The organism is Prauserella shujinwangii, assembly GCF_003001955.1.
Classification (GTDB): domain Bacteria; phylum Actinomycetota; class Actinomycetes; order Mycobacteriales; family Pseudonocardiaceae; genus Qaidamihabitans; species Qaidamihabitans shujinwangii.
On sequence record NZ_PVNH01000007.1, the window covers coordinates 169905 to 224453 of the forward strand.

The 54549-nt window shown below is 72.5% G+C and carries 55 protein-coding genes (2 of these 55 running past the window's edge); 36 read left to right on the top strand and 19 right to left on the bottom strand.

Features of this window, described 5'->3' with window-relative positions; all coding sequences use genetic code 11:
* Positions 1-238, top strand: partial view of a DMT family transporter gene (locus B0I33_RS29695; RefSeq protein ID WP_146147520.1) — the 3' end only. Its footprint begins 965 nt before the window's first position; 238 of the gene's 1203 nt are visible here — the last part of the coding sequence; its start codon lies off the left edge, out of view; the stop codon is at positions 236-238.
* 8 nt (positions 239-246) lie between these two features.
* Positions 247-1164 carry a DMT family transporter gene (locus tag B0I33_RS18095; RefSeq protein WP_106179980.1) on the top strand — a complete coding sequence of 306 codons (918 nt, stop codon included), beginning with the start codon at positions 247-249 and terminating at the stop codon, positions 1162-1164.
* A 92-nt stretch (positions 1165-1256) separates the two neighbouring features.
* Here B0I33_RS18095 and B0I33_RS18100 read toward each other — a convergent pair whose 3' ends face one another.
* The 3 genes from B0I33_RS18100 to B0I33_RS18110 all read right to left on the bottom strand — a co-directional run bounded on the left by B0I33_RS18100 (position 1257) and on the right by B0I33_RS18110 (position 8572).
* Positions 1257-3407, bottom strand: coding sequence for an OmpL47-type beta-barrel domain-containing protein (locus B0I33_RS18100; RefSeq protein WP_106179981.1), 2151 nt, complete (start codon positions 3405-3407; stop codon positions 1257-1259).
* A 107-nt stretch (positions 3408-3514) separates the two neighbouring features.
* Positions 3515-7543, bottom strand: coding sequence for a ThuA domain-containing protein (locus B0I33_RS18105; RefSeq protein ID WP_106179982.1), 4029 nt, complete (start codon positions 7541-7543; stop codon positions 3515-3517).
* A 30-nt stretch (positions 7544-7573) separates the two neighbouring features.
* Complete coding sequence (locus B0I33_RS18110; protein WP_106179983.1) at positions 7574-8572, bottom strand: multicopper oxidase domain-containing protein; 999 nt, start codon at positions 8570-8572, stop codon at positions 7574-7576.
* A gap of 453 nt (positions 8573-9025) precedes the next feature.
* Between B0I33_RS18110 and B0I33_RS18115 the strand changes: the two genes are divergently transcribed.
* Positions 9026-9568 (top strand): NUDIX hydrolase, encoded by a 543-nt coding sequence (locus B0I33_RS18115; RefSeq protein WP_181193345.1) that lies wholly within the window; start codon positions 9026-9028, stop codon positions 9566-9568.
* Here B0I33_RS18115 and B0I33_RS18120 read toward each other — a convergent pair whose 3' ends face one another.
* Complete coding sequence (locus B0I33_RS18120; protein ID WP_181193346.1) at positions 9569-10717, bottom strand: acyltransferase family protein; 1149 nt, start codon at positions 10715-10717, stop codon at positions 9569-9571.
* 105 nt (positions 10718-10822) lie between these two features.
* Positions 10823-11155 (bottom strand): cupin domain-containing protein, encoded by a 333-nt coding sequence (locus tag B0I33_RS18125; RefSeq protein ID WP_106179985.1) that lies wholly within the window; start codon positions 11153-11155, stop codon positions 10823-10825.
* A gap of 111 nt (positions 11156-11266) precedes the next feature.
* Here B0I33_RS18125 and B0I33_RS18130 point away from each other — a divergent pair, with 111 nt between their 5' ends.
* Positions 11267-11635, top strand: a complete 369-nt coding sequence (locus B0I33_RS18130) for a hypothetical protein (protein WP_245900795.1) — start codon at positions 11267-11269, stop codon at positions 11633-11635.
* A gap of 21 nt (positions 11636-11656) precedes the next feature.
* Entirely contained in the window at positions 11657-12799 is a 1143-nt protein-coding gene (locus B0I33_RS18135; protein ID WP_245900796.1) for a bifunctional alpha/beta hydrolase/OsmC family protein, read from the top strand.
* Positions 12800-12827: 28 nt separating this feature from the next.
* Here B0I33_RS18135 and B0I33_RS18140 read toward each other — a convergent pair whose 3' ends face one another.
* The 4 genes from B0I33_RS18140 to B0I33_RS18155 all read right to left on the bottom strand — a co-directional run bounded on the left by B0I33_RS18140 (position 12828) and on the right by B0I33_RS18155 (position 16822).
* A complete protein-coding gene (locus B0I33_RS18140; RefSeq protein WP_106179986.1) occupies positions 12828-13898 on the bottom strand; it encodes an AAA family ATPase in 1071 nt (356 codons plus the stop codon).
* A gap of 28 nt (positions 13899-13926) precedes the next feature.
* Positions 13927-14964, bottom strand: coding sequence for an aliphatic amidase (locus B0I33_RS18145; RefSeq protein ID WP_106179987.1), 1038 nt, complete (start codon positions 14962-14964; stop codon positions 13927-13929).
* Positions 14965-14998: 34 nt separating this feature from the next.
* Complete coding sequence (locus tag B0I33_RS18150; RefSeq protein ID WP_106179988.1) at positions 14999-15631, bottom strand: AmiS/UreI family transporter; 633 nt, start codon at positions 15629-15631, stop codon at positions 14999-15001.
* A 117-nt stretch (positions 15632-15748) separates the two neighbouring features.
* Positions 15749-16822 (bottom strand): substrate-binding domain-containing protein, encoded by a 1074-nt coding sequence (locus B0I33_RS18155; protein ID WP_106179989.1) that lies wholly within the window; start codon positions 16820-16822, stop codon positions 15749-15751.
* Between the two features lie 104 nt (positions 16823-16926).
* Here B0I33_RS18155 and B0I33_RS18160 point away from each other — a divergent pair, with 104 nt between their 5' ends.
* From B0I33_RS18160 to B0I33_RS18170, 3 genes are all read left to right on the top strand, one after another.
* Positions 16927-17367: a MarR family transcriptional regulator gene (locus B0I33_RS18160; protein ID WP_106179990.1), complete on the top strand. Its 441-nt coding sequence runs from the start codon at positions 16927-16929 to the stop codon at positions 17365-17367.
* 121 nt (positions 17368-17488) lie between these two features.
* Positions 17489-17710 carry a hypothetical protein gene (locus tag B0I33_RS30000; protein ID WP_181193347.1) on the top strand — a complete coding sequence of 74 codons (222 nt, stop codon included), beginning with the start codon at positions 17489-17491 and terminating at the stop codon, positions 17708-17710.
* Between the two features lie 266 nt (positions 17711-17976).
* Positions 17977-19329 (top strand): DUF2252 domain-containing protein, encoded by a 1353-nt coding sequence (locus B0I33_RS18170; protein WP_106179992.1) that lies wholly within the window; start codon positions 17977-17979, stop codon positions 19327-19329.
* 12 nt (positions 19330-19341) lie between these two features.
* Here B0I33_RS18170 and B0I33_RS30005 read toward each other — a convergent pair whose 3' ends face one another.
* Both B0I33_RS30005 and B0I33_RS18175 read right to left on the bottom strand, forming a co-directional pair.
* Positions 19342-19494, bottom strand: a complete 153-nt coding sequence (locus B0I33_RS30005; RefSeq protein WP_181193348.1) for a hypothetical protein — start codon at positions 19492-19494, stop codon at positions 19342-19344.
* Positions 19495-19608: 114 nt separating this feature from the next.
* Positions 19609-19860 carry a hypothetical protein gene (locus tag B0I33_RS18175; RefSeq protein WP_181193349.1) on the bottom strand — a complete coding sequence of 84 codons (252 nt, stop codon included), beginning with the start codon at positions 19858-19860 and terminating at the stop codon, positions 19609-19611.
* A 175-nt stretch (positions 19861-20035) separates the two neighbouring features.
* Here B0I33_RS18175 and B0I33_RS18180 point away from each other — a divergent pair, with 175 nt between their 5' ends.
* A complete protein-coding gene (locus B0I33_RS18180) occupies positions 20036-20830 on the top strand; it encodes a PPOX class F420-dependent oxidoreductase (protein ID WP_106179993.1) in 795 nt (264 codons plus the stop codon).
* A 15-nt stretch (positions 20831-20845) separates the two neighbouring features.
* On the opposite strand, the gene B0I33_RS18185 is transcribed toward B0I33_RS18180, so the two are convergent.
* The gene (locus B0I33_RS18185; protein ID WP_106179994.1) at positions 20846-21508 is read right to left on the bottom strand and encodes a response regulator; all 663 of its coding nucleotides are present in this window, start codon (positions 21506-21508) and stop codon (positions 20846-20848) included.
* A gap of 107 nt (positions 21509-21615) precedes the next feature.
* Positions 21616-22146 (bottom strand): CGNR zinc finger domain-containing protein, encoded by a 531-nt coding sequence (locus tag B0I33_RS18190; RefSeq protein WP_106179995.1) that lies wholly within the window; start codon positions 22144-22146, stop codon positions 21616-21618.
* Between the two features lie 78 nt (positions 22147-22224).
* Between B0I33_RS18190 and B0I33_RS18195 the strand changes: the two genes are divergently transcribed.
* Positions 22225-22785, top strand: a complete 561-nt coding sequence (locus B0I33_RS18195; RefSeq protein ID WP_106179996.1) for a putative glycolipid-binding domain-containing protein — start codon at positions 22225-22227, stop codon at positions 22783-22785.
* An 86-nt stretch (positions 22786-22871) separates the two neighbouring features.
* Here B0I33_RS18195 and B0I33_RS18200 read toward each other — a convergent pair whose 3' ends face one another.
* Entirely contained in the window at positions 22872-24044 is a 1173-nt protein-coding gene (locus tag B0I33_RS18200) for an epoxide hydrolase family protein (protein WP_106179997.1), read from the bottom strand.
* Between the two features lie 103 nt (positions 24045-24147).
* Here B0I33_RS18200 and B0I33_RS18205 point away from each other — a divergent pair, with 103 nt between their 5' ends.
* From B0I33_RS18205 to B0I33_RS30010, 8 genes are all read left to right on the top strand, one after another.
* Entirely contained in the window at positions 24148-24723 is a 576-nt protein-coding gene (locus tag B0I33_RS18205) for a CGNR zinc finger domain-containing protein (RefSeq protein WP_106179998.1), read from the top strand.
* 71 nt (positions 24724-24794) lie between these two features.
* On the top strand, positions 24795-25289 hold the full coding sequence (locus B0I33_RS18210) for a GNAT family N-acetyltransferase (protein WP_106179999.1): 495 nt from the start codon (positions 24795-24797) through the stop codon (positions 25287-25289).
* A gap of 146 nt (positions 25290-25435) precedes the next feature.
* A complete protein-coding gene (locus B0I33_RS18215; RefSeq protein WP_106180000.1) occupies positions 25436-26692 on the top strand; it encodes an esterase/lipase family protein in 1257 nt (418 codons plus the stop codon).
* Positions 26693-26705: 13 nt separating this feature from the next.
* Positions 26706-27758: an alpha/beta fold hydrolase gene (locus B0I33_RS18220; protein ID WP_106180001.1), complete on the top strand. Its 1053-nt coding sequence runs from the start codon at positions 26706-26708 to the stop codon at positions 27756-27758.
* A gap of 323 nt (positions 27759-28081) precedes the next feature.
* Positions 28082-28537 (top strand): Hsp20/alpha crystallin family protein, encoded by a 456-nt coding sequence (locus tag B0I33_RS18225; protein ID WP_106180180.1) that lies wholly within the window; start codon positions 28082-28084, stop codon positions 28535-28537.
* 79 nt (positions 28538-28616) lie between these two features.
* Positions 28617-29117, top strand: a complete 501-nt coding sequence (locus B0I33_RS18230; protein WP_106180002.1) for a YflT domain-containing protein — start codon at positions 28617-28619, stop codon at positions 29115-29117.
* A 25-nt stretch (positions 29118-29142) separates the two neighbouring features.
* On the top strand, positions 29143-30000 hold the full coding sequence (locus tag B0I33_RS18235) for a metallopeptidase (RefSeq protein WP_106180003.1): 858 nt from the start codon (positions 29143-29145) through the stop codon (positions 29998-30000).
* 103 nt (positions 30001-30103) lie between these two features.
* Entirely contained in the window at positions 30104-32689 is a 2586-nt protein-coding gene (locus tag B0I33_RS30010; protein WP_181193350.1) for an alkaline phosphatase D family protein, read from the top strand.
* 11 nt (positions 32690-32700) lie between these two features.
* Here the strand turns inward: B0I33_RS30010 and B0I33_RS18245 are convergent, their stop codons facing one another.
* Positions 32701-33723 carry a TerC/Alx family metal homeostasis membrane protein gene (locus tag B0I33_RS18245; RefSeq protein WP_106180004.1) on the bottom strand — a complete coding sequence of 341 codons (1023 nt, stop codon included), beginning with the start codon at positions 33721-33723 and terminating at the stop codon, positions 32701-32703.
* 109 nt (positions 33724-33832) lie between these two features.
* Here B0I33_RS18245 and B0I33_RS18250 point away from each other — a divergent pair, with 109 nt between their 5' ends.
* The gene (locus B0I33_RS18250) at positions 33833-34921 is read left to right on the top strand and encodes a carboxylate-amine ligase (RefSeq protein ID WP_106180005.1); all 1089 of its coding nucleotides are present in this window, start codon (positions 33833-33835) and stop codon (positions 34919-34921) included.
* Between the two features lie 274 nt (positions 34922-35195).
* Here the strand turns inward: B0I33_RS18250 and B0I33_RS18255 are convergent, their stop codons facing one another.
* Positions 35196-35831 carry a GntR family transcriptional regulator gene (locus B0I33_RS18255; RefSeq protein ID WP_106180006.1) on the bottom strand — a complete coding sequence of 212 codons (636 nt, stop codon included), beginning with the start codon at positions 35829-35831 and terminating at the stop codon, positions 35196-35198.
* Between the two features lie 133 nt (positions 35832-35964).
* Between B0I33_RS18255 and B0I33_RS18260 the strand changes: the two genes are divergently transcribed.
* Genes B0I33_RS18260 through B0I33_RS18305 form a run of 10 tightly spaced genes read left to right on the top strand, consistent with a single transcriptional unit; the run spans position 35965 to position 46657 of the window.
* Positions 35965-36780: an ABC transporter permease gene (locus tag B0I33_RS18260; RefSeq protein WP_146147521.1), complete on the top strand. Its 816-nt coding sequence runs from the start codon at positions 35965-35967 to the stop codon at positions 36778-36780.
* The gene (locus B0I33_RS18265) at positions 36777-37544 is read left to right on the top strand and encodes an ABC transporter permease (RefSeq protein ID WP_106180008.1); all 768 of its coding nucleotides are present in this window, start codon (positions 36777-36779) and stop codon (positions 37542-37544) included. Before B0I33_RS18260 ends, B0I33_RS18265 begins: the two co-directional genes overlap by 4 nt.
* Entirely contained in the window at positions 37511-38341 is an 831-nt protein-coding gene (locus B0I33_RS18270; protein ID WP_106180009.1) for an ABC transporter ATP-binding protein, read from the top strand. Before B0I33_RS18265 ends, B0I33_RS18270 begins: the two co-directional genes overlap by 34 nt.
* A gap of 43 nt (positions 38342-38384) precedes the next feature.
* Positions 38385-39377: an ABC transporter substrate-binding protein gene (locus B0I33_RS18275; RefSeq protein ID WP_181193351.1), complete on the top strand. Its 993-nt coding sequence runs from the start codon at positions 38385-38387 to the stop codon at positions 39375-39377.
* A gap of 10 nt (positions 39378-39387) precedes the next feature.
* The gene (locus B0I33_RS18280) at positions 39388-41076 is read left to right on the top strand and encodes a dihydroxy-acid dehydratase (RefSeq protein WP_106180011.1); all 1689 of its coding nucleotides are present in this window, start codon (positions 39388-39390) and stop codon (positions 41074-41076) included.
* Positions 41073-41984, top strand: a complete 912-nt coding sequence (locus B0I33_RS18285; RefSeq protein WP_106180012.1) for an NAD(P)-dependent oxidoreductase — start codon at positions 41073-41075, stop codon at positions 41982-41984. The genes B0I33_RS18280 and B0I33_RS18285 overlap by 4 nt, the downstream gene beginning before the upstream one ends.
* Positions 41985-41987: 3 nt before the next feature.
* On the top strand, positions 41988-43553 hold the full coding sequence (locus B0I33_RS18290; RefSeq protein WP_106180013.1) for an FAD-dependent monooxygenase: 1566 nt from the start codon (positions 41988-41990) through the stop codon (positions 43551-43553).
* Positions 43550-44365, top strand: a complete 816-nt coding sequence (locus B0I33_RS18295; RefSeq protein WP_106180014.1) for a hydroxypyruvate isomerase family protein — start codon at positions 43550-43552, stop codon at positions 44363-44365. The genes B0I33_RS18290 and B0I33_RS18295 overlap by 4 nt, the downstream gene beginning before the upstream one ends.
* Positions 44340-45245: a fumarylacetoacetate hydrolase family protein gene (locus tag B0I33_RS18300; protein ID WP_106180015.1), complete on the top strand. Its 906-nt coding sequence runs from the start codon at positions 44340-44342 to the stop codon at positions 45243-45245. The genes B0I33_RS18295 and B0I33_RS18300 overlap by 26 nt, the downstream gene beginning before the upstream one ends.
* A 14-nt stretch (positions 45246-45259) precedes the next feature.
* Positions 45260-46657 (top strand): RidA family protein, encoded by a 1398-nt coding sequence (locus tag B0I33_RS18305; protein WP_106180016.1) that lies wholly within the window; start codon positions 45260-45262, stop codon positions 46655-46657.
* Here the strand turns inward: B0I33_RS18305 and B0I33_RS18310 are convergent.
* The gene (locus B0I33_RS18310) at positions 46644-47126 is read right to left on the bottom strand and encodes an Lrp/AsnC family transcriptional regulator (protein WP_106180017.1); all 483 of its coding nucleotides are present in this window, start codon (positions 47124-47126) and stop codon (positions 46644-46646) included. The genes B0I33_RS18305 and B0I33_RS18310 overlap by 14 nt on opposite strands.
* Positions 47127-47242: 116 nt before the next feature.
* On the opposite strand from B0I33_RS18310, the gene B0I33_RS18315 reads away from it, so the two are divergent.
* From B0I33_RS18315 to B0I33_RS18325, 3 genes are read left to right on the top strand one after another with little or no spacing between them, the layout of a single operon-like run.
* Positions 47243-48325, top strand: a complete 1083-nt coding sequence (locus tag B0I33_RS18315) for a thiamine pyrophosphate-dependent enzyme (RefSeq protein WP_106180018.1) — start codon at positions 47243-47245, stop codon at positions 48323-48325.
* 14 nt (positions 48326-48339) lie between these two features.
* Positions 48340-49305, top strand: a complete 966-nt coding sequence (locus tag B0I33_RS18320) for an alpha-ketoacid dehydrogenase subunit beta (protein WP_106180181.1) — start codon at positions 48340-48342, stop codon at positions 49303-49305.
* A complete protein-coding gene (locus tag B0I33_RS18325) occupies positions 49302-50531 on the top strand; it encodes a dihydrolipoamide acetyltransferase family protein (RefSeq protein WP_106180019.1) in 1230 nt (409 codons plus the stop codon). Before B0I33_RS18320 ends, B0I33_RS18325 begins: the two co-directional genes overlap by 4 nt.
* Here B0I33_RS18325 and B0I33_RS18330 read toward each other — a convergent pair.
* Positions 50528-51118 (bottom strand): TetR/AcrR family transcriptional regulator, encoded by a 591-nt coding sequence (locus B0I33_RS18330; RefSeq protein WP_106180020.1) that lies wholly within the window; start codon positions 51116-51118, stop codon positions 50528-50530. The genes B0I33_RS18325 and B0I33_RS18330 overlap by 4 nt on opposite strands.
* Positions 51119-51190: 72 nt before the next feature.
* Here B0I33_RS18330 and B0I33_RS18335 point away from each other — a divergent pair, with 72 nt between their 5' ends.
* Positions 51191-51823, top strand: a complete 633-nt coding sequence (locus B0I33_RS18335; protein WP_106180021.1) for an isochorismatase family protein — start codon at positions 51191-51193, stop codon at positions 51821-51823.
* Positions 51824-51844: 21 nt separating this feature from the next.
* Here the strand turns inward: B0I33_RS18335 and B0I33_RS18340 are convergent, their stop codons facing one another.
* The gene (locus B0I33_RS18340; RefSeq protein WP_106180022.1) at positions 51845-52486 is read right to left on the bottom strand and encodes a mycothiol-dependent nitroreductase Rv2466c family protein; all 642 of its coding nucleotides are present in this window, start codon (positions 52484-52486) and stop codon (positions 51845-51847) included.
* Between the two features lie 50 nt (positions 52487-52536).
* On the opposite strand from B0I33_RS18340, the gene B0I33_RS18345 reads away from it, so the two are divergent.
* The 3 genes from B0I33_RS18345 to B0I33_RS18355 all read left to right on the top strand — a co-directional run.
* Entirely contained in the window at positions 52537-52944 is a 408-nt protein-coding gene (locus tag B0I33_RS18345) for a hypothetical protein (RefSeq protein ID WP_106180023.1), read from the top strand.
* 102 nt (positions 52945-53046) lie between these two features.
* Positions 53047-54060, top strand: a complete 1014-nt coding sequence (locus B0I33_RS18350) for a polyprenyl synthetase family protein (RefSeq protein WP_106180182.1) — start codon at positions 53047-53049, stop codon at positions 54058-54060.
* Positions 54054-54549: the beginning of a UbiA family prenyltransferase gene (locus B0I33_RS18355; protein ID WP_181193352.1), read on the top strand. The gene runs 2072 nt beyond the window's last position; only the first 496 of its 2568 coding nucleotides appear in the window; it begins with the start codon at positions 54054-54056; the stop codon falls past the right edge of the window. Before B0I33_RS18350 ends, B0I33_RS18355 begins: the two co-directional genes overlap by 7 nt.

The following is a 54549-nucleotide window of genomic DNA, read 5'->3' on the forward strand; positions in this document are numbered from 1 at the left end:
GGAGGGCGTCGAGGAACTCGGCAGGCTGTGCGCGGACCTGCGCCGGCACCGGGACGCCGAGCTGGCCAAGCTCCACCGGGTGTCCGAACGGGAGCGCGCGGACCTGCTGCGCCGCGACCGGGAGCTCGCCGAGCAGGAGCGGTGGATCGACGAACAGGCGGCCAGGTTGCGGGTCCGCGCCGACCGGCTGACCGCAGCCCCGGCGGGCCCGGGACGGCCGGAAGGGGACGAAGGGTAGGTCCGTCGATGGGATCGATCACCGACACGATCATCTCCGCCGCCGCGGCGCTGGCCGCGGGCCTGTGCCTGGCCGCCACCGGCCTGCTGCAGCAGCGCGCCGCCAGCGCCCGGCCGCAGCGGGAACAGTTCTCCCCGAGGCTGATCCTGTCGCTGGCCAAGGACAAGCGATGGCTCGCCGGCATCGCCACGGCGGTGGCCTCGTACGGGTTCCAGGCGATCGCGCTGGCGAAGGGACCGCTCGCGCTGGTGCAACCGCTGATCGTCTCGGAGATGCTGTTCGCGGTGCCGATCTCGGTGCGCCTGCGCGACGTGAAGCTGGGTGCCAGGGAGTGGCTGGCCGTCGGGGCCGTGGTGACGGGGCTGGTGGTCGGCATCGTGTCCGCCTACCCGCGCCAGGGGGAGCCGCTGCCGCCGATCGAGCTGTGGGCCTACGCGCTGGGCGGGATCACGGTGCTCGCCACCGGCTCGGTCGTGACCGGGCGGCTGGTGCGGGGGCCCGCGCGGGCGTCGCTGTTCGCCTTCGCGGGCGCGTCGGTGATGGCGCTGCAGTCGTCGATCTTCGCGGCGACGATCGCGTTGCTCGGCAAGGACGTGTGGGGGGCGTTCACGACCTGGCAGCCCTACGCGCTCATCGTCGTGAGCCTGCTCGGGATGTTCCTGGTGGAGAACTCCTACCAGGCGGGGCCCCTCGCCGCGAGCATGCCGGTGATGGACGCGACCCTGCCGCTGGTGTCGATCGCGCTCGGTGTCGGCCTGTTCGGGGAGACGGTGCGCACCGGGGCGCTCGCGCTCACCGGGACGTCGTTCGGGCTGGTACTGCTGCTCGTGGGCATCATCCTGCTCGACACGTCCCCGGTGGTGCGCAAGACACAGCGCATCGAGGAACGGGAACAGGAACGGACCGCCGAGCGCGAGGGCTCCTGAGCACCCACCGCTACCCGTGCAGTGAAGGCCACCTTGAGTGCGTCCAACGCACTCAAGGTGGCCTTCACTGCTTCGCGGTCAGGGGTGAGGGGTCACCTCCCGATGTCGGACTGCTCGGCGGCCTTGATGATGCGGCGCTGCTCCTCCTTGGAGAGCACGTCGTCCGCCCTCAGGTCCCTGGTGACCTGCCGGACGTGCCGGACGAACTCCCGGTGGCCGGAGTAGTCGCCGTTCTCGTCGATCAGGTCGTTGATCGTGCACCCGTTACCCGTGTCCACGTTCGGCACGGTCGTGTCGTGACCGTCGATGACGACCGTGTCGCGGATGTCCGAGGCCGGGCAGGCGTCCCCTTCCTCGGCCACCACCGTGAACGTCAGCTTCCCGTCCGGAGAGCGATTCCCCTCCTGGTCGACCGCGTGGTAGAGCACCGTGTGGTCGCCCGGGGTGTTCACCACGAACGGCTCGCCGTAGGCGGTGTACGAGCCGCCGTCGAGGGAGTACCGGAGGAAACGCACCCCGGAGCCGGGGTCGCTGGCCGAGACGGTGACGGTGGCCATGCCGACGTAGTTCCACTGGTGGTTCTGGGGCCCGACGACCGAGGCCGAGACCTCCGGTGGCGTGGTGTCGCCCGGGTCCACCTCCACGACGGTGAAGCTCACCGACGCGATCTCGGAGGTGTTGCCCGCCTTGTCCGTGGCGCGGTAGCGCACGGTGTGCTCGCCGGGTTCGGAGACGACCACGGGCTCGGTGTAGGGGCCGTACGAACCGTCGTCCACGGAGTACGACACGGTGTCCACACCGGATCCCGCGTCACTCGCGGACAGGGCGACGGTGGCGGTGCCGACATAGTTGCCGTTGTCGTCCTGGTCGCCGGTGACCTCGGCGGTGACCTCCGGCGGGGTGGTGTCCTCAGGTGCCGGTTCCACGATGGTGACGATCACGGAGCCGTCCTCGGACGTGTTGCCGGAGTTGTCGGTCGCCCGGTACGTGACCGTGTGGTCCCCGGCGCCTTCCAGCGTGATGGGACCGGTGTAGGGCTGGAATCCGCCACCGTCCACATCGTACTGAATGACGTTCACACCGGATCCGGCGTCGGTCGCGGACAGGGCGACGGTGGCGGTGCCGATGTAGTTGCCGTTGTCGTCCTGGTCGCCGGTGACCTCGGCGGTGACCTCCGGCGGGGTGGTGTCCTCGGGGTCCGGCGCCGTGATCGTGAAGGTCGTCGTGCCGGTCTCGGACGTGTTGCCGGAGTTGTCGGTCGCGCGGTAGGCGACCGTGTGCTCGCCCTCCTCCGTCACCTGCACCGGCTCGGTGTAGGCCTGGAAGCCCGCGCCGTCCAGGTCGTACTCGACGGTGGCGACACCGGAGCCGGCGTCCTGCGCGTCCAGGTTGACGGTGGCGGAACCGATGTAGTTGCCGTTGTCGTCCTGGTCGCCCGTGATCTGGGCGGTGACCTCCGGCGGGGTGGTGTCCTCGGACGAGGGTTCCACGACCCGGAACGGCGTGGAACCGGGCTCCGACGTGTTACCGGCCAGGTCGGTGGCGCGGTACTGCACCGTGTGGTCGCCCGGCTCGTCGACGGTCACCGGGCCGTCGTAGGGCCGGAACCCGGTGTCGTCGATCTCGTACTCGATACTGTCCACACCGGAACCCGTGTCCTGGGCGTCCAGAGTGATCGTGGCCGAGCCGATGTAGTCGCCCTCGGCGTTCTGGTCGCCGGTGATCTGGGCGCTCACCTCGGGCGGGGTGGTGTCCTCGTTGCCGCCGTCCTCGGTGACCGTGAGCACGCCGGCCATCTCGCCGTGCCCGGGGATCGCGCAGTAGTACCGGTACTTGCCGGGGGTGAGGTTCACCTGCACCTCGTGCCTGCCGCCGTTCGCGTCGAAGGGGCTCGCGACGATGTTCAGGTTGACGTCGGAGTTGTACTCCGGGTTCGAGGTGTCGAAGGTGAGCGTGTGGGACATCCCGGTCGTGTTGCCGGTCGCCTCGCTGTTCTCGAAGACGATCGTCGCCGGTCCCGCGGTGGCGGTGGTGGGAACCGAGGCGTACTCGGTCATGCTGTCGTCCGCGGTCCAGGTCAGCACCTGCTCCTGTGCCGCGGCGGTGGACTGGATTCCCTGCGGGGTCGCCGACACCGGGACGAGCCACAGTGCGGCCAGTGCCGCGCTGAGCCCGGTGACCATCAGCGCACGCCCCGATCTCGGGCGGCGGCCCCGGACGGCCGCCAGTAATCGCTGGATCATCAGAATTCTCCACTCCTCGTGGTGCGGGCCGCGTGAGCGGCGCCCGCGGTCTCGGCCGGGGCGGTGCGGACGGTCGTCGGCGGCCGTCCGCACCGCCCCGGCAGCCGTCAGAGCTGCCGCACCCGGATGTTGCGGAACTCGATCAGGTCGTTGTCGCCGTGGTTCTGCAACCCGATGTACCCGCTGATGAACTGGCGCAGGTCGGTCGAGGGGTCACTGGCACGCGACGACTGCTTGCCCGGGGTGTTGTCGAACTCGTTGATCACCTTGCCGTTGCGGATGATCGTGTAGTGCTGCCCGACGACCCGGATCTCGTAGTCGTTCCACTGGTTCTTCGGCGTCACTCCGGCCCGGCCGTGGTAGACCTGGTCGAAGTTGTAGATCGACCCGGTCTTCTGCGGCTCACCGGACTCCCCGTCGTAGATCTGCACCTCGTGCCCGCAGTAGATCGCCACCCATGCCTGCGAGTCGCGGGCGGAGCCACGCGTGCCGCAGCTGCTGCCGGGACGCTGGTCGAGCGGTGTCCTCGGGTCGGGGAACCGCACGAACACGCCGCTGTTCGCGCGATGACCCTCGGGGGCGATGTCCCGGAACTGCAGCTTCAGCGAGAAGTCACCGAACGCCTCCGCCGAGTACCAGAGCATGCCGAGCCCGCCCTGCGATCGGATGGACCCGTCCGGCCGCAGCTCGAAGCGCCCGCCGGGGGCCTGCTGCCAGCCGTCGAGGGACTCCTCCGTGCCGTCGAAGAGCGCCTCGTACCCGCGGTCGCCCTCCTTGCCGATGTCCGACTGGCGGGCGGCCCTGACGAGCGTGTTGCGCTCCTTCTTGCTGAGCACGCCGTCCTGCTGCAGCTGGCCGGTCACGTCCCGCACGTGGTCGACGAACGCGCCGTGGCCGGGCCAGGTGCTCTCGTCGTCGATCAGGTCGTCGATCGTGCAGCTGCCCGCGGCCGTCCGGTTGGGCACGCCGGTGTCGGTGTCGCGGAAGTCGACGTTCTCGCCCTTGTCCGGCACCGCGCAGTCCACGGTGACGTCGACCTTCTTCGTCGCCTTCTCTCCGTCGGCGTAGGTCACGGTCAGGGTGGCCGTGTACTCGCCGACCGCGGCGTAGGTGTGCCGCGGGTTGGCTTCCGTCGACGTGGCGCCGTCGCCGAAGTCCCAGTGGTACGACACGCCACCGGAACGGGCGCCGTTGAACCCGATGGTCAGCGGCTTGTTCTGCACCGCGGTCGCCTTCGCGGTGGGCGCGGGCGTGGCAGGCCCGCCCTGGTAGGTGACGCGGATCAGCTTCTGGTTGTCGTCCAGGCTGAAGAACCCGCCCGCGTAGTCGAGCAGGTACAGCGCGCCGTCCGGGCCGAACTTGGCGTCCATCCAGCTCTGCAGCTCGTTGCTGTCGCCGCCGGCCCGGATGATGTGCCGCAGCGACTCGCCGAAGGCCGGTGGCGCGTGCTCAGCGACCTTGCCGGGGTCCACGGTGACCGCGACCCGGTTCTGCGGGTTGGACTGGTCGCCGAGGAACCACTTGTTGTCCCAGTACTCCGGCCACGCCACGCCGGAGTCCGTGTTCACCTGGGAGCGGTGGTAGGTGGGGCCGTCCATGATGGCCTGCCCGCCGCCCCTGAGGTAGGGCTGGGTGTAGGTGGCGTCCTCCTTCTTGTAGGTGGGCACGCCGCTGCCGTCGTCCCGCGGCGGGAACACCGGGCCACCGCCGCCCGGCGAGTACCAGATCATGTTGTCCCGCACCGGGGGCAGGTCCACCAGTCCGGTGTTGCGCGGCGAGGTGTTCTTCGGGTTGTCGCAGTCGTACCACCCGGTCAGCACGTTGGGGTCGGTGTTGCTGCGGTCGCGGTACGGCTGCCGGTTGCCCATGCAGTACGGCCAGCCCTGGTTCCCCGCGGACGTGATGATCGTCGCGGTCTCGTACTTCGCCGGTCCCAGCTCGGGGTTCGGTTCGAAGGCGTCCGGGCCGACCCAGGCGGCGGTCAGCCAGTCGTTCTTCTTGTCGTAGTGCAGCCGGGCGATGTTGCGCACGCCCATCACGTAGATCTCCGGCCGGGTCTTGTCCCCGGGGTCGTCGGCCTCGGGGAACAGGTTGCCCTCGGGGATCGTGTACGTGCCGTCGTCCTCGGGATGGATCCGCAGGATCTTGCCGTTCAGGTCGTTGGTGTTACCCGACGTGCGCCGGGCGTCCTGGAACGACAGTCCCTTGTAGTCCTTCTCCCAGTTGTTGCCCGAGTACCCGTTGGAGCCCTGCGAGGAGTTGTTGTCACCCGAGCCGATGTAGAGGTTGCCCTCGTTGTCGAAGGTCATCCCGCCGCCGGCGTGGCAGCAGCTGTGGATCTGGGCGTCCCACTGCAGCAGGTCCTTGCGGGTCGCCTTGTCGATCGACTGCTTCCCGAAGTCGTAGGTGAACCTGGAGATGGTGCGCTTGCCGATCCGCTTGTCCCGGTCGATGGACTCGTGCGGCATCCAGTAGACGTAGATCCAGCCGTTCTCCGCGAAGTCCGGGTCGAGCGCGATGCCGACGAGGCCTTCCTCGTTCTTGACGAGCTCGCCACCGCTGCCGCGGTTGCCCATGACGTCGAGGGTCGTCAGGAGCTTGACCTTCTTCGTCTCCGGATCCCACTGGTGGATCGTTCCGCAGCCGAGACCGACGTTCGGGTCCTCCCACGACACGATGGGGCCGGACGGGCACGCCGCCTTGCCGACGTAGAACACCGTGCCGTCGGGCGCGATCGTCAGGCCGTGCGGCTCGCCGATCTGGTCGAGCTGACCCTCCTGGTTCTCCGCGGTGAGCCGCTCGATCTCGTAGTTCGAGCCGATCGTGGCCTGGCAGTCGCCGCGGACCACGCCGGTCGTCCACTGGAGCGCGCCGAGCAGGTGCGTGCGGAACCGCGGCTCCCCGTAGCTGCCGTCGGTGCCGCCCATGCCGGTGTAGAAGGACCGGCCACCTTCGTAGTCGCGGCACCAGGAGATCGGGTGGAACGGCCCGTTCGCGCCCTCACCCGGGTCGTAGGTGTGCTCCTGCACCTGCGCGACCGTGTGGACCTCACCGATCGGGTTGGGCGACCAGTTGAGCCACCGGTCGGACCGGGTCCAGGTCAGCGGGAGTCCTTCGTTCGCCGGATGCTGCCGGTCGACCACGCTGACCGTGGCCTCCTGCACCTCGACCTCCGGCGGCGGCTCGGTCGACTCGCCCGCGAACAGCTGTAGCTCGGCGAGCTGGGTCAGGCCGTCGCCGCTGTTGGCGGTGATGTCGAGCTGGTAGTGCTGGTAGGGCTCGGTGTTGCCGTCGATGCGGTAGTCGCGGGTCTGGAAGCGGTCCGGGAAATCCTGGTTCGACCGGCTGTCCAGGTCGGTCCAGTTCTGCCCGTCGGCCGATCCGCGCAGGGTCCAGTCCTTGGGGTCCCGGCCGGCGAAATCGTTGGCCGAGGTGAGCGCGTACTGGGAGATCACGGCGGGTTCCGCGAGCCGCATCGTGATCGTCGCCGTCGGCTCGAACGCCAGCCACTTGGTGCTGGTGTCCCCGTCCGCCAGGTTGACCGCGATCTCGTTGGGCGGGTTCTCCGCGGAGGCGGTGACCTCGGCGACCTCGGCGGGATCGGGCAGGTTGCCGACGGGCCGTGTGCCGATCAGGCCGGTGAACCATTCGGAACGTTCCTGAGCGCGGGCGGCGTCGCGGATGCCGAGGAACCCGCCGCCGTCGCGGACGTACTCCTTGAGGGCGTTCTCCTGGCCCGACGTGAGCTCCTTGCCCTGTGCCGAGAGGAAGACCACGCCGCGGTACTTGCCGAGGTTCTTCGCCGTGAAGACGGCGGGGTCCGTCGACGCGTCGACGGTGAAGCCGTGCTGTGCCCCCAGTTCCTCGATCGTCGCCGTGGCCTTGGCGACGGGGTCGTCCTGCGCCGCCGGGTCGCCGTGGAAGACCAGCACGCGCACGGCGCTCGGCTCTTCCGCCGTCTGGGCGGCGCGTGCCTGGTCGCCGGACCGCCCTGGCCCGGATGGCTGGCCGAGCGCCGGTGCGGCCATCAGGCCGACCGTGAGCGCGGCGCTCGTGGCCAGGATCAGCGTGCGGTGCAGCGGATTCGGCCGTGCCCGCCCACCGCCGCGCGGGCGTAAGAGTCCTCTTCGTCCCATGCCTGCTCCTTCATCGTGATGTGGCCCGGACTAGTGGTTGTGGAAGCGGTCGATCGCGTCCTGCGCGCCGGGCGGCATGCTGCCGTCGGCGTTGCGGACCAGGAAGATGCCCGCCATGCCCTGGTCAGAGTGGTTCTGGACGTGGCAGTGGTACATCCACGCACCGGGGCCGACGCCCTCGCCCGCGATGACCTGGAAGCCGAACGAGCTGCCCGGGTTGAGGTCCTTGTTGTCGACGACGGGTGTCGGGTCGTCCGGACCACTGAGGAAGCCGGTCCGGTTGTCCGCCCAGCGGTGTGCGTGCAGGTGGAAGGTGTGGAAGAAGTCGCCGTGCCCGATCGCGACGAACTCCACGCGTTCCCCGTGCCGTGCCTCGAACATCGGGGTGTGCGGCGCCATCCTGTTGTTGATGTGCATGCCGTTGAAGACCACGGTGAACTGGCGGTCTGGGAGGAGGTCGCCCTCGCGGCGCACGATCAGCGCGCCGTACAGGCCGCGGACCAGTCCCTGAGTGCCGTGCGGGGTGCCCATCGCATGGTCGTGGTAGTGCCAGTAGCCCGCGCTGCCGGGCATCCAGACACCGTTGCGCTTGAACGGCTCGCGGGTGCGCCAGACGTAGCGCTTGGTCTCCCCGGGCAGGTTGAACGAGGCGTTCATCGGGCTGCCGTCGGAGTCCACGCTGTAGTCCACGCCGTGCGGGTGGATCGACAGCCGGTGGTCGGTGTTGTTCACCAGGTCGATCTCGAGGGTGTCGCCCTCGTACATCTCGAGGACCGGTCCGGGGACCGTGGCCCCGCCCGGCCGGAGGCCGTAGCCGATGTCGCCGCTGGGCAGCTCCTCGGCGTACATCGTGATGCGGCGAGTCTCGCCCTGGCGCTGTCTGCGGTTGCCCGGCGCGGCGGCGGCGGGAGCGGCACCGAGCCCCACGCCGATCGCGGGAGCGACGACACCCACCGCGGCACCGGCGAGCATCGACCGTCTGGACAGTGCCTGGCGAGGCGGTTCCTCCTGAAGGCGTTCGTCGGTCATGCGTCTCCATTCGGTCTTCCCCGGGCACCGGCTCGGGGACCAGCGGCGGCCTGCCCGGAACCGGGCGGCCGGAAGGGACAGATTTGTCCGAAGAGGACTTTCGGCGCGCCGGCCGTCGGGAGGGCCCGCGCGGAGGGAGGTGTCGTCGTGGCGTCGCAGGGCCGGGCCGAAGCGCCGGTGGTGCTTCGCGTCAGCCTTCGCGTCGTTGCACCCACGCTGCCTCGCCTCCCAGTGCCGAGGATCCGCGATGGCACGTTAATTACTTTTGGTCCGTACGTAAATATCTAAGGTCGATATGACCGTACTTATGCTGCGTTGAGACAGAAGTATGTACGGCTAACGGAGTAACGACGGCGGCCGAGAGGCCGTAAGGGATGCCGGTGGCTCACTGGCCGCGAACGCGGTTGTAATTGATGAGACAGCCGTCGCCGGGAGCGGCTACGGTGCCGGGCCGTGACACTGACCGATCTGTTGACGCCCTACCGGCCGCACGACGCCGCCGAGGCGGCCGATGTCGCACGCGTCCGGGCCTTGCTGGCGAGCACCGGCGACCCGTGGGCGAGATCCCTCCCGTTGCACGTCACCGCGTCCGCGTTCGTCCTGCATCCGGACAGCGGGCGGGTGCTGCTGCGCTGGCACGCCCGGCAGCGGTCGTGGCTGCAGGTCGGCGGGCACGGCGATCCGGGTGAGTCCGATCCCGTCGAGGTCGCGCTGCGTGAGGGCCGCGAGGAGACCGGGCTCGCGGACCTGGAGCCCTGGCCCGCCGCGGACCTGCTGCACGTGGCGGTGGTGCCGGTTCCCGCGAAGGGAGCCGAGCCCGCGCACGAGCACGCCGACCTGCGGTTCACGCTGACCACAGCGGAGCCGGAGGCGATCCGGCCGGAACGGCCCGGCGCGGAGCTGCGCTGGCTGACGCCGGGGGAGGCCGCGGAGCTCACCGCGGAGGCCAACGTGCGGGAGTCGCTGCGGCGGGTGGAGCGGCTGCTGGCGTCGTGATCAGAGGATCCGGCGCAGCGGGGTCCGCTGGACGGCGAGCAGGCCGAGCCCGAAGCACAGCACGATGCCCAGTGCCCCGACCAGTGGTGCCTTGATCTCCGCGGGCAGCGCGAACGGGCGGAGCGCCACCGCGAGCAGGAGCAGCACGGGGCCCTGCAGCACGAACGCCGCGAAGGAGCCGCGTCCGGCCGCCGTCCGCAGCGGTCCGGACGCGGCGAGCCTGCGTTGCGCGAGCCCGAGCAGCCAGACCGATCCCGCCACGACCAGGGTGGCCTCGACACCGGCGAGGGCGAGCGCCTGCCAGTGCGGGCCGCCGAGAAACGGTGCCGCGCCGGTGGTGAGGTCGGCTCCGGCGAGGATCAGCGCGAGGACCGGCAGCGCGGCCACCACCGCCGCCGTGGTCCGGCCGCAGCCGCGGTAGAGCCGGTCCGGGACGTGGGCGGCCAGCCCGCCGCGGGCGTGCGCGATGCCGAAGGCGAACATGACGCCCAGCTGCGGCCACAGCCACAGGTGCAGGTCGAGCACGTCGGTCTCCCGTGCCGACGTCCACAGCCGCACCGTGAACGTGGCCAGCGTGAGCGTGGCCGCCAGCCCGGCCAGCCGCCACCCGGTGACGGGGACGGGCGCGCGGTCCCCGGCGGGGCGGCGGAGCGACCGCAGCGCCGCGTAGGCGAGGGAGAAGAGCAGCAACACCACGGCGAACCACAGGGCGCCCGAGTCGAGGAAGCGGTCCCGGCCGGTGAGCACCCAGCCGTACGACACGTCGCGGCCTGCCGCCCGGTAGGCCAGCAGGACGGGCAGCGGCCAGAGGACCAGGACGCTGACCGCGAACGGCACCCCCAGCCGCAGCAGGCGGCGGCGGACGAACGTGCGCGCGCCGCGACGGTCGAACGACGCGGGCGTGCACAGCCCGGCGAGCAGGAAGAACGTGCCCAGCACGAACAGGGCGGACGGGCCGAGCAGCGCGAGCAGCACCAGCTCGGCCTGCGCGGTGAAGGACACCTCGTTGACCTCGTCGTAGGCCCAGCCGCCGATGGCGGAGTAGCCGAGCAGGGCGTGCCCGCCGATGATCCAGGCGACGAGCACCGCACGCAGCGTGTCCAGTGCGGGCAGCCGCGTGGTGACGTCGTTTCCCGTTCGTACCGACACGTCCGTCCTCCGCTCCACCCGCTCGTGCCACTGTTCACGGTGCGGGCGGACGGCGCGCGGGGGTAGGGACGAACGGCCCCTCGTCGCGGGAATCCGGTACCGGCGTCAGGGCAGCTTGGCGACGGTGAGCAGCACGGCGGAGTCCTCCAGCGCCTCCAGGCCGTGCCGCGCCTGGGGGACCACGATGAGATCGCCGTGCCTGCCGTCCCACGCCACCTCCCCCGCGTGCAACCGGACGCGGCCGCGAAGGACGAAGATCGTCGCCTCGCCGGGGTTCTCGTGCTCGGCGAGCGTCTCGCCGGCGAGCAGGGCGATGACCGTCTGGCGCAGCACGTGCTCGTGCCCGCCGTACACCGTGTCGGCGCTGCGGGCGGGGGACGAGGTGGCGGCCCGTTCGAGGAGCTCGCGGGCGAGGGCGTCGAGGGAGAACTTCCGCATCGGCCCAGTGTGCCCGCCGCCCGCCTGCGGGCACACTGGGCCGATGCGGGGTTTGGGCCCGGCCCGGGTGGGAACTCCGCGCCGGACACCGACCGAGAGCGGAGTGGGACAGTGCCGACCGGAAGCGACAACCCGCGCAGGCAGCTGGGCTGCCGGTTCTGCGCCCGCGTGCCGGTGGCGGGCGAGCCCCGGTTCCCCGGTCCTCGGGGCCCGATCTGCGTACCGTGCCTGGAGACCGGACTGCGCCTGGTCGCCACCCGGAGGCCGGGGCCGGACCGCGAGCGGACGGGGGTGGTGCGTACCCGCTCGGCGGACGACCTCGCCTGCGAGTGCTGCGGCAGGTACGAGCGCCGCGACTTCCTCGGGTTCCGGCGGCCGCTCACCCGGATGCACTCGCCCGAAGCCGGCGCCGCGATCTGCGCCGACTGCCTCGACCGGGCGGGCGACCTGATCAACAGGGCGCTCGCGGGCACGGGCTAGCACGTTCCCGGCAGCGCGCCGGTGGCGGTGCCACCATGGGGCGATGAGATCGTCCAGGACGGCACCGAGGGCAGGCCGCCGATGACGGCGTTCCGGATCGAGGGGGCCGAGGGCAGGCCACTGACCGCCAGGCTCGACCTGCCCGGCACCGAGCCGCGCGCGTACGCCCTGTTCGTGCACTGCCTGCCGTCCGGCACGGGCTCCGCGGCCGAGGTCGTCACCCGCGCGCTGACCGCCGCGGGCGTCGGTGTGCTGCGCATCGCCTGTGACCGGCCAGGCGAGTTCACCACCGAACGCGGGTTCGGTGCCACCGTCGCCGACCTCGTCGCGGCCGCGCGGCGCCTGCGCCGCCGGTACGCGGCGCCCACCCTGCTGGTCGGGCACTCGCACGGCGGTACGGCACTCCTCGCCGCCGCCCACCGGCTCGCCGACGTCCGCGCCGTGGTCACGATCGGCGCGCCGTCCGGTCCACCGCACGCCGACCTCTCCGACCGGATCGCTCGGCTCGGCGCGGCGCTGCTGGTGCTGCACTCGCCGGTGGACGCGGAGGTCGGTATCGAGCACGCGCGGGAGATCTTCGAGGCTGCCCGCCACCCCCGCTCGTTCCTCGCGCTCGACGGAGCCGACCACCATCTCACCGGGACGGCGGACGCCGCGTTCGCCGCGTCGATGCTCACGGCGTGGGCGGTGCGGTACCTGCCCGCACCCGCGGCGGCCGAACCGGAGGAGGGCCGCGTCGTCGTCGCGGAGAGCGGGGCGGGGCCGTACGGTCAGCACCTCACCGCGGGGCACCACGCGCTCACCGCCGACGAACCGCCGCCCGCCGGCGCGGGCAGTGGCCCTTCGCCGTACGACTACCTGCTGGCCGGGCTCGGCGCGTGCACGTCGATGACGGTGCGGATGTACGCCGACCGCAAGGGGTGGCCGCTCGACGGCGTCACCGTGTCCCTGCGGCACTCGCGTGTCCACGCGGCGGACTGCGCGGACTGCGAGACGACGTCGGGCCGCATCGACCGGATCGACCGCGTGATCCGGATCGACGGTGGTGACCTCGACGATGAGCAGCGCGCCAGGCTGCTGGAGATCGCCGACCGGTGCCCGGTGCACCGCACGCTGCGGTCGGAGACGGTGATCCACACCGAGGCGGCCCCACCTCGTGCGTGAGGAACCTCGTTCTCGCCGCGGTCTTCACTCACGAGCGCGGGCCGGCTTCCACCGGGTGCGCGACGGCGGTCAGGCGGTCACCGCTGACCTGGACGGTGACCCGCACCGGCCCGGTGCCCTCGGGCCGCACGCGCAGGACCTCCGCGGCGACCGGGGCGGCCAGCTCCACCCGCAGGCAGCGGCGCAGCGCCCGGGCCCCGTAGACGGGATCGAACCCGCGCCGGGCGAGCCACCGGACGGCCTCGTCCGCGAGGTCCAGCCGGACCCCCCGACCGCGCAACCTGCGCCGGAGCGACCCGATCTCCAACCGGGTGATCGCCAGTGCGGTGCCCGCGTCCAGCTCGGCGAACTCCACCACCTCGTCGATCCGGTTGAGGAACTCCGGATCGAAGAACGCGGTCACCGCCCGGGAGACCACCGCGCGTTCGCGGCCGGACGCGAGCCATCGCCACCGGCTCGCCCGCCGCCGCGCCAGCTCGGCCGAGCCGAGGTTGGACGTGAGGAACACGAAGCTGTTGCGGAACGAGATCGTCTGCTGCCCGCTCGCGAGCCGCAGCACCCCGGTGTCGAGCACGTGCAGCAGCGCGCGCAGGACGGTCGGATGAGCCTTCTCCACCTCGTCGAACAGCACGAGGCCCGGCGTGTACGGATCCCCCTCCACAGTGGATCGATCGAAGACGCTGAACGCCTCCTTGCTGCCCGCGTAGCCTGGTGGCGCTCCACTGAACGAGGCCGCGTAGTGCTCCTGGGCGAGCGCGCTCATGTCCACCCGGCAGAGGTCGTCGGGCCCGGACCGCAGCTCCGCGGCCACCCGCCGCACCAGCTCCGTCTTGCCCACGCCGGTCGGCCCGACCAGCAACAGGTTCGCGAGCGGCCGGTCCTTCTCGTGCGCGCCCGCGCGGGCCAGCGTGACGGCGCGCACGACCGCCGCCACCGCGTCGTCCTGCCCGAGCACCCGGGACCGCAGCCGGGCGGCCACCGCCGAGGGCGACCGGTCGTGCGCGTCTCCCTCGGCGGCGGTTCCGGCGGACCCGGCGGGCCCGGTGTCGGTCGCCCGGTGCCGGTTCTGCTCGTGGAACATGTCGGTCAGGTACGGCATCGGTCCACTCCGGACACAGCCGGCATGCTCACGCCTCCAGGGTCCGCTCGACCGGGAGCGAGCCGACCCGGCACTCCGCGACGCCGACGGTGTCGCGGGTGATGGCCTCCACGTTCTCCCTGGCCTTCCGGGCGTCGGTCACCCAGAGCTTGTAGAAGTCGAACGGGCAGTCGGCCACACCCGACTCGCCGTCTCCGGCCGCGTGCACGCCCGAGTACCCGCGGTGCAACAGCTTGAACAGGTGGTTCTGTGACTGGTCGTAGGTCCGGGCATCCCGCAGGGCGGACAGCGAGAGCTGTGCGTACTGGATGCCGTACTCCTCCTCGCCGGTCTCGCCGAGCGTCCGGCCGTCGAAGCCGATGATCGACGAGTGCCCGAAGTAGGAGTACACACCGTCGAACCCGGCCGCGTTGGCCACGGCCACGTAGCAGTTGTTGGCCCACGCCATCGCCTTGGCCATGAGCACCTGCTGGTCCTTCGCGGGGTACATGTAGCCCTGGCAGCGGACCACGAGCTCGGCGCCCTTCATCGCGCAGTCGCGCCAGATCTCGGGGTAGTTGCCGTCGTCGCAGATGATCAGCGAGATCTTCATGCCCTTCGGTCCCTCGGTGACGTAGGTGGTGTCGCCGGGGTACCAGCCCTCGATCGGGCACCAGGGCAGGATCTTGCGGTACTTCTGCACGATGTCGCCGCGGTCGTTGATCAGGACGAGCGTGTTGTAGGGCGGCTTCGCGGGGTGGTCCTCGTGCCGCTCGCCGGTGATGGAGAAGACACCCCACGTGCCGGCCTCCCGGCACGCCGCCGCGAAGATGTCCGTCTCCTCGCCGGGCACGGTCGCGGCGGTCGCGAACATCTCCCCGGGGTCGTACATGATCCCCTGGGTCGAGTACTCGGGGAAGACGACGAGGTCCATTCCGGGCAGGCCGCTCTTCATGCCGACGACCATCTCGGCGATCCGGCGCGCGTTGTCGAGCACCTCGGCCTTGGTGTGCAGCCGGGGCATCTTGTAGTTGACCACCGCGACGCCGACGGTGTCGGGGCTCGCGGAGATGTCGCCGTGTCTCATGGGTTTCTCCTTCTGTTGACGGGTCCTGCGGAGGTCAGGCGGTGGTGGCCGCGGCGGGCGCCGGGGTGGCGGTTTCGGCCCCGCGGGAGCGGGCGAGCAGCGCGGCGAGGGCGACGAGCGCGACGGCGGCCGCCGCGGCGAGCAGGCCGGTCCCGGCGTTCGACCGGTACGCGCCGGTCATCGCGAGGAACGCGGGAAGGGTGCAGGTGGGCTGGCTGAGCAGGACGACGGCCCAGCCGGTGAACCGCGTGAGCTCCTGCCTGCCGAGGCCGAGCACGAGGAAGAACAGTGTCCACAGCAGAGCCCACGCCAGCCAGATCACGCCGAAGACCGGATCACCCTGACGCCAGAAGGACAGTCCCGCGTAGACGACGGCACATCCGGCGACGAACAGCGAGAACCAGCCGACGCCCTCCGGTTCGAGCCGTGCGAGGTTCGCCACCCCGACGTAGAGGTAGGTGAAGCCGAACAGGTACAGCCCGGACGCGGCGAGGATCGCGTCCCCGTCGCCGCCCGCCCGCACGATCAGCACCGTTGGCGTGACGCACTGCAGGGCGCCGACGAAGAGGTTGAGCGCACCGGCCGACCTGGCGGGCACCCGCCCCAGCAGCATGAGCCCGTTCACGAGCAGGACGGCGCCGACGTAGAGCAGACCGACGTTGTTCATCGTGGCCTCCCGGACCGGGTCTCCGCCGAACCGGCGAATCGATTTCAATCGGTGTATTTCCAGATGAAAGTAATTGGGCCGGCGGCGGCCGTCAAGGTCCGTCCGCGCGGGACGGGCTCAGAGGCGGGTGACGACGTCGAACTCGTAGCCGTCGGCGACGGCGAGATGCACGTGCTGGCTCGCCTGCGGGCCGTGGAACTCGACGGTGCCGCGGGGGCCCTCGAACGCGGTGCCGTCGATCGCCGCGTTCAGCGCGCGCAGATCGGGCGTTCCGGCTCTGCGCAGCAGCCGGTCGAGCGTGTGCAGCCCCTCGTAGCAGGACTCGGCGGCGTTGTTCAGCGGGGGAGCGGTCGGTCCGTGCAGGTCCACGTAGGAGCCGAGCAGGTCCATCGCGCCGGGGGAGACCAGCGACCGGAAGTAGCCCGCGGACACGAACAGGTTGGCCGTGTTCGCCTCCCCGCTGGCGATCAGCATGTTCTCCTCCATGAGCGGGCTGAACCGCACCAGCCGCTCGTGCAGCCCCGCGGCCGCGAAACACCGGTTGAACTCGACCGCGTCCTGCCCGACGAGCAGCATCAGCACGCCGTCGCACGTCGTCCGGCGAACCAGGTCGACGGCGCGGCTCATGTCCGCGGTGCCGAGGCCGACGAACGTCTCGCCCGCGATGCGCAGGCCGAGCTCGTGCGCGTACCGGCGGACGGCCGCCGTCGACCCGCGCGGCCAGACGTAGTCGTCGCCGACGACGAACCAGCTTCGGGCTCCGACGTGGTCGCGCAGCCAGCGCAGCGCGGGGGCGATCTGGCAGCGCGGTGTCTCCCCGGAACAGAACACGCCGGGCCTGCGTTCGCCACCCTCATAAAGCGACGTGTAGACGTACGGCACGCGGCCGGCCAGGACCGGCACGAGCGCGTTGCGGACCGAGGAGATGTGCCAGCCGGTCACCGCGTCCACCGCACCGCGGTCCACCAGCCCGCGCAGCTCCGCCGCGACCTGCTCGGGTGGCCCGCCGCCGTCGACGACCTCGACGGTGACCTCACGGCCGAGGATCCCGCCGCGCGCGTTGAGCTCGCGCACGGCGAGCTCGGTGATCGCCTCGCAGGAAGGGCCGAACAGGCCGGCCGGTCCCTGCAGCGGGATCACCAGCGCGACGCGCCAGAGCGCGCACTCGCGGATGACCGAGCCGGTAGCCATGAGGTCTCCGAACGGACGCCGGGCCGCCTCCCCGTCGACGGGAACAGTTTCAGCTGAAAGTCTTACAATCGGAAGGGAATCCGCGCAAGGGTGAGGGCAGGCCGATGGATGTACGCGATGCCAGGGACACCGGCGACGCCACCGCCGGGCCGCGGCTGAGCAGCTCGCTGGCCAGGGCGGCGCGGGCGGTGACCGCGCGCGTGGAGCAGGTGCTCCGGAGCGAGAACGTCACCTTCGACCAGTGGCTGGTGCTCGACGCGCTCGCCGCTGAGGGCGGGCTCACGATGTCGGAGCTGACCGCGCGGACGCTGGCGACGGGGCCGACGCTGACGCGCGTCGTGGACCGCCTGGTCACGGTGGCGGCCGCCTACCGCGAGGTCGACCTCGACGACCGCCGCCGCGTGCGCGTGCACCTGAGCACGCGCGGCCGCGCCCAGCACGCGCGCCTCGCCGGCCGGGTGGCCGAGGTGGAGGAGGAGATGCTCGGCAGCCTGAGCCGTACCGGCCCGCTGTTCACCGCGCTCGACCGGCTCGGCGACGGCTGACCGTGTCCGCGACCTGCGCACGTGTGCCTGCGTCGCGCGATGCGGACACGCGTCCACAGGTCGCGGACACGCGTGCACAGATCGCGGACACGGGTGCGCAGCCGGCGGACACGGTGGCGCGTTGCCGGGCGGCGGCCCGCTCGGTCACCGCCAGCACCAGCGCCACCTCCTGCGCCACATCCCGCGCCGCACCTCGCAACCGGCGATACTCCGCCAGCGTCTCCAGCAGCAACGCCTGATCGCGCGCCACCCGTGCGGCGAACTCCTCAGCCCGGCGCAGCAAACCCTGTTCGGCGATACCGGAACCACCGTCTCCGTCATCGGTTCTCCCCAGCCGAAGTGAGCACCACCGACGCTAGCGATGTAGCGAGTCAGGTGCACCACTGACACGGGTGGAGATGGAGACTACGGAAGGTCATGTACGACTGTCCTTTATGGATAGACGACGGCCCGCTGCCTTGGTCATCCTATGAGGACGTCAGGTGGCAACCCTCCGGGATGCGCAAGACAACAGTCGCCGGATCGTTGCGATCTTGTTCCGTGCGGGGCGGCGAGACGAGGGTAGGATCGGCGCGGACCGCCGAAGTCGTCCTGATTGGCAGCCGCGAGATGACCGACCTGGCCAGAATGCTCGACGCCGAGGACCACACCGCTCGCCGACGGCGCATCGTCGACACACTGGTCGACGCGTTCGCCGACCTGATGACCGCCGCGCCGGCGGCGTTCCGCACCAAGTTCCGCAAGATGGCCGCGGGTCCGTTCGCGTTCTACCGGGGCAGCGCGTGCCTCTTCTACGCCGACGTCGTCCGGCTGCCCGATCCGTGGGCCGACGACCGCACGAGCCGGGTGTGGATCCAGGGTGACCTGCACGCCGCCAACTTCGGCACGTACATGAACAGTGAAGGCAAGCTCGTTTTCGACGTCAACGACTTCGACGAGGCCTACCTCGGGCACTTCACGTGGGACCTCGGACGCTTCGCCGCGAGCGTCGCGCTGCTCGGCTGGAGCAAGGCACTGCCCGACGCCGAGATCGAGCACCTGGTGCGGCACGCAGGCAACGCGTACGTCGACCAGGTGCGCCAGTTCGCGACCCGGCAGGGCGACGCGGAGTTCTCCCTCCACCTCGGTAACACCGAGGGCGTGATCCGGCACATCTTGGAGAAGGCGCGCCTGGGCAGCCGCAACGACCTCCTCAACGAGGTCACCGAGACCGAGGGCTACGACCGCGTCTTCCGGGACAAGCCCGGGGTGCGCAGGCTCGGCGATGCCGAGCGCGAGCTGGTGACCGAGGCGTTCGCGCGTTACCTCGACACGATCCCCGCCGACAAACGGATGCGGGGTGTCGCCTACAACGTCAAGGACGTCGTCGGGCGCAGCGGCTTCGGCATCGGCAGCGCCGGACTGCCCGCCTACAACGTCCTCATCGAGGGCCGCAACGAGGCGCTCGACAACGACATCGTCCTCTCGATCAAGCAGGGCAACGTCGCCGCGCCGTCGCGCGTGGTGCCCGACGAACGCATCCACGAGTACTTCCACCACCACGGGCACCGCACCGCGGTGTCCCAGCGGGCGCTGCAGGCGCACGCGGACCCGCTGCTCGGCTACACGGAGCTGGGCGGGGTCGGCTTCGTGGTCAGCGAGCTGTCGCCGTACGAGTCGGACCTCGACTGGAGCGAGCTCACCGAGCCGGAGGACATGGAGCCGGTCCTCGACTACCTGGGCCGTGCGATCGCGAAGGTGCACTGCGTGTCGGACTCCGACTCCGACCATTCGCTGGTGCCGTTCCAGACCGAGGACGCGATCATGAACGTCATCAGCGGCCGCGAGGCGGAGTTCACGGCGTGGCTCAGCGACTTCGCACTCGACTACTCCCGCATCGTGCGCGACGACTACCGGCTGTTCATCGACGCGTTCCGCAACGGCGAAATCGCGGGGCTCCGCTCGACGCGGCACGCCCGCTGACGGCGGCGGCCGCTACTCGCGGCCTCGCACGATCGTGGGTTCGAAGCCGTCGTCGTCCAGGTGCTCGGCGCGCATGACGGGGACGGGCACGGTGTGCTCCCCGGCCTCGTCGGCCGTCGCGCCACCGGCCGCCCGAGGCTCGCCTCCCCTCGTGCTCGTGGTCATGCCGTCAGTCACCCTTTCCGTTCGCCGTGGGGATCGTCCTGTCCTGCGTATCGCCACGGCGGCCCGAAGTGTTGCGCAGATCACTCCACCGGGTGCAACGGTCAGCGGGACGGCTCAGGCGGCGGCCACCGTGCCGCCCAGCAGGACCCGCCCGGCCTCGGTGAGGACCGCGGGAACCCGCTGGCCGACGAGCCCCGGGCGGCCGGGCCGGACGAGCCCGTCGTGGGTGAGCGCGTGCGCCGCGTACTGGTCGCAGCACGGCACGCCGTCGACGAACAGGTCCGGTTCGCTGCTGCAGGACACCTGCCCGCGGCCTGCGGCGACGGCGCGGAGCATGGCCAGTGTCCGGTGGTTGGTGGTGTCCATGTCGGGCTCCCTTCGCATCGGCTCTACCGGTACGTCGAACCCGGCGGCCGGATCTCGACATCCTCCGGCTGCGACTTCTGCGGCCGCCGGCCGGTTCCCGCCGCTGTCACGTTCCGGCGGGCTGTCCCGTCCACTGCTCGGACGCGAACGGGCGGAATCCGGAAGGCGGGCGACGATGACGGCAGGACGATGGTTCGGGACGGTCACCACCGGGGTGCTGGGGCTGGCGACACTCGGCGTGGGCGCGTGGTCACTGGCCGCGCCCGCGTCCTTCGCGGAGTTCGCGGGCTTCGAGGTCCACGTGCACTTCCTGCACGACCTCGGGGCGTTCCAGCTCGGCCTCGGGGCAGGCCTGCTGCTGGCGCTGGTCTGGGCGGACGCGCTCGCCACGGTGCTCGCCGGGTTCCTGCTGGCCAACACCGTGCACACGGTCAACCACGTCGTCGACCTCGACCTGGGCGGGGCGCCGTGGCAGGCGTGGGTGCTGGGTGCCGCGTCGGTGTTGCTCGCCCTCGCGCTCGTGCTGCGGCTGCGGGCGCTCGGCTTCGTCGTCGGCGCGGTGTCGCCGGCTGCCGTGCCCGGACTCGCGCCGTTCGTGCGGCAGAAGACGGTCGCGCTCACCACGTACCGCCGTGACGGCACCCCCGGCCGCAGCCCGGTCAGCATCGCCGTCGACGGTGACCGCGCCTACGTGCGCAGCTTCGAGGCTTCGCTCAAGACCAGGCGGCTGCGCCGGGACCCGAGGGCCGAGATCGCGCCCTGCACCGGGCGGGGCAGGGCGCTGCCCGGGGACACGGTGCCCGTGCGGATGCGGCTGCTGGACGGGGCGGAGTACCGGCACGCCGCGCGGGTGCTGCGCCGGAAGTATCCGCTGCTGCACGGGGTCCTGGTCCCGCTGGCGCACCGGCTGCCGCGCCCGCGCACCGGCCGTACCGTCCACTTCGAAGTCACCGTCGACGGTGGCCGCTGAGCGAGGTGCCCGCGCTCAGGCGAGTCCCGCGTCGTGCGCCAGCAGCGCGATCTGGGTGCGGTTGCCGAGCGCGAGCTTGGTGAGGATGTGCGAGACGTGCGCCTTCACGGTGGCCACGCTCACCGACAGTTCCCTGGCGATCTCGGCGTTGGTGTGGCCGCGGGCCACGGCGAGGACGACCGCGTGCTCGCGCGGGCTCAGCTCCGCGAGAGCCGTCCTGGCCCGCTGGGCGGAGTCGGCATGGACGACTGCCCGGTCCATGAGCCCGCGCAGCACCCGGGGCGACAGGATCGGGTCGCCGGCCGCCACGCGGTGGATCGCGTCGACGATCTCGGGCGGTGGCGTGTCCTTCAACAGGAACCCGTTCGCCCCCGCGCGCAGCGCACCCAGGACGTCGTCGTCGGAGTCGAAGGTGGTCAGCACGACGACCTCGGGCGGGCGCGGCCTGCGGCGCAGGGCCCGGGTGGCGGTGGCACCGTCCACCCTCGGCATGCGGAGGTCCATGAGCACGACGTCGGGGGAGTGCGCGTCGACCACGCCCGGCACCTCGTCGCCGTCGGCGGCCTCGCCGACCACCGCCAGCCCGGCGGCGCCGTCGAGCATCATGGACAGTCCCGCTCGCACGAGCGCGTCGTCGTCCACCACCACGACGCGTACCGGCCGGTTCACGCGGGCCATGGTAGCCAGGCGCGCAGCCGGAACTCGCCCTCGGCGCTCGCCTCGCCCCGCTTCGCTGCGGTGGCCGACGCGATCGCGGCGTTCGCCGCGCGGGTGACCGGGCGCGGCTAGTGTCCGGCGCGGGCGGCTCGTTCGCGGTGCCTGCGGACCTTGGCGATGCTGCCGCAGGACCGGCCGTCCGGGCCGCCCGCGGTCATGAGGCACCATCGCTTGCGGCCGTTGCGCGTGTGGTCGTAGAAGACCCAGCGGCAGTCCGGGCACGCCTTCAGCCGGGGCCAGCGCCCGTCGGCGACGGCGCGCAGCACGGCGGCCAGCAGCTCGCCCGGCGCCCCGCCCTCGTGCCGGAACGTCAGCGCGCCCCCGGACACCCGCACTCCCAGCCCGAGCTCCGCGATCCAGGCGTTCAGTACATCGTCCACACCGGACGATCCTTCGACCGCGGCCCGCAGGTCGTCCCTCAGCCCGCGCACGGTCTCCGCCTCGGTGGCGGTGAGTCCGTGCTGTCGCGCGTAGCCGGCGAACCGGTCGGTGGGCTCCCGGGTGTCGTTGGGCACGAGCCAGCTGTTCAGCAGCTCCCGGACGCGTTCCAGCTCCCCGGGCGCCTCCTGCCGGTGCGGTCCCGGCGCGGGGTTAACCATCAAATCAGTTTAGCGGTTGCACGGCGGTGGTGCCGAGGCTAACCTGCTAAAAAATTTGACGGTTAACGCGGAGGGTTCATGAGCACCGACGTGATGTGGTCCTCGCTGGCCTGGCCGGGATCCGAGCACGTCCGCTGCACGCACGACGGGCGGTGGCACGCGGACGGCGCGGCCGTGCACGCGCTGCCCGGGGGACCCGCGCGGGTGGGCTACCGGGTGGTGGCCGACGCGGACGGCCGGACCAGGCAGGTGTCGATCGAGGTCACCGGGCGCGGCGCACCCGCCCGGCTGGTCCTCTCCGGAGACGGGCACGGCGGGTGGACGGATGCGGCGGGCGGGCACCTGCCCGCGCTCGACGGCTGCCTCGACATCGACATCTCCTGCACGCCGCTGACCAACACGCTGCCCATCCGGCGGCTCGGCCTCGCCGTGGGGGAGAGCGCCGACCTGCTCGTCGCCTACGTGCTGGTGCCCGGGCTGGAGCTGAGCGCCCAGCGGCAGCGCTACACCCGCCTGCCCGGCACCGGATCCGCCCCGGCCTACCGGTACGAGTCCGGCGACTTCCGGGCCGACCTCGCCGTCGACGGCGAGGACCTGGTGGTCGACTACCCCGGGCTGTGGCGGCGGGTGCCGGTGTGACCGGCCCGGTCGGCGATCGGCACGGCCGTACTCGATGACCACGCCGCACCCGTCCCCGGGTCGCGCAGGGGCCCGGACGACGGGGCTCACCGGCCGGCGGCCAGCACGGCCGCGAGACCTTCGCGGAGATCGTTGACGTAGTGGCCGGGCACCTCCAGCGACGGGAAGTGCCCGCCGGCTTCGGGTGAGCTCCAGCGGACGATCTGCCGGTAGCGCTCCTGCGCCCAGGGGCGGGGGCACTTCTCGATGTCGCGGGGATACATGGTGATCGCCGCCGGGACGTCGACCCGGAGTTCGGGGTCGAGAGAGTTGTGGCTTTCGTAGTAGATGCGGGCCGACGATGCGCCGGTCCGGGTCAGCCAGTACAGGGTGACGTCGTCAAGAATCCTGTCTCGGGAGATCGTCTCGAACGGGCTGTCTTCGGTGTCCGTCCACTCGGCGAACTTGTCGAGGATCCAGGCGAGCAGCCCGACGGGTGAGTCGACGAGCGAGTAGCCGATGGTCTGCGGCCGGGTCGCCTGCTGCTTCGCGTACGCCGCACGGTGGCGCCAGAAATCGCGGGTTTCCTCGGTCCACCTGCGCTCGACCGCCGTCAGCCCGTCCGTGGTCAACCCGGGCGGTGCCTCCGCGAACGTGCTGTGGATGCCCAGCACGTGCGCCGGGAACCGGCCACCGAGAACCGTGGTGATGTTGCCTCCCCAGTCGCCGCCGTGGGCGGCGAACTCGCGGTAGCCGAGCCGTCCCATCAGTTCCACCCAGGCGGCCGCGATCTTCTCGGTCCCCCACCCGGTGGTGGTCGGCTTGTCGCTGTAACCGAAGCCCGGCAGCGACGGGACCACGACGTGAAACGCCGGCACGTCCGCGTCTTCCGGATCGGCCAGCTCGTCCACCACATCGACGAACTCGGCGATGCTTCCCGGCCAGCCATGCGTCACGAGCAGGGGAGTGGCGTCCGCGCGCGCGGATCGGCGGTGCAGGAAGTGGATTCCCAGATCGTCGATGGTCGTGCGGAACTGGCCGATCCGGTCGAGGCGCGCCTCGAACGACCGCCAGTCGTACCCGGTGCGCCAGTAGTCCACGACCTCGACGAGGTCGGCGAGCGGAACGCCCTGGTCCCATCGGCGCGGGCCCGGCGCGGCGCGATGGACGGTCTCGGCTTCCGGCAACCGGGCCGCGGCCAGTCGCGCGCGCAGATCATCGAGCTCGGCATCCGTCGCGCGGGCCTCGAATGCCTGCACGTCACGGGTTGATCGGGGCATGGGGCCTCCTGACCGTCGTGGAACCGGCTACCACCTATGGCGAACCGGCTTAGACGGTTCTACCACAGACGCCCGACGGTATGGAACCTGCTATGGTGGTTCCATGTCTGCCGGGTTCCCTGACTTCCGCCTCGGCAACGTGCTGGCGACCAGCTTCACGGCGACGCTGACGGAGCGTCGCGGCGACGCCGTGGAGCGCATTCCGACGCCGCAACGGCTCGTCGACTGGCTGACGGTGAACGGTCTCGCCGTGGAGTCGTGCACCCCTGCCCAGCTCGAACTCGCCCGGGAACTGAGGGAGGCCATTCACGCCGCCGCGACCGCGACCGCGGTCCACGACGCGCTCCCCGCGTCCGCCGTCGACGTCATCAACGACCGCAGCGCTCAGGGCCGGGCGGCGGCGATCCTGACGGCCGAGGGCAACCGGCGATGGCGGCTGAGCTCGCCGTCCCGCGTGGAAGACGCCCTGGGCGTCATCGCCGCCGACGCGATCAGCATCCTCGCAGGCGAACGCGACGGAAGGCTGGCCCTGTGCGCGTCACCGACCTGCCGAGCCGCCTTCTTCGACACCAGCCGAAGCCGCACCCGCAGATGGTGTGACATGAACACGTGCGGGAACCGTCAGAAGAAGGCACGCTTCTACGCCAACCAGCGCCGGAACCCCGGAACGGCACGGTAGTTCGCCGAGTCGCCGAACCGCCGGGTGGTCGTAGGCTGACCCGGCCACGGTGCCGGAACCCGGGAGACACGATGGACGAGCAGCAGACCCGGATCGAGCTGCGCCCGGCCCGGCCGGAGGACGCGGGCGCGATCGCGGAGATCTGGTGCGCGGGCTGGTCGGACGGCCACCGGGGGAACGTGCCTGACGAGCTGGCCGCCGCCCGTACCGAGGAGTCGTTCCGGGCCAGGGCGCCGCGGCGGGTCGGTGACGCCGCCGTCGCGGTCGTGGCCGGTGAGGTCGCCGGGTTCGTCATGGTCGTCGGCGACGAGGTGGAGCAGGTCTACGTCGCCGCGGCGCACCGGGGCGGGGGTGTGGCCGCCGCGCTGCTCGACGAGGCGGAGCGCCGGGTCGCCGCATCCGGCCACGACCAGGCCTGGCTCGCCGTCGTGCCCGGCAACGCGCGGGCTCGGCGGTTCTACGAGCGCCGGGGATGGACCGACGAGGGCCCGTTCGAGCACGCGGCGGAAGGACCGGACGGGCCGATCACGGTGCCCTGCCGCCGCTACACCAAACAGGTCGGCTGAGCGGCAGGCGCGGTCGAGCGCCGATGTGGTGCCGTGCCACGCATCGCCGGGGCGTGGGGTGGTGCACGTCCACATTGACGGCCGCCGCACCCACTGGCGAAGGTACTGATTGCCCGTTTCGTCCGCGCGCTCGCCGAGGATGCCGAATGCGTCTGCCGAGAATCCTGCTCGCCGTCCTGCTCACGCTGACCGCGGGCCTCGCCCTGCCCGGCGGCGCCGCGGCCGCGGCGGAACCGTCCTACCTCGTCCGCGAGGCCACCTTCACCACCGTCGCGAACGGCTGGGACCGCGTGGACCGCTACCGCGACACCACGAGCGGCTTCCGCGACGAGCAGTACCCGCCCGACGGCCGCGGCGACCAGGACGGCCAGCGCCGCACCTTCTTCGGCGGGGTGGCCAAGCCCTCGTCGTCGCGGTTCCTGCTCTACTCGGCGCCGGGCTGGAACACCGGCAGCCGGTCGGCGGTGCTGCTCGTGCACGGGGCCAACGACAACCCCGACCGCGCGTGGGCCAATCCCGGCGAGTCCGGCGACTTCGGCTGCGGCTCCGCCAGCTGCCCGGCCACCGGCCTCATGCAGCAGCTGAGCTCGCGGGGGCACCGCGTGTTCGCGATCGGCTTCGCGCACAAGCAGGGCGACAACCTCCAGCAGGCCCAGCAGGTCGGCGACGCCATCGCGATCATCAGGGCGCGGCTCGGCGTGAACGCGGTCGACGTGGTGGGCTGGAGCAAGGGCATGATGTCGGCCCGCATGTACGTCGCGTCGGTGCGCCCGGCCTGGGGCCGCCCGTACGCGGGTGACGTGCGCAGGCTCGTCCTGCTCGGCGGGCCGAACGGGGGCTACGACTACCCGTTCGCGCACGGCTGGGCGCACGACTTCTCCATCTGGCCCGAATGCGGTGGCACGATCAACGCGCCGAGCCCGCACACGCGGATGACCTGCTACGGGCGCTTCACCTACCACCCGGAACTGTCGATCACCCCGGCCGACGGATTCGACGCCTACCCGGGGCAGCGGCAGATGCTCGCCCGCTGGGACGGCGTGTACGGCGTGAACACCGCGGCCCAGGACTGGTACACCACGTACTACGGCGGGCAGGGTTTCTACACCGCGGGCCCCGGCATCCAGGCCGCCATCGACGCCGGTTCCCTCATCGGCCGCATCCAGTCGAGCCCCACCCCGGCGAGTGTGCCCGTCTACCTGCTCGCCGGTGGGTCCCCCGACGTCGTGGGTATCTGGAACGAGACCAGGGGCCCGAGCGACGGCGTGGTGTTCGTGTCCAGCGCCCTCGACACCACCGGGATCCGCACGGTGGGTGGCACCGCGCTGGTCGGCTCGGCGAACCATCTCCAGCTCGGCTGGGCGTCCGCGGTCACGCAGGCGGTCGCGAGCTGGCTGTCCTGAAAGGATCGATCCCATGGCCGACCTGCTCGGTGGCATCACCGCCCGCACCGTCGAAACCGACCGGCTGAACGTGCGCGTGCTCGAGGTGGCGGGACGCACCGGCACGCCCGTCGTCTTCGTGCACGGCAACGTCTCGTCCAGCCTGTTCTGGCAGCGGGCGATGCTCGACCTGCCCGGCGAGTTCCGGCCGCTCGCCGTCGACCTGCGCGGCTTCGGCGGCACCGACCCCGAGCCGGTCGATGCCACTCGGGGGGTACGCGACTACTCCGACGACGTCGCCGCGACGATGGCGGCGCTCGCCCTCGGCTCCGCGCACCTGGTGGGCTGGAGCCTGGGCGGCGGGGTCGTGCTGCAGCTGCTGCGCGACCGGCCGGAGCTGGCCCGCACGGTGACCCTCGTCAACCCCGTCTCGCCGTACGGCTTCGGCGGCACGCGGGGCACCGAGGGCGAGCTGGTCGACGGCTCCGGCGCTGGATCCGGGGCCGGCGGCGCCAACCCGGACTTCGTGCGGCTGCTCGGGGAGGGCGACCGGACGGCGGACTCGCCGCTGTCGCCCCGGCAGGTGCTGCTCTCCTGCTACGTCAAGCCACCGCTGCGGCCGGAGCTGGAGGACACGTTCGTGGAGTCGATGCTCAGCACCCGCGTCGGCGAGGCGCACTATCCCGGGGACACCGTGCCCGCCGACGCGTGGCCGGGAGTGGCGCCGGGCCGGTCCGGCGTGCTCAACGCGCTGGCGCCCACCCATTTCCGGCTCGACGACCTGCCCACCGTCACGCCGAAGCCGCCGATCCTGTGGCTGCGCGGCGCCGACGACCAGATCGTCTCGGACACCTCCCTGTTCGACCTCGCCTACCTGGGCTCGATCGGCGCGGTGCCGGGCTGGCCGGGGGAGGACTCCCACCCGCCGCAGCCGATGATCGCCCAGACCCGCGCCGTGCTGGAGCGCTACGCGGCCGCCGGAGGTCGCTACGACGAGGTGGTGTTCCCCGACACCGGGCACAGCCCGCACATCGAGCGGCCCGCCGAGTTCGCCGCCGCGCTGCGCGACTTTCTCGGCAAGGAGTAGCCCGGCCCCGGCACGCGTGTCCGCGGTCTGCGCACGCGTGTCGGCGGTCTGCGCACGCGTGTCGGCGGTCTGCGCGCGACGCCGCGGGCATGGATGGCGGACACGGGTACATGGATGGCGGACACGGGTACATGGACGGCGGACACGCGTGCATGGATGGCGGACACGCGTGCTGAGACGCCGCCCCCAGTGCAGGAAAACTGAGCAGGACATGCTCAACTTTGGGAACAAAGTGGGGCTCACCTTCGTCGTTACGAGTGGAGGCCCGCCCGGGGGCGGGCCGGACACCGACGTGACATCCGTCTGCGATGGAGGTGATCGTCATGGCACTGCCTGCTGTCCGTTCTCCGCGCGAGGTGGGCCGTGGGGACCCGTTCCGTGAGTTCGAGGACCTCTACGGCCAGCTCGGCCGCTGGATGAACTCGATGTTCGCCGGTCTCGACGACGGCTGGCGGAGCTGGTCGCCGCTGGCCGACGTGACCGAGACCGACGATGCCTACGTGGTCGACGTGGAGCTGCCCGGAGTCAAGCGGGACGACGTGTCGATCGAGCTGACCGGAACCGAGCTGACCATCCACGGTGAGCGCAAGGAGCGGGAGCGCCAGGGCTGGTTCCGGCACCGCACCCGCCGCACCGGCCAGTTCCACTACAGCGTCACCCTGCCGCACGACGTCGATGCCGACCACGTCGACGCGAGGCTGGAGGATGGCGTGCTGACGGTGCGGGTGCCGAAGACCGAGTCGGCCAGGCCCCGGCGCATCGCCATCTCCGGCAGGTGATCCGGCAGCCGACGGCGGGAGCGGCGCCGCGCCCCGGCCGCCGCCCCGCCGCGTCACCAGCGGTCGAGGGGAGTGAGCCATGACCACGTTCGCGGTACCGCCGGAGGTGGTGAACCCGCCGACACCACCCACCGGCTGGCCCATCGGCGCGTACGCGACCTACGAGGAGGCGCAGCGCGCCGTCGACTACCTGGCCGATGCCGACTTCCCGGTGGAGGACGTGACGATCGTCGGCGTCGAGCCGCTGATCGTCGAGCGGGTCACCGGACGGCTGACCTGGCCGCGCGTCCTCGGCGGCGGTGCCGCGTCGGGTGCGTGGTTCGGGCTGTTCGTCGGTCTGCTGCTCAGCGTGTTCACCGCGGGCCCGCTGCTGCCGCCCCTGATCACGGGGCTGCTGGCCGGTGTGCTGTTCGCGACCGCGTTCGCCGCGGCCGGGTACGCCGCACTGCGCGGGAAACGGGACTTCGTGTCCAACACGCAACTGGTCGCGGGTCGCTACGACGTCCTGTGCCAGCCCCGGCACGCCGAGCGCGGCAGGGACCTGCTCGGCAGGCTGGCTCTGAGCGGGCCCCCGCGATGACGATCGGCCAGAACAGGAGGGGAGAGTGACCGTGTCCGACAGCCGCGCCGACCTGGTGCCGCTGCGCACCGACTTCGACGTCAGCTGGCGCGGCTACGACCGACACCAGGTGCGGCACTTCGTCGACGGGGTCGAGGACGACCTGCGCCTGCTCACCACCGACCGGGACGCCGCCGTCGCCACCGCCGAGCGGCTCGCCGCACAGCTGGAGACGCTGCGCGCGGACAACGAGCGGCTGCGGGCCCGGCTCGACCGGCTCTGCCGCACACCGGTCGACCCGGAGGCGCTGGACGAACGCCTGCGCCGCCGGGTCGAGCTCGCGCAGGCGGAGGCCGCCGAGATCACCGCACGGGCGCAGGCGGAGGCCGAGCGCACGTGGGCCGCCGCCCGGCAGGCCGCGGGCAGGCTCCGGGGCCGCACCGAGCAGCTCCTCGCCGCGCTGGACGAGCGGCGCGAGGAGATGGAGCGCGAGCACCGCGAGCTGATCCGCCGCACGCACGAGGAGATCACGGCGCTGCGCCAGGACGCCGAGCGGCGGCGGAGGGAACTCGACGAGGAAGCGGCCCGGCACCGGGAGCGGATCCGGCACGACTTCGAGACCGCGATGGCCGCGCGCCGGGCGGAGGCGCTGCGCGCGATCGCGCGGGAGCGGGCCGACGCGCAACGCCGGGCCGAGCGGCTCGTCGCCGACGCCGAGGCCCAGGCCGCCAGGATGGTCGCCGACGCCCGGCGCCAGGTCGACGCTCTGCACCGGGTTCGCGACCAGGTCGCCGATCGCGTCCGCGCCGCCCGCGCGGCGCTCGCCGACGCCGCGCCGCTGCTGTCCGCGGAACTGCCCCGGCCCCGGGAGGGCGAACCCGCGGCGCTCGCCGCGACCGCGTGACGGGGGTTTCACTCCACAGTGGCCTGCGGGACATCTGGCCGACGCCTGGTCAGGGCAGGGTCTTCCGCCGACGGTAGCTCGAACGTCCGGCGAGGAGGATCCGATGTCCGCAAGCGGCAGAGACGACGGCGACCACGGCAGGCGGTTCGGCAGGCGGCGTTTCCTGGAACTCGGCGGGGTGAGCACCACCGCGCTGCTGCTCGGCACCGGCGCCGTGCACAGCGGCGCGGCGCACGCCTTCCCACCGCGGCTGGGGAACCCGTTCACCCTGGGCGTGGCCTCCGGTGACCCCTTGCCGGACGGGGTGGTGCTGTGGACCCGGCTGGCTCCCGACCCGCTGGCGGCGGACGGCCGTGGGGGCATGCCCGCCGAGCCGTTCGGCGTGCGTTACCAGGTCGCCGAGGACAGGGAGTTCACCCGGATCGTGCGCCGGGGAGCGGTCGAGGCCACGCCCGAACTCGGGCACAGCGTGCACCCCGAGATCACCGGGCTGCGGCCGGGCCGCGAGTACTTCTACCGCTTCCTCGCGGGCAACGCGGTCAGCCCGGTCGGGCGGACCCGGACCGCGCCGGCCCCGGGAGCCGCCGTCGGCAAGGTGACGTTCGGGCTCGCATCGTGCCAGGCGTGGACCGGCGGCCGGTACGCGGCGTACCGGCACATGGCCGACGACGACCTGGACTTCGTCGTGCACGTCGGCGACTACATCTACGAGGGCGGCTCGACCCGCACCCTCGCCGACTTCCGCCTGCTGCACGCGCGGTACAAGACGTCGCCGGACCTGCGGGCGGCCCACGCCGCGTTCCCGTTCGTCACGACGTTCGACGACCACGAGGTGGACAACAACTGGGCTGGCGACGTCCCGCAGGACTCCACGCCGGACTTCCGCGAGCTCAGGGCGAACGCGTTCCAGGCCTACTACGAGCACCTGCCGCTGCGGATCCACGCGCGGCCCTCGGGCGCGGACATGACCCTGTACCGGTCCCTGACGTTCGGCGACCTGCTGTCGCTGGCGGTGCTGGACACCCGCCAGCACCGCACCGACCAGGCGGACGGCCGGTTCATCGCACCCCGCGACCCGGACGCGCTCGACCCCGCGCGGACCATGACCGGAGCCGAGCAGGAACGCTGGCTGTTCGACACGCTCGCCGGCTCGCGGACCCGGTGGAACGCGATCGCCCAGCAGACCATCATGGCGTTCTACGACTACGACCCCGGCCAGGGCGTGAGCATCAACCACGACCAGTGGGACGGTTACGCCGCCGCCCGCGACCGGCTCTTCGCGTTCCTCACCGAGCGCCGTCCGTCCAACGTGGTCGTCGTGTCCGGCGACTGGCACTCCTCGTGGGTGAACGATCTCAAGACGGACTTCGCCGATCCGGCCTCCGAGACGCTGGCCACCGAGTTCGTCGGCACGTCGATCAGCTCGGGGTGCGGCTGGCGGGACGACGTGGCCGCCGCGCTCGGCGCCAACCCGCACGTGAAGTTCTTCGACGGCGACTTCCGCGGCTACACGCGGTGCACGGTGACGCCGGAGGAATGGCGCACCGACATCCGGGTGGTGAACCATCCCGCCGACCCGGACGGTCCCGCGTTCACCCTGGCGTCGTTCGCCGTCGCCGACGGGGTGCCCGGTGCGCGGCGCCTCGACGACGCGGGCGACGGCGTCGTGGGCCGGGTCACCGACGGCACGGACGGGACGCCGCTGGCGAGCGTCGCCGTCCAGGCCAGGGACACCGCCGGCACGGTGGTCGGCACCGGCACCACCGGCGCCGACGGCGAGTACCGCCTGCTCGTCACCGAGGGGACGTACGAGGTGGTCGCCACGGCGGGCTGCTACGAGACGGTCACGCGGACGGTCACCCTGCGCGCGGGCACGCTCGCGCGGATGGACCTGGCGCTGCCGCGCGTCGCGGGTGCCGTCGCCGGCACGGGCAAGCGGCTCGCGGGGGCGCGCGTGGAGGCGACCGAGTCGGACATCGTGCTGGAGAACGCGGAGCTGGCGCTGGCGGTCGCGGCCGTGACCGAGGACGGGCAACTGCTCGGGACCACGCGCGGCAAGGTGCTGGACATGGCCGTGCGCGGGCACGCCGACCAGCTGGACTGGATCAACCTGACCTACGCCTCGGCCGCCCAGCCCGACGGTACCGAGGCGTGGCAGCAGGTCAGCGTCCGCAACGAGCGGGTCGAGATCGTCGAGGACGGTCCCGCCCGCGCGGTGGTCCGCGCCGCCGGCGCGTCCAGCGACTTCCCGGCGCTCGTGGTCGAGACGACCTACACGCTGCGGCCGGACGTGCCGTGGGTCGTCGCGGAGACCGTGTTTCGCAACACCGGCGGTGACACGGTCTCGGCGTGGGTCGGCGACGCGATCGACCACGACGGCGCGGGACAGCGCAGTGGCGTCGCGGGCCACGGCACGATCAGCACGCCCTACGGCAGCCCCCGCCGCTACGTGCCCACGGAGCCGTGGATCGGCATGACCGGAACCGACCCGCAGACCTACGGCCTGGTCTACGACGCGAACCCGCCCGGGCTGCTCGCCGCGGCCACCGGGAACTGGGTGCTGAGCATGCTGCCCGTGGACATCGCCCCCGGAGCGGAGTTCACCCTCGCCCGGCGGGTCGTCGCGGTGGACCACGGCGGCGCCGCCGACCCGTTCGCCGTGCTGGCCCGGCTCTACCGCGCGGGCTGACCGGCGGCGCGCTACCGCCCGCCCTCCCGGTCGGCCGAGTCCTGCGGCCGGGAGGGGTGGGCGCGCAGCGAGCCGGGGTGGGCCTTCGCCGTCGGGTCGCGCCGGGTCTTGACCAGGCTCGCGACGGTGACCACGGCCAGCACGACGACGATCACCCCGAGGCTGAGCAGGGTCGGGATCTCGGGCACGCGCTCGCTGATGTCGGCGTGCGCCCAGTGCAGGATCAGCTTGACCCCGATGAACGCCAGGATCAGCGACAGCCCGGTGGACAGGTAGACCAGCCGGTCGAGCAGGCCCTTCACCAGGAAGTACAGGGCCCGCAGGCCCAGCAGCGCGAACGCGTTCGCGGTGAACACGATGTAGGGCTCCTGGGTGATGCCGAAGACCGCGGGAATCGAGTCCAGCGCGAACAGCAGGTCGACGCTGCCGATCGCGATCAGCACGATGAGCAGCGGCGTGACCATCCGGCGGCCGTCGGTGCGGGTGACGATCCTGCCGTCGACGTACTCGTCGGTGACCGGCAGCACCCGGCGGGACGCCCGCACCATGACGTTGTCCTCGACGTCGGGATCCTCGTCGCGGTGCCGGAACAGCTGCACCGCCGTGTAGATCAGCAGCAGCCCGAACAGCAGGAACATGAACGAGAACAGCGAGATCAGGGTGGCGCCGAGCGCGATGAAGATCGCGCGCATGATCAGCGCCAGCACGATGCCGAACGTGAGCACCTTGTGCTGGTGTTCCTCCGGCACGGCGAAGGTCGTCATGATGATGACGAACACGAACAGGTTGTCGACCGAGAGGCTCTTCTCGACGAGGTAGCCGGTGAAGTACTCGGTGCCGAGTTCGCCGCCGTGCGCCAGGGTGAACCACACGCCGAACAGCACCGCGACGAGGATGTAGAACACCGACCACGCGGTGGCCTCGCCGAACCCGACCCGGTGCGGCCGCACCGCCGCGAGCACGAGGTCCACGGTCAGCAGGACCACGATCAAACCGACCGTGGCGACCCAGGTCACCACCCCGATGTCGAGCATCCGCTCCCTCCGTGCCGATCTCCCGACGTCACCTTGCCACAACCGGAACGGGCCCGCCGGGTGATGGACCGGTCCTGTTTCGCTGCGGTGTGAGCGGATAGTCCTCACCATGATCGGGAACGGACTGACCGTGGGCGTCGAGGAGGAGTTCCTGCTCGTCCGGGAGGACGGGCGGCTGGCGCGGTCCGGACCGGAGGTGGTGGGCGCCTCCGGGCAGCCGGGAGGCCAGCTGCAGGAGGAGATCACCCGCACCCAGGTCGAGTCGGCGACCACCGTCTGCACGAGCGGGGAGCAGCTGCGGGAGCAGCTGAGCGGGCTGCGGGCCGAACTGGCCGCCGAGGCCGCGGCGCGGGGACTGCGGCTGCTGCCGAGCGGGACTCCGCTGCTGCCGGAGTCGGAGTCGGCCGGTATCACGCCGCGGTTGCGGTATGAGCGGATCGCGGCGCTGTTCGGCGCGGTCACCGGGGTATCCACGAACTGCGGCTGCCACGTGCACGTCGGCATCCCCGACCGGGCCACCGGCGTCGAGCTCAGCAACCGCCTGCGGTGCTGGCTGCCGGTGTTGCTGGCGCTGTCGGCGAACTCGCCGTTCGTGGACGGTTTCGACAGCGGGTACAGCAGCTGGCGCTACGTCCGGTGGGCGCTGTGGCCCTCGGCGGGTGCTCCGCCCGTGTTCGAGTCCGTGGCCCAGTACGACGACAGCGTCGGGGAGATGCTGCGTTCCGGGGCGATCCTGGACCGGGGAATGGTGTACTGGGACATCCGGTTGTCGGACAAGCAACCCACGCTGGAGTTCCGGGTCGGGGACGTGGCCGCCACCGCCGACGAGGGGGCGCTGTTCGCGGTCGTCGTCGCGGGTCTGGTCGCCAGGGCGCTGGCGGACCTGGAGCGCGGCAGGCCCGCCGCGTCGCCCCGCCACGAGGTGCTGCGGGCTTTTCTCTGGCGCGCCGCGCGGGACGGCCTCGCGGGACTGTGCCCGAGCCCGCTGACCGGTGAGCTGCTGTCCGGGGACGCGGTGCTGGCGCTCGTCGGCGAGTACGTGCGGCCGGTGCTGCGGGACGACGACATCGAGTTCGTGCGGTCGGTACTGGACCGGGTGGCCAGGGACGGCGGCGGAGCCGATCGCCAGCGCGCCGCCTACGCGCGCGGCAGGCGGCTGACCGACGTCGTGAACGCCCTGGTGTGGCCGCAGCGGTGAGCCGGGCCGCGGCTCGGAGTCCTCCCGGCCACCGCTCGACGCGCCGCGAGTGCCGCGTTCCCGTCGGCGAGTGCCGCGTTCGGCGCCGCGAGTGTGCCGTTCCGGTCCGCGAGTGCTGCGTTTTGCTCCGCGAGTGTCCCGTCCCGGTCCGCGAGTGCTCCGTCCCAGTCCGCGAGTGTCGGGCTCGGGCCGCGCGGTTGCGGTGCGGCCTTCGACCGGTGCGGTGGCCACCTCCTCGAGGTGGTACTGCCCCGGTTCCCGCGTCGTACGGCGCTCAGATCCCGGCGAAGCCCTTGACCAGCGCCGTCGCCACCTCGTCGAGGTGGTGGTGCATCAGCTCCCGCACCTTGTCGGCGTCCCTGCCGCGGAGCGCCTCGACCAGGCGGCGGTGCGCGTCGAGCTCCTCGGCGGAGGTGATGTGGTCCTCGACGTTGGGCAGGAGGAAGTGCAGCCGCCGCACCTCGTCGATCAGGTTCTCCAGAATCCGGCGGGTCCGGCTGCTCCCCCCGATGCCGGCGAGCGCGAGATGGAAGCGGCGCGCCGCGTTCAGGGCCCGCTCCAGGTCGGTCCCGGCGTCGGCCTGCTCGGTGACCAGCGCGTCGAGCTCGTCCAGCTGGGCGGGAGTGGCCGAGCGTGCCGCCTGCGCGGCGAGCGTGGGCTCGAACAACCGCCGGATACCGAAGATGTCCCGGACGTCGCTGAGCTCGACCGGGCGCACGAGGTAGCCCTTGCGGGGCAGGACCAGGACCCATCCGTCGTGGGCGAGCAGACGCAGCGCCTCGCGCACCGGCGTCTTCGACACCCCGAACTCCGCGGCCAGGTCCCCCTCGTACAGCACGTCGCCCGGCGATCGCTCCACGCGGAGAATCTGTGCCTTCAGCTGATCGTGCACGGTGTCGGTGAGGGACACGGAGCGGCTCCAGAGCGTGGCGCGGACGGGACGCCGGGAACCCTACCACAGATATATCTCTGAGACACTTGAGAAGTAATTTTGGATATGTCACGGTGATGACCACTCGTCAGCCGACGTGGGAAGGGGCACCGTGGCCCTCACTCAGCCTCATCGCGGCCGTGCCGCCGAGCACGGTGCGGCGCTCGTGTCCGTCGCCGTCCGGCGGATCGGGCTGCTCGTCCTCGCGCTCGCCGGATGGGAACTGCTCGCGCGGATACTGGACAGCCGCGCCGTTCCCGCGGTGGCTCCGGCGTTCGACGCGCTGGTCTCGACCGTCCCCAGTGGACCGTTCTGGGCGGCGCTCGGTGGCACGCTGCAGAGCTGGGGGCTCGGCATGCTGCTGGCCGCGGGGATCGGCCTGCCGCTGGGCCTGCTGATCGGGTCGAGCCCGCTCGCGATGCGGGCGACCCGTGGTGTCGTGGAGTTCCTGCGCACCGTCCCGGCGATCATGCTCGTCCCGCTCGCCGTGCTGTTGTTCGGCGCGACCGTCGAGATGAAGGTCGTGCTGATCACCCTCTCCGCGGTCTGGCCGCTGCTGGTGCACGCCGCCTACGGCATCGGCCACGTCGACGCCGTGGCGCGCGACTCCATGCGGGCGTTCCGGCTCCGGCGCAGGGACCGCGTCGTCTTCCTGTACCTGCCGAGCGCCCTGCCACTCGTCGCTACCGGGCTCCGGGTGGCGGCGACGGTGGCGCTGCTGATCTCCATCGGGGCCGAGATCGTCACCAGCGCACCGGGAATCGGCTACGAGATCGCCCTCGGCCAGGCGAACAACGCCGCGCCGAGGTCCTTCGTGTACGTCCTGCTCAGCGGGCTGCTCGGGGTGGGGATCAACCTCGGATTCGGCGCACTGGAACGGCGGGTGCTGTTCTGGCACGCCTCGCAGCGGGCAAGGAGCACCGCATGAGACACCTGAGGCTCGTGGCACAGGGGCTTGCCCTGCCGCTCCTGCTCGTCGGCGCGTGGTGGTGGGTCTCCGCGGACAGCACCTCCCCGTACTTCCCGCCGTTGCGGGAGATCGTCGCCGAGTTCGCCGACACCTGGCTGTTCACCGGAATCCGCGACGTGCTGCTCCCGACGCTCGGCACGTTCCTCGCCGGGTACTCGATCGCGATCGTCGCCGGTGTGGTGCTGGGCGTCGCGCTCGCCGCGAACGACGCCGTCGCCGGCTTCCTCGCGCCGCTGCTCGAGTTCCTGCGTGCCCTGCCGCCGATCGCGCTCGTGCCCGCGTTCATCTCCGTGCTCGGGCTCGGCGAGGAGATGCGGATCAGCGCGGTGGTGTTCGCCTCGATCTGGCCGGTCCTGCTGAACACGATCGACGGCGTGCGGGGAGTCGACGTCGTGATCCGCGACAGCGTCACCGTGTTCCGCGTTCCCCGGGCGCAGCGGCTGCTCTTCGTCACCCTGCCCGGCGCGTCGCCGCAGATCGTCGCCGGTGTCCGGGTCGGCCTCGCGCTGTCCCTCATCGCGGTGATCGTGACGGAGATGGTGACCTCAGCCGACGGCGTGGGCGCCTTCAGCCGCAGCGCCCAGCTGAGCTTCGACCTCCCCGCCATGTGGACCGCGATCATCCTGATGGGCTTCGTCGGCTACACGCTCAACCTCCTCTTCGACCGTCTCGAGAAAAGGACTCTCCGATGGCATCTGCGCATGCGCGAACCGGCGTCGTGACCGCGGAGGCAGCGAAGCGGGCCGCCCCGGACGTGGACGCGCACGTCCACGTGGACCGGCTGCACCACGTCTTCGGCCGGGGCGCGGCCGCGCGTACCGTCCTCGGCTCGGTGGACTTCACCGTCGCCAGGGGAGAGCACGTCTCCGTCGTCGGTCCCTCCGGCTCCGGCAAGACCACCGTGCTGCGCTGTGTCGCCGGGCTGTTGACCCCCACGTCGGGGCAGGTCCGGCTCGACGGCGCGCCGGTGGCCGGGCCGCCGGAGAGTCTGGCCGTGGTGTTCCAGGACTACAGCCGGTCTCTGCTGCCGTGGCTCACCGTGCGGTCCAACGTCGCCCTTCCGTTGCGCGGCAAGGGCATCCCGGCGCCACACCGCCGCGAGCGGGCCGCGGAGGCGCTGGCGGCGGTCGGCCTGAAGGACTCGCTCCACCAGTACCCGTGGCAGCTCTCCGGCGGGATGCAGCAGCGGGTCGCGATCGCCCGCGCCCTCGCCTACCGGCCCGAGGTGCTGCTCATGGACGAGCCCTTCGCCTCGGTGGACGCGCAGACCCGCTCCGACCTCGAAGACCTCGTGCTGCGCCTGAAGCGGGTGTACGCCATGACGGTCATCGCCGTCACCCACGACATCGACGAGGCCGTCTACCTCTCCGACCGCGTGGTCGTCCTGAGTGGACATCCCGCCGAGGTCGTGGAGTCGGTCCCGATCGACCTCGGCGCCGACCGCGACCAGCTCACCACCAAGTCGGATCCGCGGTTCGCGCGGCTGCGTGCGCGCGTCCTGCGCGCGGTCCGGCACTGAGGCCATGGCCCGCGGGCCAGGTCACGAACCAGAGGAGAACCCGATGTCCATCCCACGTCACCGGCGGTCGGCCGCACTGGCCGCGCTGGGCGCCGTCGTGCTGACCCTGACGGCCTGCGGCTCCGGTTCCGGCACGACCACGAGCGCGGCCGGCGGGCAGCAGCGGACCGCCCTCACCGTCGGCGTCAGCCCCGGCGCCGCGACGTCCACGCCGATGTACCTCGCGGTGCGCGACGGCGTGTTCGCCGAACTCGGCCTCGACCTCGAGCTGACCGTCCTGCAGGACGGCACCGTCGCCGTCCCGCAGGTCCTCAACAGCGAGACCGAGTTCAGCATGTCCGGTTTCGGCCCCGCCGTGCAGGCCATCGACAAGGGCCTGCCGATCAAGCTCGTCGGCGCCGCCAACGTGATCCCCACCAGCCCGGACAGCGAGTACCAGGCGATCGTGGTCAACGCCGAGTCCGGCATCGACGACATCCGCCAGGTGCGGACGTGGGCCGCCGACACGACGGAGACCGACCCGGCGCAGGCGTTCGCGGTGGACGCGCTCGGCGGCGACTACGCGGCGCTGGACCGGCGCGCGGTGCCCTTCCCGGCGATCGGGGACGCGGTCGCCGACGGCAACGCGGACGCGGCGCTGCTCAACGAGCCCTTCCTGTCCGAGGCGCTGGGGACCGGGAAGGTCGAGGTGCTCTCCTACGTCAACGGCGAGCTGACCGTCCCGGGTGCGCCGGGCGCCGTGTTCATCGGCTCCGAGCGGTACATGGCCGAGCACCCCGACGTCACCGCGCGGTTCATGCGCGGGATCCAGCGGGCCTACGAGCACGCACAGGCCCACCAGCGCGAGGTGGCCGAGTTCGTGCCCGAGACCGGCCTGCACGACCAGGCGCCGCCCGTGGCGGCGCTGGGCGAGTACCAGCAGGGGCCCCTCGACCCGGCCAAGGTCGACGCGCTGCTGGAGGTCTTCCGGTGCTACGGCGCGATCGAGCGGGACTTCGGCGGGGCCGACATCGTGCACGCGCCCGAGGCGAGCTGAGGAGCCCGCAATGTCACAGGACGGTATCCGGCGCGCGGCCGGGGAACTGCTCGCCGACCCCGGCCAGGACGGGCTCATCACCCGCGGCTTCCTGCGCGGCGCCGGGCTGCCCGCCGCGTCGCTCGGCCGCCGCCCGGTGATCGGCATCGCCAACACCTGGAGCGAGCTCAACCCCTGCAACGCGGGGCTGCGCGAGCTCGCCGGGCACGTCAAGGCCGGTGTCCGCGCGGCCGGCGGCCTGCCGCTGGAGTTCCCCACGATCTCGCTCGGCGAGGCCTTCGTCCGGCCCTCCACCATGTACCTGCGCAACCTGCTGGCGATGGACACCGAGGAGATGATCCTGGCCAGCCCGGTCGACGGCGTCGTGCTCCTCGGCGGTTGCGACAAGACCCTTCCCGCCCAGCTGATGGGCGCCGCCAGCGCGGGCAAACCGGCGCTGTGCCTGCCCGCGGGCCCGCGTCCGCTGTCCGAATGGGACGGCAGGCCGATGACGATCGACGGGCTCTGGCCCCTGCTCGACGAGCGCAGGGCCGGGCGCCTGGACGACGACGGCTGGCACCGGCTGGAGGGCTGTCTCAGCCGCGGCGCCGGAACGTGCAACGTCATGGGCACCGCGACCACGATGGCGGTGGTCGCCGAGGTGCTCGGCATGGCCCTGCCCGGCAGCGCGCTGGCCCCCGCGTCGTCGCCCGCGCGCGCCGCGCTGGCCGAGGAGACGGGCAGGGCCGCCGTCGCCCGCACGCGGGCCGCCGTCACCCCGGCCCAGGCGATCACCCGCGTCTCGCTCGGCAACGCCTTCCGCGTGGTCTGCGCCGTCGGCGGTTCCACGAACGCGCTGTTGCACCTGCAGGCGATCGCCGGGCGGCTCGGTGCCCGGCTGGACCTCGCGGAGCTCCGCCGGATCAGCGACGGCACGCCGCTGCTCGCCGACGTGAAACCCACCGGCAGCCGGTTCCTGCACGAGCTGGAGTCCGCGGGCGGCGTGCCCGCCCTGATGGGCAGGCTGGCGCCGCTGGCGGACCTGGACACGCTCGCCGGGGACGGCCGCCCCTGGAAGGAAGCCGCCGTCACCGCCACCACCGGTACCGGCTGCCTCGCGACGCTCGACCGGCCGCACGCCCCGCCGGGCACACTGCGGCTGCTCTCCGGATCGCTGGCGCCGCACGGCGCGGTGCTGAAGCGGTCCGGCGCCGATCCGGCGCTGTGCCGGCACCGCGGCCGGGCCGTCGTCTTCGATGGTGTCGACGACCTGCGGGCCCGGATCGACGATCCGGATCTGCCCGTGGACGAGACGTCCGTGCTCGTCCTGCGGTACGCCGGGCCGGTCGGCGGGCCGGGGATGCCCGAGGTCGGCAGGTTGCCGGTCCCCGCCCGGCTGCTGCGGCGCGGGGTGACCGACCTGGTGCGCGTGTCCGACGCCCGCATGAGCGGAACGGCCACCGGGACGGTCGTGCTGCACGCCGCGCCCGAGGCCGCCGCCGGTGGCCCGCTCGCGCTGGTCCGCGACGGCGACTGGATCGAGCTGGACGCCGAGGAGTCGCGGATCGACCTGCTGGTGGACCCCGCGGAGCTGCTGCGGCGGCGAGAGTCCTGGATGCCGCCCCGGTCGCCGGTGCGCGGGTACGAGCGGCTCTACCGGGAGCAGGTCACCCAGGCGGACGAGGGCTGCGACTTCGCGTTCCTGAGGGCGGCGGGATGAGCGCGCACGGCACCGGCTTCGTCGGGACCGGCGCGATGGGCACGCCGATGGCCGGGCGGTTGCTGGCGCGCGGGCACCGGCTCACCGTCCACAACCGAACCCGCGCGCGGGCGGCGGAGCTGGAGCGGGCCGGAGCACGCTGGGCGGCGACACCTGCCGAGGTGGCGGCGCGTTCCGGCGTGGTGCTGTCCTGCCTGCGGGACACCGCCGCCGTCGAGTCGGTGTACCTCGGACCCGGTGGCCTGCTCGAAGCCGCCCGGCCCGGGCACGTCTTCGCCGAGCACGGAACGTTCGACCCGGCGCTGGCCAGGAGCCTGGCCGGTGCCGCGGCCCGGCACGGCGCGTCCTTTCTGGACATACCCGTCACCGGCGGAGCGGAGGGCGCGAGCCGGGGTGAGCTCGCCGCCATGGCCGGCGGCGACGCCGCCGCGCTGGACCGCGTCGCGGGCACGATCGGCGCCTACTGCGCGAGCCTCACCCGGATCGGCGACAGCGGGGCCGGCCTCGAGCTCAAGCTCGTCAACCAGCTGCTGGTGAGCGTGCACCTGGCCGCCGCAGGGGAGGCCGTGTCGCTGCTGGAGCGCTTCGGACTTGACCTCGGCCTCGCCCGCGACGTCCTGACGAGCGGCTGGGCGCACAGCGCGATGCTGGAGCGGACCCTCACGCTGGTCCGCGCCGGGCGCCGCACGGGAACGGGCGCCACCATCGCGGGCCTGGCCGAGGTGCAGGACCTGGTGGCCGCCTCGCTCGGCACGGCCGGTGGCTTCGGTGTCTTCGCGGCCGCGCGGGAGTCCTTCGCCAGGGCCGTGCGGGAAGGGGCGGGAGCGGACGACCCGGCGCACCTGGCGCGGGCCGCGGTGACCGGGCGGGACCGGAGTGTCCCGAATGGACACAGGGGAGGGGGCTGAGCCATGCCTTCCGCGCCGAGCGGGTCACCGGGCCCGCACGTCACCGTCGTCGGGGGCGGGCCCGTCGGCCTGTCCGCGGCACTGCTGCTGCGCCGCGCGGGCATCCGCTGCACCGTACTGGAACGGGACACGGCACCCAGCCCGCATCCGAAGGCCCGCGGGGTCCGCACACGGACGATGGAGCTGTTCACGCGGTGGGGGCTCGCCGGGGCACTCGACGCGCGGGCGCTTCCCGCCGGGGCCAACCAGTTCATCTACTGCGACTCCCTGGCGGGTGCGGAGATCGCCCGCAGCCCGCGCCCCGACGACCGGCATGCCGGAGTCAGCGTGACCGGCCCGCGCCGGGTGTCCCAGGACGTCGTCCAGCGGGTCCTGCTCGACGCCGTGCGCCGGGCGGGCGGCGTCGACCTGCGCTGGGGAACCGAGGTCACCGGGCTGCGCCAGAGCGCGGAGCAGGTCACCGTCACGACACGGGACGGTGACCGGGTCACCGCCGACTACGTGATCGCGGCCGACGGCGTCGCCAGTACCGTCCGGGACCTCCTCGGCGTGGCGGTGGAGGGCGAGGGGGTCCTCGGCTACGGGCAGAGCATCTACTGGCACGGCGACCTGAGCCGGTGGACCAGGGGACGCCTGTGCATCCAGTTCCTCACCGGACACCGGCTCGGCCACCCGGCGAGCATCGCCTGCGTCGACGGGCGCGACCGGTGGGTCACCATGGTCACGCGGCCGGGCGGCGGGAGCCGCCCCCGGCCGCCGGATCCCGGCGAGGCGGTGGCGATCATCCGCCGCGCGGTGGGCGCCGAGATCGACCCGGAGATCATCGACATCACCACCTGGCGGATCAGCGCCTGCGTCGCCGTCCGCTGGCGCGCCGGGCGGGTCTTCCTCGCGGGCGACGCCGCGCACTCGTTCCCGCCCACCGGCGGCTTCGGGATGAACACCGGGGTGCAGGACGTCGACAACCTGGTCTGGAAGCTGGCCCTGGTCCTGCGCGGCCTGGCCGGCGACGCGCTGCTGGACACCTACGAGACCGAGCGCATCGGGGTCGCGCGCGCCAACGCGGCATGGAGCGTGGCCAACGGCGCGCGCTTCCGCGAGATCGGCGCCGCGATCGCCCGCGGGGACGACACCGCCCTGCACCGGCTGCTCGAGGAGCAGCGGGACCACGTCGAGGCCGTCGAGCAGGACCTCGCCTTCGGTTACGGCGCGGGTGCCGTGGCCGAAGGCGAGGTGCCGGACGGCACGCCGCTGCGGTACGCGCGGCCGGGGCACCGGTTTCCCGAGACCCCGGTGGTGATCGACGGCGAGCGGCGGTCGAGCACGGTCGCGCTCGGCGACCGGTTCACGCTCGTCACCCGCCGGGAACAGGAATGGGCCGCGGCACGCGCGGAGGGCGAGCGGTTCGGCCTTGACCTCGTCCTCGCCGCGGTGGACCCGGACGTGCTGCACGGCAGGCCCGCCGCGCTCGTCCGCCCGGACGGGATCGTGGCCTGGCTCGCCCACCCGGCGGACGGGCCAGACCGGCTGCGTGCGGTCCTCGGCTCGCTGCTGGGCAGGCGACCGTGAGGTACGCCGCGAACCTCTCCATGCTGTTCGGCCACCTCCCACTCGCCGAGCGGGCCGCGGCGGCGCGGGTGGCCGGGTTCCGCTTCGCCGAGACGTGGTGGCCGTTCGTCGACCCGGCGCCCGGGGCGGACGAGCTGCACCGTTTCTGCGGCACGCTCGAAGCGGCGGACCTGCGGCTGGTGCTGCTGAACCTCGACGCGGGCGACCCGGGAAGGGGAGACCGCGGCCTGCTCAGCGATCCGGCGCAGCAGGCGCGGGTGGAGGCCAACCTGGAGGCCGTCGCCTGCCTGCTGGACCGGACCGGCTGCCGCACCGTCAACGCGCTCTACGGCAACCGGCTGCCCGGACACGACGCGGGCGAGCAGGACCGCACGGCGCTGCGCCGGCTCGTCCGGGTGGCGGACCGCATGGCCGAACTGGGTGCCTGCGTGGTGCTCGAAACCCTCAACACCACCGACAGCCCCGCCTTCCCGCTGACCGACATCCGGCGGACGGCGGAGCTCGTCCACCGGGTGAACGACACCACCGGCCACGGCAACGTGGGCCTGCTCCTCGACACCTACCACCTCACCACGATGGGGACCGATCCGGTCGCGGCCGTCCGCGAGTTCGCCGGGCTGATCCGGCACGTCCAGTTCGCCGACGCTCCCGGGCGCGGCAGGCCCGGCACCGGGTCGATCGACTTCCCGGCCGTGACGAAGGCGCTGGCCGCGGTCGGCTACGACGGCTTCGTGGGACTCGAGTACCACCCGCGGCACGGCGGGACCGATCCGGAAAGGAATCGCGATGAGAATCGTCAGCTACGGACCTGAGCGCGCCGAGCGGCCCGGCATCGCCGTGCCGGGCCGGGGCATCGCGCCGCTCGACCCGCTGCTGCGCTCGCTCGGCTACCCGGCGATCGACACGAACACGCTGCTCGGGCTGCTCGACCTGCTGCGGCCGGTGCTCGCGGAGGCGCTCGACGGCGACGGCGTCCGCTGGCTGGACGAGCGGACCACCCGGCTCGGACCGCCGGTGCCGTCGCCGGAGAAGGTGATCGTCGCGGGCGGCAACTACCAGTCGCATGTGGACGAGGCCGCGGGCAGGAAGAACGCCCCCTCGCCCTCGGAACCGATCATCGTGTTCAAGCCCTCCAACACCGTCATCGGCCCGAACGACGCCCTGGTGCGGCCCCGGCAGAGCGAACAGCTCGACTACGAGACCGAGATCGGGGTCGTCATCGGGCGCGGCGGGCGGAACATCCCCGCCGAGCGCGCCTACGACCACGTGGCCGGGTACTGCATCGCCAACGACGTGACCGCGCGGGACCTGGCGTTCCGGGACGTCCACCTCAGCCCGCTGTTCGCCCAGATGACGCGGGCGAAGGGCATCCCGACCGGCGCACCGCTCGGCCCGTGGCTCGTCACCAAGGACGAGATCGCGGATCCGCACCGGCTGGAGCTGCGCTGCTGGGTGAACGGCGAGCTGCGGCAGCGGGGGTCGAGCGCGGAGATGATCGTCGACATCCCGCACCTCGTCGAGGACTTCAGCAAGGTCATCGAGCTCTCGCCGGGAGACGTGATCATGACGGGGACGACGACCGGCTGCGGCGCGTTCCAGGACCCGCCGGTGTTCCTCGAAGCCGGGGACGTCGTGCGGATGGAGATCACCGGACTCGGGGTGATGGAGACCCCGGTCGTCGACGAGACCTGAGCGGGGAGGAGCCCATGTCCACTCGGCACACCGCAACCGTCCGGCGGGTCCTCCGCCCGGACGGCCTGCCGCCGGCCCCCGGCTGGAGCCACGGCGTCCAGGCGGGCGGGTGGGTGTTCGGTGGCTCCATGATGGCCACCGACTACGCCACCGGCCTGCTGCCCGGCGCGCGGCCACCGGAGGACGCGCCCTGGTTCACCGAACCGCTGGACCTCGAGTCGGCCGCCGTGCTCGACGCGACCGGGGCGGTGCTCGCCGAGGCGGGCGGCGACCTGCGGCGCGACCTGCTCCGGGTCTGGCAGTGGATCGCGGCCACCTACCCCGGCCCCGCCGAGTACGCGGCGTCGCGTTCGCACTGGCCCGCGCTGCCCTCGGGCACCCCGTACGCGCGCAACCTCGCCCGCCGGGTCGGCGACCCGCTCCGCGCGTCCACCGGTATCGGGGTCCGGCAGCTTCCCGTCCCCGGTGCGCTGCTGGCCCTCGACTTCATCGCCGTTCCCGGCACCGGCGGCCGCAAGTCCGGCGTCACCCTGCCGCCCGACCTGCCCGCGCCCCGGGCCGGGTACGCCCCGGCCGTCCGGCACGGGGACTGGGTGTTCCTCTCCGGGTTCGGTGCCACCGACTTCGCGGGTGACTGGATGTCCACCCGGCACATGGGGGAGCCGAGCATGATCGCGCCGGAAGCCCGGGTGAACCCCTACATCTGGCTCGGCTCGGAGATCGAGGCGCAGACCCGCTACACGCTCGACGTCCTCGCCCGCATCGCGGAGTCGGCGGGCACCTCGCTCGACCGTTGCGTGAAGGCCGACGTCACGCTGACCCACCCGGCCGACTTCCCCGGGATGGACCGGGTCTGGCGGGAGTTCTTCGGGGACGAGCCGCCCGCCCGCACCGTCGTCACCGGCTCGCAGCTGGTGATCAAGGGCCTGCGTGTCGAGGTGGCGCTCGTGCTGCTGGCCGGGGACGCCACCACCGGCAAACGCACCGTCCACGCCGACGAGGTGCCGGACCCACCGGGACACGCGCCGCAGGCCGTCCACGCGGGCGACTTCCTGTTCACGAGCACGGTGCTGCCCGCGTCCCGGGCCGGGGCGGTGCCCGCGGCCGTCCGGGACTCCGTGGGAACGCCGTACTTCGCCGACCCGGCCCGTGCCCAGACCGCGCTGCTTGCGGAGTACGTGGCGGCGTTGTGCCAGGCAGCCGGATCGGCGCTGGGCGAGGTGTGCAAGGTCCAGGCCTTCCTCTCCGACCTGCGGCACCTGCCCGGGATGCTGGCCTCCTGGCGGGACGCGTTCCCCACCGAGCCGCCCGCGCTGAGCAGCGTCGGCCTCGGCGGTGGCGCACCGCTGCCGCTGCCGGGCGCGTGCGTGCAGTGGGACGTCATCGCCCACGCGCCGGTCAGGGGTTGGTGATGTCGTCGAAGACGAGGAACGTGCGCGTGCCGAGCACACCGGGGATGCTCGGCAGCTGATCCAGCACGACGCGGCGGAGGTGCTCGTTGTCGACGGTCCGGACGAGCAGGATGACGTCGAACTCGCCGCCGACCAGCGCCATGTGCTTGACCTCCGGGATGCGGCGCAGATGTGCCGCGAGGTCACGCCACGAGTTCTGCCGCACCGTGAGCGTGATGTAGGCCGAAGTGGACAGTCCGGCCCTGGCGTGGTTCACCACGGCGGTGTAGCCGGTCAGCACCCCGGAGTCGCGGAGCCGGTCCAGGCGGCTGTAGGCGTTGGCGCGCGAGATGTTGAGCCGGTCGGCGAGCAGGCGGACGGAGAGCCGTCCGTCGTGGGTGAGCTCGCGCAGGATGGCCTGATCGGTCGCGTCGAGTGCGGGAGCAAGGTGTCCAGCGCCGGTGGCCGGACGGGAACCGCTGCTGGACATGTGGATCCTCCCGGAGTCATGGATAGCCATTCGTCTTCGAAATGGCGCTGGTTCTGGTCAGAACGTAGCAGGTGTCGCAGGATTTCCACCGTTGTGTCTCGCAGTGGAGGTGGCCGATGGAGGAGCTCCGGATGGTGCGGCTGCTCGACGCCGACGGAGGCGCCGTCGAGGACGACCGGTACCCGATGCCCCCGCCGGAGGTCCTGGTGGACGCCTACCGGGCGCTGGTCCGGGGAAAGCGGCTCAACGAGCAGGCGAGCGCGCTGGTGCGGCAGGGCCGCCTCGCGGTGTACCCGTCGTCGCGGGGCCAGGAGGCGTGCCAGGTGACGGCGGCCGCGGTGCTGCGCCCCGGCGACTGGCTGTTCCCCACGTACCGGGACACGGTGGCGGTGGTCGAACGCGGGGTGGACCCGGTCGAGGTGCTCACCCTGCTGCGCGGCGACTGGCACTGCGGCTACGACCCCTCGCGGCACCGGGTGGCGCCGCAGGCCACCCCGCTGGCGACCCAGCTGCTGCACGCGGTCGGCGCGGCACACGCCGCCACGCTGCGCGGAGAGGACACCGTCGTGCTGGCGCTGTGCGGGGACGGCGCCACCAGCGAGGGCGACTTCCACGAGGCACTCAACTTCGCGGCGGTGTTCGCCGCACCGGTGGTGTTCCTGGTGCAGAACAACAAGTACGCGATCTCGGTGCCGCTGGCGCGGCAGTCCGTCGCGCCGAGCCTGGCGCACAAGGGAATCGGGTACGGCATGCCCGGCGTGCTGGTGGACGGCAACGACACGGCCGCGCTGACGGCGGTGCTCGGGGAGGCGGTGACGCGCGCGGCCGGAGGCGGCGGGCCGACGCTCGTGGAGGCCGACACCTACCGGATCGACGCGCACACCAACGCCGACGATGCCAGCCGCTACCGCACCGACGACGAGGTCGCCGCATGGGCGCGGCGGGACCCGCTCGTCCGGCTGCGCGCGTACCTGCGGGGCCTCGCCGTCCTGGACGACGAGCGGGAGGCGGAGTTCACCGCGGCCGCGGAGGCCGACGCCGCGCGGCTGCGGGCCGCGCTGGCCGACGACCGGCCGCCGGAACCCGCGGAGTTGTTCGCGCACGTCCGTGCCACGCCGACGCCGCAGCTGGCGGCCCAGGCCGCGTCGCTGCGCGCGGAGCTGGCCGCCGAGCGGCGGCAACCGGAGGAGGAGCGGTGACCGTGAAGCTGACCATGGCGCAGGCGATCAACGCGGCACTGCGCGACGCGCTGGCCGAGGACGAGTCGGTGGTGGTGTTCGGCGAGGACGTGGGCCCGCTGGGCGGGGTGTTCCGGGTGACCGACGGGCTCACCGCCACGTTCGGCGACCGGCGGTGCTTCGACACCCCGCTGGCCGAGTCCGGCATCGTCGGGATGGCCATCGGGATGGCGATGAACGGGATGCGCCCGGTGGTCGAGATGCAGTTCGACGCGTTCGCCTACCCGGCGTTCGAGCAGATCACCAGCCACCTGGCGAAGATGGCCAACCGCACCAGGGGCAGGGTGCGGCTGCCGGTGGTGGTGCGGGTGCCCTACGCGGGCGGCATCGGGGGCGTCGAGCACCACTGCGACTCCTCCGAGGCCTACTACGCCCACACACCCGGCCTCACCGTGCTCGCGCCCGCGACCAACCAGGACGCCTACGGCCTGCTGCGGGCCGCGATCGCCGGCCCGGATCCGGTGATCTTCCTGGAACCGAAGAAGCACTACTTCGCCCCCGAGGAGGTGGAGCCGGAGACCCCGGTGCCGCCGATCGGGCGGGCCGAGGTCCGCAGGCGCGGGGCGGACGCCACGCTCATCGCGTACGGGCCGACGGTGCCCGTCGCCCTCGCGGCGGCGGAGCTGGCCGCCACCGAGGGCCGCGACCTCGGCGTGGTGGACCTGCGGTCGCTCGTGCCGTTCGACGAGGACACCGTCGTGGCCGAGGTCCGCCGCACCGGCCGCGCCGTCGTCGTCGCCGAGGCGCCGGGCTTCGTCTCGGTCGCCTCCGAGATCGCCGCGCGGATCAGCGAGCGGTGCTTCCACCACCTGGAGGCGCCGGTGCGGCGGGTCACCGGGTTCGACATCCCGTATCCGCCGCCGAAGCTCGAGCACCACCACCTGCCCTCCGCCGAACGCGTCCTCGACGCCGTCGACGACCTGCAATGGGATGAGTCATGAGCCGCCAGACGTTCACCCTGCCCGACCTCGGCGAGGGCCTCACCGAGGCCCAGCTGATCCGCTGGCTGGTCGGTCCCGGCGAGCCGGTCGCCGTCGACGCGCCGGTCGCCGAGGTGGAGACCGCCAAGGCGACGGTCGAGGTGCCCTCGCCCTTCGCCGGAACCGTGGCCGAGCTGCACGGTGCCGAGGGGGCCACGATCGCCGTCGGGGAGCCGCTCATCTCGATCGACTCCGGACCGGCCGAGCCCGCGACCGCGGCCTACCGCGAGGAGGAGCGCGCGGGTTCGGGCAACGTCCTCATCGGTTACGGCACCAGGGAGCGGCAGGGCCGCAGGCGCCGCCGGGTGTCCCGGCCCGCCCCCGCGGCCGCTCCCGGGGAACGGCCGCGCGTGGTCTCCCCGGTGGTGCGCAAGCTGGCGAAGGACAAGGGGATCGACCTGACCGCGCTCCGGGGAACCGGGCCGGACGGCCTGATCACCCGCGCCGACATCGAGCGTGCCGCCGCGCCCACCCCGGGCGGCACGGGCGGCACCGACCAGCGCACCGGCCTCGGCATCGCCGAGCGCATCCCGTTGCGCGGCCTGCGCGCCGCCATCGCGGCCACGCTGTCCCGCAGCAGGCGGGAGATCCCCGAGGCCACGACGTGGGTCGACGTCGACGCGACGCCGCTCGTCCGGTTGCGGAGCGAGCTGGGGGAGCGGCCGGGGCTGCTGGCGCTGGTCGCCCGGTTCGTCGTCGCGGGTCTGGGCAGGTACCCCGTGCTGAACTCCACTGTGGACACCGAATCCGGTGAGATCCTGGTGTTCGACGGGGTGCACCTCGGCATCGCCACCCAGGCCGGGCACGGCCTCGTCGTCCCCGTGGTGCGCGACGCGCACCGCCGCACCGCGCGTGACCTGGACGCCGAGATCCGGCGGGTCACCGCGGCCGCGAGGGAGGGTTCGGCCGCGGTGCTCACCCCGGGCTCGTTCACCCTCAACAACTACGGCGCGTTCGGCGTGGACGGCAGCGCGGCGATCATCAACCATCCGGAGGCGGCCATCCTCGGCATGGGCCGCATCGTCGAGCGCCCCTGGGTGGTCGACGGCGAGGTGCGGCCCCGGCACGTCACGCAGCTGTCGCTGGTGTTCGACCACCGGGTGTGCGACGGCGGGACGGCCGCCGGTTTCCTCCGGTTCGTCGCCGACGCCATCGAGTCACCGAGCTCGGCTCTCGCCGACCTCTAGTCCGCGCCCTTCCCGCCGGGCTGGAACAGGATGCACCGGAGGGTCCGCGCGAGGTGCTCGGCCAGCCGGTCCGGGGACATCCGGGCCAGCGGGCCACCGCGCACGACGTAGCGGCCGAACGTCACGCCGATCAGGTGTGCCGCCAGCAGGTCGACGCGTTCCTCGACGCCGGGCCCGCTCAGCACGGTGCGGTAGGCCTCGGTGCTGGTCTCGCGCATGGCGTCGTAGAGCCGGGTGGCGGTCTCCTCGTCGGACGCGGCGCTGCGGAGCAGGGCGAGGAACGGGTCGTTGCCGCCGGAGCGTTCCATGCGGTCGACGAACGCGCGCGCGATGCGGTCGGGCAGCGTGTCCGGCGGGCCGGGAACGAGCTCCACCAGGTCGGGGGCACCGGGCATCGCGGCGACGAACAGCCGTTCCTTGCTGGTGAAGTGCCGCATGACCAGCCCGTGCGTGACACCGGCGCGCTGGGCGATCTCGCGGATGGTGGCGCGGGCGTAGCCGCGTTCGGCGAAGACGGCGCGGGCCGCGCCGAGGATCGCCGCGCGGTGGGCCTCGGGGTCGCGGACGCGTTTCCGGGGTGCGGTCATCCGCCTAGTGTACAGCTGGTCATTACGGTGCTATCCTCACTAATGACCAACTGTTCATTAGGAGGTGCCTCCATGTCCCTGGAACCGCTCACGCCGGAGAACACCACGATCGTCCTCGTCGACCACGCCGTCGGCTTCGCCAACGTGCTGCGCTCGCACGACACCGCGCAGCACGTCGGCAACGTGGTCGGGCTGGCGAAGACCGCGCGGCTGTACGGCACCGGTCTCGTCGTGACCAACGGCATGCCCACCAAGCCGTCCGGCCCGCTCTACCCGGAGCTGCTCGAGGTGCTCGGCGACCACCCGGTCATCGAGCGCGGCGGCAACTTCGACGCCTTCCTCGACGACGCCTTCGCCGACGCGGTGCGCGCGACCGGGCGCCGCAAGCTCGCGATCGCCGGCGTGTCCACCGAGGGCTGCGTGCTCCAGACCGTGCTCGGCGGGCTGCGCGCGGGCTATGAGGTGTACCTCGTCGTCGACGCCTCGGCCAGCCTCACCGCCGAGACCCACGAGACGGCCGTGCGGCGCATGGTGCAGGCGGGCGCCGTGCCGGTCACGTGGTTCTCGCTGGCCGGTGAGTTCACCGTGGATCACCGTTCGCCGTCGGCGCCGCACTTCCAGCAGCTGATGCGGGAGCACGTGCCCACCATGGCGATGGGCGTGCGGACGTGGCGGTCGGCACTCGAGCACGCTCCGGTCGCGTGAACCACCGGCGCGCCGGTGCGCTCAGCCGAACACGGGGCCGCGGTCCCGGCGGCGCTTGAGCTCGTAGAAGCCGTCGACACCGGCGAGCGTCGTGCACGCGTCCCACAGCCTGCCCGCCTGCTCGCCGCGGGGCGCCGGGCTGACGACCGGGCCGAAGAAGGCCGCCGTGCGCCAGCGCACGACCGGTGCGCCGACCTCGTCGCCCACCAGCGCGATGGCCTCGTCGTGCGACGCCCGCGCCAGCTCGTCGTAGTCGGTGCGGTCCGCGAACTCCGCCAGTTCCCCGGGAAGCCCCGCCTCGGCGAGCGACTCCTGGATCAGCGGCCGGTCCACCAGCGGCCGCTGATCCAGGTGCACGCGCCTGCCCATCGCCTCGTACAGCGGCAGCGTGCACTCCGGACCGCACTTCTGCCTGGCGGCGGCGAAGACCCGCACCGCGCCGAACGACGCGTCGAGGAAGTGGCGGAACTTGCGGTACTTCCGCTCCACCTCCTTGCCCTCGTTGAGGCAGTAGAGGCTCATGACGTGCCAGCGCGCGCGGACCGGGCGCACGCGCTGCACCTCCAGCATCCACCGGGAGACGAGCCATGCCCACGGGCAGATCGGCTCGACCCACACGTCGACCTCCTCCGGCTCACCCGCCGGTACGCCTTCCGCCGCCATGTTCCTCTCCTCGTCCCTCTCCTCGTCGTCGGTGCCGCTACGCTGCCGCCGTGACCGCCCGCCGTGTCTTCGCGATCTGGCTCGCCACCACCGTCGCCGGTGCGGTGCTGCTGGCCCTGCCCGACTCGTCCGGTGCCGTGGTCCGGATCTCCGAGCGGCACGGTCCCGGCGTGGTCGACGTGCTCGGCATGGTCGTCGTCCTCGCCGGAAGCGCCGTGCTGTGGTGGCACCTGATCCGCCACCGCGGGCTCGTCGTGCGCGGGCTCGGGGGGCGCGCGACCGCCGCGCTCCTCACCACGCTCGTCCTGGCCCTCGCGCTGGTCGCCTGGTCCGTGCTGGCCGACATCGGCTGGTGGTGGGTGGCGGGCGCGGGCTGCGCCTGGGCCGCGCAGCTGGTCGCGTTGCGTGCCACGGCGCACCCCCGCTCGGCATCGGCACCCGGGTCCCGCCCACGATAGGCACGGATCACCGGCACGCCGGTCGGTGATCCTCCGGACACGCGGTGTCCGGTGTTCTGCGGACTGTCGGGTACTCGCGCCGCTCCGGTTACGTCGACCGGCATGGACGTGGCGTTGAAGAGCCCGGAGGACGGGCAGCACCCTGCCGGCCCCGGGCGCGCACTGGACGAGCTGCACCAGGAACTGGCGCGGCGCTGGGCCGGCGCGGACGCGCTGGACTCGATCTGCCGGTACGCGGTGCTGCCCGCGGGCAAGCTGTTCCGTCCCATCCTGCTGCTGAACGCGGCCGCGTGCGTCGGGGGCCGGGCCGAGGAGGTGCTGCCCGCCGCCGTCGGCACCGAGTGCGGGCACGTCGCGAGCCTCGTGCACGACGACATCATCGACCGCGACGAGATGCGCCGCGGCAGGTTCTCGGTGCAGCACGCCTTCGGCGCGGACGACGCGATCATCGCGGGCGACGCGCTGATCTTCGACCTGTTCGGTTGCCTGGCGGAGTGCCGGGCGACCGGGATCGCCGACGAGCGGATCGTGTCGGCACTCGCCGCGGTGTCCAAGGCCGGTCTGGACATGTGCCGCGGTCAGCACCTCGAGTCGCGGCTGCAGGGACGGCTGGACTGCACGGTCGAGACCTACCTGGAGATGGTGAGCCTGAAGACGGCCGCGTTCTTCCGCGCGGCCTGCGCCTGCGGCGGGATCCTCGGCGGGGGTGAGCACGAGCAGATCCGCGCCCTGTGCGCCTACGGCGACCACCTGGGAGTCGCCTTCCAGATCCACGACGACCTGCTGGCCTACACCAGCGCCACCACGGCCACCGGCAAACCGGCCGACAGCGACGTGCGCAACCGCAGGCTGACCCTCCCCGTGATCCTCGGCTACCGCCGGGGCGGTTCCGCCGCCGCCGAGCTGAAGCGCATCATGACCGGTGCGGTCGAGCCGGAGCAGGCCTTCGGCGCGATGGCCAGGTTGCTCGGCGAGACCGGCGCGATCGCGGCGGCCGGTGCACTGGCCAACGAACAGGCGGTGCTGGCCTACGAGGCCCTCGCCGCGCTGCCCGACTCGCCGCACCGCACCCGGCTGGCCGAGTTCGCCTGGCGTGCGGTGGAACGGACGTGGTGACCGTGCGACCGCGCGACCGGTTGCTGGCTCACCTGGAGGTCTGGCGTCCCTACACGCTCGGTCACGCCGGGCTGGCCGCGCTGGCGGCGGCCACGCTGGCGGCCGAGCAGCCGTCCTGGCCGCGGCTGCTCGGGGCGTGGGCCGTGCCGACCCTCGGGTGGCTGGCCGGGCTCTACGGCGGGGACTACTTCGACCGCGCGCTCGACTCCGCAGCCAAGCCGCAGCGCCCGATCCCGTCCGGCCGGGTCGCCGCGGGCACCGCCCGCGCCGCGATGATCGGATGCGTGGTGGCGGGCGGCGCCGTCGCGATGGTCCTGAACTGGCGGACGGTCGTCCTCGTCGCGGCCGCGCTGCTGCTCGGCGTCCTCTACCACACGCGGTTCAAGGCCCGTGGTCTCGCCGGGCACGTGGCCAGGGGAGTGTTGACCGGTTTCGCGGTGCTGTCCGGCATGCTCGCCGTGGCCCCGCTCCCGCCGCCGGCACTGGCGC

What these genes read in the sequence shown, in the direction of transcription:
- B0I33_RS18095 (WP_106179980.1), top strand. Translation starts at nt 247, where the DNA reads ATGGGATCGATCACCGACACGATCATCTCCGCCGCCGCGGCGCTGGCC.
- B0I33_RS18100 (WP_106179981.1), bottom strand. Translation starts at nt 3,407, where the DNA reads ATGATCCAGCGATTACTGGCGGCCGTCCGGGGCCGCCGCCCGAGATCG.
- B0I33_RS18105 (WP_106179982.1), bottom strand. Translation starts at nt 7,543, where the DNA reads ATGGGACGAAGAGGACTCTTACGCCCGCGCGGCGGTGGGCGGGCACGG.
- B0I33_RS18110 (WP_106179983.1), bottom strand. Translation starts at nt 8,572, where the DNA reads ATGACCGACGAACGCCTTCAGGAGGAACCGCCTCGCCAGGCACTGTCC.
- B0I33_RS18125 (WP_106179985.1), bottom strand. Translation starts at nt 11,155, where the DNA reads ATGCGGAAGTTCTCCCTCGACGCCCTCGCCCGCGAGCTCCTCGAACGG.
- B0I33_RS18140 (WP_106179986.1), bottom strand. Translation starts at nt 13,898, where the DNA reads ATGCCGTACCTGACCGACATGTTCCACGAGCAGAACCGGCACCGGGCG.
- B0I33_RS18145 (WP_106179987.1), bottom strand. Translation starts at nt 14,964, where the DNA reads ATGAGACACGGCGACATCTCCGCGAGCCCCGACACCGTCGGCGTCGCG.
- B0I33_RS18150 (WP_106179988.1), bottom strand. Translation starts at nt 15,631, where the DNA reads ATGAACAACGTCGGTCTGCTCTACGTCGGCGCCGTCCTGCTCGTGAAC.
- B0I33_RS18155 (WP_106179989.1), bottom strand. Translation starts at nt 16,822, where the DNA reads ATGGCTACCGGCTCGGTCATCCGCGAGTGCGCGCTCTGGCGCGTCGCG.
- B0I33_RS18160 (WP_106179990.1), top strand. Translation starts at nt 16,927, where the DNA reads ATGGATGTACGCGATGCCAGGGACACCGGCGACGCCACCGCCGGGCCG.
- B0I33_RS18170 (WP_106179992.1), top strand. Translation starts at nt 17,977, where the DNA reads ATGACCGACCTGGCCAGAATGCTCGACGCCGAGGACCACACCGCTCGC.
- B0I33_RS30005 (WP_181193348.1), bottom strand. Translation starts at nt 19,494, where the DNA reads ATGACCACGAGCACGAGGGGAGGCGAGCCTCGGGCGGCCGGTGGCGCG.
- B0I33_RS18175 (WP_181193349.1), bottom strand. Translation starts at nt 19,860, where the DNA reads ATGGACACCACCAACCACCGGACACTGGCCATGCTCCGCGCCGTCGCC.
- B0I33_RS18180 (WP_106179993.1), top strand. Translation starts at nt 20,036, where the DNA reads ATGACGGCAGGACGATGGTTCGGGACGGTCACCACCGGGGTGCTGGGG.
- B0I33_RS18185 (WP_106179994.1), bottom strand. Translation starts at nt 21,508, where the DNA reads ATGGCCCGCGTGAACCGGCCGGTACGCGTCGTGGTGGTGGACGACGAC.
- B0I33_RS18190 (WP_106179995.1), bottom strand. Translation starts at nt 22,146, where the DNA reads ATGGTTAACCCCGCGCCGGGACCGCACCGGCAGGAGGCGCCCGGGGAG.
- B0I33_RS18195 (WP_106179996.1), top strand. Translation starts at nt 22,225, where the DNA reads ATGAGCACCGACGTGATGTGGTCCTCGCTGGCCTGGCCGGGATCCGAG.
- B0I33_RS18200 (WP_106179997.1), bottom strand. Translation starts at nt 24,044, where the DNA reads ATGCCCCGATCAACCCGTGACGTGCAGGCATTCGAGGCCCGCGCGACG.
- B0I33_RS18205 (WP_106179998.1), top strand. Translation starts at nt 24,148, where the DNA reads ATGTCTGCCGGGTTCCCTGACTTCCGCCTCGGCAACGTGCTGGCGACC.
- B0I33_RS18210 (WP_106179999.1), top strand. Translation starts at nt 24,795, where the DNA reads ATGGACGAGCAGCAGACCCGGATCGAGCTGCGCCCGGCCCGGCCGGAG.
- B0I33_RS18215 (WP_106180000.1), top strand. Translation starts at nt 25,436, where the DNA reads ATGCGTCTGCCGAGAATCCTGCTCGCCGTCCTGCTCACGCTGACCGCG.
- B0I33_RS18220 (WP_106180001.1), top strand. Translation starts at nt 26,706, where the DNA reads ATGGCCGACCTGCTCGGTGGCATCACCGCCCGCACCGTCGAAACCGAC.
- B0I33_RS18225 (WP_106180180.1), top strand. Translation starts at nt 28,082, where the DNA reads ATGGCACTGCCTGCTGTCCGTTCTCCGCGCGAGGTGGGCCGTGGGGAC.
- B0I33_RS18230 (WP_106180002.1), top strand. Translation starts at nt 28,617, where the DNA reads ATGACCACGTTCGCGGTACCGCCGGAGGTGGTGAACCCGCCGACACCA.
- B0I33_RS30010 (WP_181193350.1), top strand. Translation starts at nt 30,104, where the DNA reads ATGTCCGCAAGCGGCAGAGACGACGGCGACCACGGCAGGCGGTTCGGC.
- B0I33_RS18245 (WP_106180004.1), bottom strand. Translation starts at nt 33,723, where the DNA reads ATGCTCGACATCGGGGTGGTGACCTGGGTCGCCACGGTCGGTTTGATC.
- B0I33_RS18250 (WP_106180005.1), top strand. Translation starts at nt 33,833, where the DNA reads ATGATCGGGAACGGACTGACCGTGGGCGTCGAGGAGGAGTTCCTGCTC.
- B0I33_RS18265 (WP_106180008.1), top strand. Translation starts at nt 36,777, where the DNA reads ATGAGACACCTGAGGCTCGTGGCACAGGGGCTTGCCCTGCCGCTCCTG.
- B0I33_RS18270 (WP_106180009.1), top strand. Translation starts at nt 37,511, where the DNA reads ATGGCATCTGCGCATGCGCGAACCGGCGTCGTGACCGCGGAGGCAGCG.
- B0I33_RS18275 (WP_181193351.1), top strand. Translation starts at nt 38,385, where the DNA reads ATGTCCATCCCACGTCACCGGCGGTCGGCCGCACTGGCCGCGCTGGGC.
- B0I33_RS18280 (WP_106180011.1), top strand. Translation starts at nt 39,388, where the DNA reads ATGTCACAGGACGGTATCCGGCGCGCGGCCGGGGAACTGCTCGCCGAC.
- B0I33_RS18285 (WP_106180012.1), top strand. Translation starts at nt 41,073, where the DNA reads ATGAGCGCGCACGGCACCGGCTTCGTCGGGACCGGCGCGATGGGCACG.
- B0I33_RS18290 (WP_106180013.1), top strand. Translation starts at nt 41,988, where the DNA reads ATGCCTTCCGCGCCGAGCGGGTCACCGGGCCCGCACGTCACCGTCGTC.
- B0I33_RS18300 (WP_106180015.1), top strand. Translation starts at nt 44,340, where the DNA reads ATGAGAATCGTCAGCTACGGACCTGAGCGCGCCGAGCGGCCCGGCATC.
- B0I33_RS18305 (WP_106180016.1), top strand. Translation starts at nt 45,260, where the DNA reads ATGTCCACTCGGCACACCGCAACCGTCCGGCGGGTCCTCCGCCCGGAC.
- B0I33_RS18310 (WP_106180017.1), bottom strand. Translation starts at nt 47,126, where the DNA reads ATGTCCAGCAGCGGTTCCCGTCCGGCCACCGGCGCTGGACACCTTGCT.
- B0I33_RS18315 (WP_106180018.1), top strand. Translation starts at nt 47,243, where the DNA reads ATGGAGGAGCTCCGGATGGTGCGGCTGCTCGACGCCGACGGAGGCGCC.
- B0I33_RS18320 (WP_106180181.1), top strand. Translation starts at nt 48,340, where the DNA reads ATGGCGCAGGCGATCAACGCGGCACTGCGCGACGCGCTGGCCGAGGAC.
- B0I33_RS18325 (WP_106180019.1), top strand. Translation starts at nt 49,302, where the DNA reads ATGAGCCGCCAGACGTTCACCCTGCCCGACCTCGGCGAGGGCCTCACC.
- B0I33_RS18330 (WP_106180020.1), bottom strand. Translation starts at nt 51,118, where the DNA reads ATGACCGCACCCCGGAAACGCGTCCGCGACCCCGAGGCCCACCGCGCG.
- B0I33_RS18335 (WP_106180021.1), top strand. Translation starts at nt 51,191, where the DNA reads ATGTCCCTGGAACCGCTCACGCCGGAGAACACCACGATCGTCCTCGTC.
- B0I33_RS18340 (WP_106180022.1), bottom strand. Translation starts at nt 52,486, where the DNA reads ATGGCGGCGGAAGGCGTACCGGCGGGTGAGCCGGAGGAGGTCGACGTG.
- B0I33_RS18350 (WP_106180182.1), top strand. Translation starts at nt 53,047, where the DNA reads ATGGACGTGGCGTTGAAGAGCCCGGAGGACGGGCAGCACCCTGCCGGC.